General features: G+C 42.0%; 34 protein-coding genes (1 of these 34 running past the window's edge). 14 read left to right on the top strand and 20 right to left on the bottom strand.

What is annotated here, in order from left to right:
- Window positions 1-346: 346 nt before the first annotated feature.
- Window positions 347-1321: an integron integrase gene (locus tag ACGHEH_RS05100; protein ID WP_390444135.1), complete on the top strand. Its 975-nt coding sequence runs from the start codon at window positions 347-349 to the stop codon at window positions 1319-1321.
- 166 nt (window positions 1322-1487) lie between these two features.
- On the opposite strand, the gene ACGHEH_RS05105 is transcribed toward ACGHEH_RS05100, so the two are convergent.
- From ACGHEH_RS05105 to ACGHEH_RS05135, 7 genes are all read right to left on the bottom strand, one after another.
- Complete coding sequence (locus tag ACGHEH_RS05105) at window positions 1488-4262, bottom strand: Ig-like domain-containing protein (RefSeq protein WP_390442439.1); 2775 nt, start codon at window positions 4260-4262, stop codon at window positions 1488-1490.
- A gap of 103 nt (window positions 4263-4365) precedes the next feature.
- Complete coding sequence (locus tag ACGHEH_RS05110; RefSeq protein ID WP_390442441.1) at window positions 4366-7008, bottom strand: glycosyl hydrolase family 18 protein; 2643 nt, start codon at window positions 7006-7008, stop codon at window positions 4366-4368.
- A gap of 25 nt (window positions 7009-7033) precedes the next feature.
- Window positions 7034-8641, bottom strand: a complete 1608-nt coding sequence (locus ACGHEH_RS05115; RefSeq protein WP_390442443.1) for a lytic polysaccharide monooxygenase — start codon at window positions 8639-8641, stop codon at window positions 7034-7036.
- Window positions 8642-8795: 154 nt separating this feature from the next.
- Entirely contained in the window at window positions 8796-11972 is a 3177-nt protein-coding gene (locus ACGHEH_RS05120; protein WP_390442446.1) for a glycosyl hydrolase family 18 protein, read from the bottom strand.
- A 991-nt stretch (window positions 11973-12963) separates the two neighbouring features.
- Window positions 12964-15576: a glycosyl hydrolase family 18 protein gene (locus ACGHEH_RS05125; RefSeq protein ID WP_390442448.1), complete on the bottom strand. Its 2613-nt coding sequence runs from the start codon at window positions 15574-15576 to the stop codon at window positions 12964-12966.
- Between the two features lie 160 nt (window positions 15577-15736).
- A complete protein-coding gene (locus ACGHEH_RS05130) occupies window positions 15737-17302 on the bottom strand; it encodes a lytic polysaccharide monooxygenase (RefSeq protein ID WP_390442450.1) in 1566 nt (521 codons plus the stop codon).
- Between the two features lie 70 nt (window positions 17303-17372).
- Window positions 17373-20531 carry a glycosyl hydrolase family 18 protein gene (locus tag ACGHEH_RS05135; RefSeq protein ID WP_390442453.1) on the bottom strand — a complete coding sequence of 1053 codons (3159 nt, stop codon included), beginning with the start codon at window positions 20529-20531 and terminating at the stop codon, window positions 17373-17375.
- Window positions 20532-21238: 707 nt separating this feature from the next.
- Between ACGHEH_RS05135 and ACGHEH_RS05140 the strand changes: the two genes are divergently transcribed.
- Entirely contained in the window at window positions 21239-23224 is a 1986-nt protein-coding gene (locus ACGHEH_RS05140) for a putative Ig domain-containing protein (RefSeq protein WP_390442456.1), read from the top strand.
- A 40-nt stretch (window positions 23225-23264) separates the two neighbouring features.
- Here ACGHEH_RS05140 and ACGHEH_RS05145 read toward each other — a convergent pair whose 3' ends face one another.
- Window positions 23265-24155: a LysR family transcriptional regulator gene (locus ACGHEH_RS05145; RefSeq protein ID WP_390442458.1), complete on the bottom strand. Its 891-nt coding sequence runs from the start codon at window positions 24153-24155 to the stop codon at window positions 23265-23267.
- A 103-nt stretch (window positions 24156-24258) separates the two neighbouring features.
- Here ACGHEH_RS05145 and ACGHEH_RS05150 point away from each other — a divergent pair, with 103 nt between their 5' ends.
- Together ACGHEH_RS05150 and ACGHEH_RS05155 are read left to right on the top strand one after the other, a co-directional pair.
- Complete coding sequence (locus ACGHEH_RS05150) at window positions 24259-25425, top strand: MFS transporter (protein ID WP_390442461.1); 1167 nt, start codon at window positions 24259-24261, stop codon at window positions 25423-25425.
- Between the two features lie 6 nt (window positions 25426-25431).
- Entirely contained in the window at window positions 25432-25962 is a 531-nt protein-coding gene (locus ACGHEH_RS05155; RefSeq protein ID WP_390442464.1) for a GNAT family N-acetyltransferase, read from the top strand.
- A gap of 74 nt (window positions 25963-26036) precedes the next feature.
- On the opposite strand, the gene ACGHEH_RS05160 is transcribed toward ACGHEH_RS05155, so the two are convergent.
- Window positions 26037-26330 (bottom strand): hypothetical protein, encoded by a 294-nt coding sequence (locus ACGHEH_RS05160; RefSeq protein WP_390442466.1) that lies wholly within the window; start codon window positions 26328-26330, stop codon window positions 26037-26039.
- 259 nt (window positions 26331-26589) lie between these two features.
- Between ACGHEH_RS05160 and ACGHEH_RS05165 the strand changes: the two genes are divergently transcribed.
- From ACGHEH_RS05165 to ACGHEH_RS05200, 8 genes are all read left to right on the top strand, one after another.
- Window positions 26590-27858, top strand: a complete 1269-nt coding sequence (locus ACGHEH_RS05165; RefSeq protein ID WP_390442467.1) for an efflux RND transporter periplasmic adaptor subunit — start codon at window positions 26590-26592, stop codon at window positions 27856-27858.
- Between the two features lie 217 nt (window positions 27859-28075).
- Window positions 28076-28771: an ABC transporter ATP-binding protein gene (locus tag ACGHEH_RS05170; protein ID WP_130254242.1), complete on the top strand. Its 696-nt coding sequence runs from the start codon at window positions 28076-28078 to the stop codon at window positions 28769-28771.
- A gap of 14 nt (window positions 28772-28785) precedes the next feature.
- Complete coding sequence (locus ACGHEH_RS05175) at window positions 28786-30144, top strand: ABC transporter permease (protein ID WP_390442469.1); 1359 nt, start codon at window positions 28786-28788, stop codon at window positions 30142-30144.
- A 2-nt stretch (window positions 30145-30146) separates the two neighbouring features.
- Complete coding sequence (locus ACGHEH_RS05180) at window positions 30147-31370, top strand: ABC transporter permease (RefSeq protein WP_390442471.1); 1224 nt, start codon at window positions 30147-30149, stop codon at window positions 31368-31370.
- Window positions 31371-31436: 66 nt separating this feature from the next.
- Window positions 31437-32771: a sigma-54-dependent transcriptional regulator gene (locus tag ACGHEH_RS05185; RefSeq protein ID WP_390442474.1), complete on the top strand. Its 1335-nt coding sequence runs from the start codon at window positions 31437-31439 to the stop codon at window positions 32769-32771.
- Window positions 32771-34090: a sensor histidine kinase gene (locus ACGHEH_RS05190; protein WP_390442476.1), complete on the top strand. Its 1320-nt coding sequence runs from the start codon at window positions 32771-32773 to the stop codon at window positions 34088-34090. The genes ACGHEH_RS05185 and ACGHEH_RS05190 overlap by 1 nt, the downstream gene beginning before the upstream one ends.
- 348 nt (window positions 34091-34438) lie before the next feature.
- Complete coding sequence (locus tag ACGHEH_RS05195) at window positions 34439-35257, top strand: lamin tail domain-containing protein (protein ID WP_390442479.1); 819 nt, start codon at window positions 34439-34441, stop codon at window positions 35255-35257.
- Window positions 35258-35351: 94 nt separating this feature from the next.
- The gene (locus ACGHEH_RS05200; RefSeq protein WP_390442483.1) at window positions 35352-35972 is read left to right on the top strand and encodes a hypothetical protein; all 621 of its coding nucleotides are present in this window, start codon (window positions 35352-35354) and stop codon (window positions 35970-35972) included.
- A gap of 77 nt (window positions 35973-36049) precedes the next feature.
- Here the strand turns inward: ACGHEH_RS05200 and ACGHEH_RS05205 are convergent, their stop codons facing one another.
- The 6 genes from ACGHEH_RS05205 to ACGHEH_RS05230 all read right to left on the bottom strand — a co-directional run bounded on the left by ACGHEH_RS05205 (window position 36050) and on the right by ACGHEH_RS05230 (window position 45165).
- Complete coding sequence (locus ACGHEH_RS05205; protein ID WP_390442485.1) at window positions 36050-36514, bottom strand: hypothetical protein; 465 nt, start codon at window positions 36512-36514, stop codon at window positions 36050-36052.
- Between the two features lie 325 nt (window positions 36515-36839).
- Window positions 36840-38036 carry an AGE family epimerase/isomerase gene (locus tag ACGHEH_RS05210; RefSeq protein ID WP_390442487.1) on the bottom strand — a complete coding sequence of 399 codons (1197 nt, stop codon included), beginning with the start codon at window positions 38034-38036 and terminating at the stop codon, window positions 36840-36842.
- Window positions 38037-38043: 7 nt separating this feature from the next.
- A complete protein-coding gene (locus tag ACGHEH_RS05215; RefSeq protein WP_390442489.1) occupies window positions 38044-39042 on the bottom strand; it encodes a carbohydrate kinase in 999 nt (332 codons plus the stop codon).
- Window positions 39039-40247, bottom strand: coding sequence for a sugar MFS transporter (locus ACGHEH_RS05220; protein WP_390442492.1), 1209 nt, complete (start codon window positions 40245-40247; stop codon window positions 39039-39041). The genes ACGHEH_RS05215 and ACGHEH_RS05220 overlap by 4 nt, the downstream gene beginning before the upstream one ends.
- A 2-nt stretch (window positions 40248-40249) precedes the next feature.
- Entirely contained in the window at window positions 40250-42790 is a 2541-nt protein-coding gene (locus tag ACGHEH_RS05225) for a GH92 family glycosyl hydrolase (protein ID WP_390442494.1), read from the bottom strand.
- Window positions 42791-42801: 11 nt separating this feature from the next.
- Window positions 42802-45165, bottom strand: coding sequence for a GH92 family glycosyl hydrolase (locus ACGHEH_RS05230; protein WP_390444138.1), 2364 nt, complete (start codon window positions 45163-45165; stop codon window positions 42802-42804).
- A 402-nt stretch (window positions 45166-45567) separates the two neighbouring features.
- On the opposite strand from ACGHEH_RS05230, the gene ACGHEH_RS05235 reads away from it, so the two are divergent.
- Together ACGHEH_RS05235 and ACGHEH_RS05240 are read left to right on the top strand one after the other, a co-directional pair.
- Window positions 45568-46563, top strand: coding sequence for a LacI family DNA-binding transcriptional regulator (locus ACGHEH_RS05235; RefSeq protein ID WP_390442497.1), 996 nt, complete (start codon window positions 45568-45570; stop codon window positions 46561-46563).
- Window positions 46564-46867: 304 nt separating this feature from the next.
- Window positions 46868-48430 (top strand): basic secretory protein-like protein, encoded by a 1563-nt coding sequence (locus tag ACGHEH_RS05240; protein WP_390442499.1) that lies wholly within the window; start codon window positions 46868-46870, stop codon window positions 48428-48430.
- A gap of 343 nt (window positions 48431-48773) precedes the next feature.
- Here the strand turns inward: ACGHEH_RS05240 and ACGHEH_RS05245 are convergent, their stop codons facing one another.
- The 5 genes from ACGHEH_RS05245 to ACGHEH_RS05265 form a co-directional block, all read right to left on the bottom strand.
- The gene (locus tag ACGHEH_RS05245; RefSeq protein WP_390442502.1) at window positions 48774-50099 is read right to left on the bottom strand and encodes a hypothetical protein; all 1326 of its coding nucleotides are present in this window, start codon (window positions 50097-50099) and stop codon (window positions 48774-48776) included.
- Window positions 50100-50369: 270 nt separating this feature from the next.
- Window positions 50370-50801, bottom strand: coding sequence for a GNAT family N-acetyltransferase (locus tag ACGHEH_RS05250; RefSeq protein WP_390442504.1), 432 nt, complete (start codon window positions 50799-50801; stop codon window positions 50370-50372).
- A 196-nt stretch (window positions 50802-50997) separates the two neighbouring features.
- Window positions 50998-53085: a basic secretory protein-like protein gene (locus ACGHEH_RS05255; protein ID WP_390442507.1), complete on the bottom strand. Its 2088-nt coding sequence runs from the start codon at window positions 53083-53085 to the stop codon at window positions 50998-51000.
- Between the two features lie 21 nt (window positions 53086-53106).
- Entirely contained in the window at window positions 53107-55938 is a 2832-nt protein-coding gene (locus ACGHEH_RS05260; protein ID WP_390442510.1) for a TonB-dependent receptor plug domain-containing protein, read from the bottom strand.
- Between the two features lie 297 nt (window positions 55939-56235).
- A protein-coding gene (locus ACGHEH_RS05265) for a basic secretory protein-like protein (protein ID WP_390442512.1) crosses the window boundary here: on the bottom strand, window positions 56236-57671 show its 3' portion. 4 nt of this gene lie beyond the right edge of the window; 1436 of the gene's 1440 nt are visible here — the last part of the coding sequence; the start codon falls outside the window, past its right edge; its stop codon occupies window positions 56236-56238.

Here is a 57671-nt window from a genome sequence, read left to right on the forward strand (position 1 = left end):
GTTTTCTTCATCACTATATTCTTTACTCTGAATCTTCGGATCTTTCAGATCCACATTGGTACACCCTATGAAAAGTAAGATCAGTAATATCGATAAAAGTCGAATTATCATAGATTTGACACTTAACAGCTTATTCTCTCCCAAAATGCCTGAATAAAAACCGACAAAACGGGCTATATTACGTGTCCCAATATTCACACAAGAAAAGTTCATTGTAAACATGAGTTTAGAATGTCCAATTTTATTCAGTTGTGAAAATTGGACAAAACGCGGCGTAATAATGTTATTGGACAAATTGCAAACTACTGTCTATATAAACAGTACACCTTTAAAACTATTTTTACCTATGAAATCGCCTTTTCTAACCATGGTGCAAGAGCATATGTATCTTCGCCGCTATGCAAAAAGAACCATCGAGTCATATTTAAGATGGATTGCAGCATATATTCGTTTTCATGATATGCGTCACCCCAGTGTGATGGGAAATATGGAAGTTGAGCTATTTTTAAGTCACCTTGCAAATCAGCAAAATGTTGCGCAAGGTACGCAATCTCAGGCGTTAAATGCGCTGGCCTACTTATATAAAGATATTTTAAGTGCCCCACTTTCTTTAGATCTAAACTTTAATAAAAGCCAAAGAGCTCGAAAATTGCCTGTCGTGCTTACAAAAGAGGAAGTCGCGACGCTATTTAAAATGTGTAATACGCGTCATTATTTATCTTGTGCCTTGCTTTATGGCAGTGGATTAAGGCTTATGGAAACTATGCGTTTAAGAGTACAAGATATCGACTTCGACTATCACTGTATTCGTATCTGGGATGGCAAAGGAGGCAAAAATCGGGTTGTCACCTTAGCCAAGGAGTTAGTACCTCTCTTAACTGCACAAATTCAACAAGTGCAAAGCCATTTAATGCTCGATTTAAAGAACCCATTATTCGATGGGGTATGGATGCCGCATCGATTACGTGACAAATATAGAGGTCAAAATAAAAAACTTAACTGGCAATATTTATTTCCATCATCAAAACTCAGCCTTGATCCCGAGACAAAGCAATTTAGGCGTCATCATGTTGATGAAAAGCAAGTGCAAAGAGCAGTAAAAAAAGCCGCACAACTAGCAGGTATCACCAAAGCAGTAACGCCACATACTCTGCGTCACTCTTTTGCAACTCATCTATTACAAAGTGGTGCTGATATACGAACCGTTCAAGCGCAACTTGGTCATAGCGATGTTAGAACAACGCAAATTTATACCCATGTTATTCAACAAGGCGGTCAAGGTGTGGTAAGCCCGATGTCACATTTATCGTTCCCGAAATAATCTAACTGTGGCTAATTGGTTTAATCATTAATTGAAATATTTAAATAAAGTGTGGGCGAGTTAATTCAATACAAATTATATTGAAAAAAGCGCAGTCCGTTGCGCTTGCCCAACACGGGCCAAAATAAACTCAGTTGAAAAAGGTTATTTGTACTCGCTGTAAAGCTTAGTTACACGCGCCTAACTTTTTCCAAACCGCCCATTGGCTTGAGTATTGAGCTGGGTTTTGACCACGCGTCCACCACTTGGCTTCATATAGCTCACCGTTTAAGCTCGCTTTATTACCCGCGGTATACACCTTGTTATTGCTCCACTGTGCTACTGCACAATCACTACTGCTATCAACCACTTTTATGGTGTTTGCCTTTGACTGTGTGCTTAACCCCGTTGCATCAGTCGCCACAGCGTAAATGCTCACATTACCTAATTGGTTGGCTGTGAAGCTTACCGCGTAAGGCGCTTGTGTACTTACACTCACTTGTTTGCCATTCACAAAGTAAGCAACTTGTTTAAGGTCGCCATCTTTGTCATTTGTGCTAACAGTGAGTGATAAACGCTCACCAAGTTTTACCGTTTGGCCTTGGCTTGGTGACAATAATGTCACTTCTGGTGCCGTTGGTGTTGGCTCCTTGTTCTCATTTACGAGAACTGTGACTGCTTTGGCTGTTGTCGTTGCACCTTTGTCGTCTTTTGCCATGGCGCTAAAGCGGTAGCTACCGGCTTTGTTTGCTTTCCAATTAAATTGATAAGGTGCGCTATTTAGACGAGTTAGCAACTGGCCGTTAATGGTTACTTCAATCAACTTAACATCGCCGTCACTGTCTTTTGCATCGAGGTTAAAGTTAACGCTTTGCCCTTGTTCAACCTCAGTATTATTTAGCGGGCTGATGAATTGAACGCTCGGCGCTTGATTTGGCTTGTCAGAAACGCCGCCACACTCTAGGCCTTTTTTCCATACGCCCCATGACCCTGAGTTGCTACCCGGATTTCGGTCACGGTTCCACCACTTGGCTTCGTATTCAAAGCCATCAAATGAGACTTTTTGGCCCGACGTATATACGCGACCGCCCTGCCAAGGTGCAGTGTTACATTGACTCGGATCGATTAGAGTAAAGCTAACCGTTTGCGCATCTGCCTTAGCGCCATCGTTGTCTGTTGCACGAGCCGCAACCACGAATTGACCGGTATTGTTTGATGTAAACTTGGTTTCGAATGGTGCTTGTGTGTCAGTTGCATGTAGTTGACCGTTTACAAAAAACTCTACTTTTTCAACACGACCATAATCGTCTTGTGCATTTGCAGTAATGGTCACGCCGGTGCCCACAATAAAACGCTCGTTTACGTTAGGGCTAGTCAGGGATATCGTTGGCGCTTTGTTTTCAGTACAAGCAAAAACACCCACTTGCTTAAAGGCTTCACCAATGGCTTTTATGTCATACCCTAAGTCTTTTGCAGATGCGGTTACGCCACAGGCAAGTGATTCAAAGTTACCGTTATATACCCAGAAGTTTTTGTTCGCGTTGTACATCACTTCATAAGCTTTTTTTACACCCCAGTTAGGCGTATTTGCTAATAAATAGAAAGCTTTATTAAACACACCTGAACTACTATGAACACCCATGCCAGGTGTGAATTTATCTGCATGACCAATTGAATGACCATCTTTTTCAGGGTTCGCCATATAACGCAGTGCAGTACGATTTTTGAAAATACTTGCTCCAATTAACCAGTCAACTTCACAGCTGCCATCCGGTTTTTGGTTCATGTAACATTCCAGCGCTTCTGAGGTCATATCAGAAAAGGCTTCATTCACACCGCCCGACATATTGCTATAAACCAACTTTGAGTTTTGATGGGTAACGCCGTGGCCTATTTCGTGGGCAACAACGCCCAATGAAGTAAATGGGTAAACGCCATAATTAGCTAAGTCACCATCACCAAAGGTCACCTCTTTACCATTCCAAAAGGCATTCAAATAATCTTCACGATAATGAATACGCATCACCAAATCACCAGTTAGGGCGCGACTATCAAACCAATCTTTAAATAGTTCTATGGTGGCTTGGCCATAATACATAGCGTCATTGAGTGGTGAATACGCACCATTCACGCTTTTATGGGTGTTTTCATAGCAAGGGAACTGAAACGTTTCTGTATTTGTCGTGCCGTGCTCCATGTCAATAACACGAATATCTGTGTGCGACATCTCACATTGGCCATTGCCTAACTCTTTTGCATGAAAATGGGGTTTATCGGTACCATAGTGATGTAGGCCGCTCTTTTCATTACCGCCGGGTCCTGAGCCCACTCTGGTGTGGTGCAAGGTTTCAATGCGATTTAATACCGCACCCGAATGCGCATCAATAGTAAACTCTGGGCGCGTTGGTGCATCTTGTGTTTCAGCCAAAATAGAGACTAAGTAAGCCAGTTTCAGTTCACCGTTATGTGGGAAGATAATCAGCTCAGCGTGCTCATCAGATGATGAAATAAGTGCTTTAATTTGCTCTTTAGCAAACGCGATTGCCTTGTCGGCATCTATGCTCGGAATAACTGTATCTATGCTTGGCTTTGTGATCACCGAGCCACTAATAGACTTTATTTCGCCCTCAGTTTGAAACCAAGCACTGAACACATTTTTCTCTTCATGGTGAGTGACAATTTCACCACCATAAACACGCACACCTTTATAATATTGGCTGCGGCGCAAATGTTTACCATCAGCAGACTTTGTATGTGTTCTAAATTCAAAATCGCTCTGAGACGACGAGCTTGCTACTCTAAAAAAGCTATCATTTTGTGATAACTGAGACTTTAAGCTGTTTTTTAACTGTTTGTTGTTATGAAGACTTACCGGCTCACTGGCCATTGCAGTAACGCTGGTTAATGCACTTGCACCCATGCTCGCAGCCACAAAAAAGGCCACCTTACTCACTTTTAACATTTTTATTCTCTTTTATATCTTTATTACTTAACCTGAGATCAGGTTATTTAGGTGCGTCCATGCACCTAGAATGAACTTGGTTTTGATTATTGATTTATGAAGGTTAAAGCTTGCGCCATACGCCGCCGTTGCCTGGAGTTTGACCGCGCGTCCACCAGCGAGCTTGGTAAGTTTCGCCGTTATGCTCAACTTTATCGCCACCGGTATAAACTAGGTCGCTACGCCATGCGCGTACTTTGCCGTCATCTGGGATGATCTCGGCCCATACACCGCCATTGCTTGGTATTGCACCTTTGGTCCACCAACGAGCACGATACTCAACGCCTTTGTACTTAACCGTGTTACCGCCTGTGTAAACCTTGTTCGGATCCCATGTTGTGTCATCGTTACCCGGTGGTGTTGGCTCAGTTACTTCAACGTTATTAATTGTTACGTTGAATTCGCGTGTCACTGTGTGCTTGCCATCAGTCACTGCAACACTGCCTTTTACAGTGGTGGTTTTAGCCACTTCGCCCGCTTTAAGTGCCACATTTGCACCATTACCAACCACAGTGTGGCCCGGTACACGCCATGTATAAGACAGCGCTTTGCCCTCAGGATCATTGGCCGTTACGCTCAGTGTTTTTGACGTGTTTTCGTCTAAAGTTACCGCTGCAACTGAGCCCACAACAGGTGCTTTGTTTTCAACAACTGGGGCTTTTACAGTCACTTTTACTGAACGATTAACCGTGTTAACGCCATCGCTTACACTTAGGTTAACGGTGTAAACTGAGTCAGTGGTTACTTTAGGTGCCGCGATGATTACGCTGTCATTTTCTGTCTGAAGATTAAGCGCTGCGTCACCTTGCCAGTTAAAGGTCAAAGCTTTCCCTTCTGGATCTGTGGCAGTAGCAGCTAGAACATGAACATCACCCGCATTTAGAGTGATCTGCTCAACAAGCGTCACAATTGGGGCTTTGTTTTTCGGCTTAGGTGGCACAACCTCTCCCGCTAAGCCTTCGTGCATAGCGTTTAAGATATCGCCGTTATCTGCATCGATTTCCCATGCAAATAAACCAGCTAAATTATGCTCACGTACATAACGACCTTTAGCACGCACAGAGCGAGGGCTATCATAAGTAACCAATGTGCCCTTCTGACGGTTCCAAACGTATGCGGCTTCTGCTTGTTCATCGTAACCTACTTCAAAACCATTAATACCTTGCTCGTCTTTACCGATCATATGTGCTTTTAAGCCTTTATAATCGATAACACCTGCTTCCCACACACCTTGTGACGTTGAGCCACGAAGTTTACCGTTGGCTGGCGCCGTCATTGGGTTGCCGTCAATTTCAGCATTTTGAGGGTAAACCCCTTCCCAACCACGGCCATACATAGCAGTACCAACAACTAGCTTCTCACTTGGCACTCCTTGCTTAAGTAATAATTGGATTGCGTTATCTAGGGTATAAGCTGGGCCTTTTCTTGGCTCACCGTTTTCGTCTACACCCGTACCATTACACTCGTCTGCACTCATGTGAGAGCCACAGTAAATGGCAGTTTGGTGACCTGTTACGTTGTTCCAACCACCTGCAAAGTCGTAAGTCATGGCAAAAATATAGTCCATGTGCTCAGCAGCTTGTTTGTAGTCAACATCTTCAATTTTGTCGTAACCCGTACCAATTGCAGACGTTAATTCAAACTCACGATCCATCTCGATTTCTAATTCATCAAGCATCTCACGTAGCTCTTTCATTAGAATGATGTACACTTCACCGTCTTTATCAGAGCCAAGATCTGGGTTAGCACCATCACCACCTGGGAATTCCCAGTCGATATCGATACCGTCGTAGAACTTCCACGTTTTTAAGAACTCGCGCATTGAGTTAACAAAGGTGTCGCGGTTTTCTTTTTTGTCAAAGTCAAAGAACGGATCAGACAGTGTCCAACCCCCTACCGATGGTAAAATCTTCAGATCAGGGTTGCGCTTTTTAAGTGCCATAAGCTGCGCGTAAGTACCACGAATTGGATCTTTACTGCTTACACCCGGTAGTGCTTTTTGTACTGCCGCCCACGGGTCGTGAATAACCACTTCATAATCTTTAGAGCTACCACATGCCAGTTTTAACGCGCGTAAGCTGTTACCATTTTCGATTTCTGCTAGTGAGTCATTTGGACCACACACAGGAATAAAGCCATATAATAAGTGGGTAATGTTATCCGCTGGGATCTTAGTCACATCAAAGTTACGACCATAAATACCCCACTCTACAAAGTAAGCACCTACCACGGTATTTGGATCGGTATCGAACTTTTTGTTGTTAGAATCAACATTTAACTTAAGTGGCTCTAAGTGACCGCCGTCAGTGTCGGCAATAACAATTGGCTTAGACGCAGACATAGAGCAACCGCTTGAATCACATAATGCGATGCGCAGTTGATGGCGGCCAGACTTATGATAAGGGAAGCGGATCGTGCCACCTGTGGTGCCTGCCGATAAAGTGCCTTCGTTCACGACTTTGTCGTCAAAGTACACTTTGTAGCTATCACCGCCTTTTCCAGACCATGCGTTCCATTCAATTTGAATGTCAACAACGTCTTTGGCTTGGATTAACTGCTTGTAAGAGCCGCGACCATAGATGTTTACATCTACAAACGAGTATTTTTGTGGCTTCCAGTTAATGCTTGGCGTCGATGGCGCGGCAAATGATGCGGCACTTGCTAAAGCTGCACCTACGGCGGCAGCTGTGGTTAAATATTTAAACATGTTGTATTTACCTTAGTGAGTATAATTAGAGTTTTTTCCAAACAGAACTTTGGCCCGGTGTTTGACCGCGCGTCCACCAGCGAGCTTGATAACGCTGACCTTCAAAAGTCACAATCGCGCCACCTTGGTAGGCTTTGTTGGAGTTGTATGAATTGGTGTCGTCACCACCGCTTTGGACTAATTCCCAAGCTTGGCTAGAGTCTGGTGCTTGACCGCGTACCCACCATTTGGCGCGGTAAGTTTTGCCTTTATAAACGGCTGTGTTACCCGCGGTATACACCTTGTTTACATCCCATGTGTCTTTACCTGTTGGTGGTGTAGGTGTAGGTTCTGGCTTGTCTACTTTGTTAGTAACATTAATTACCAGCGGCACGGTTTTACTGATGAAGCCGTCTGACACCGTTACTGTGCCGTCAAAACGTGTGTCTGCATCTACTTGCGGCGCAGTCACTGTGATGGTTGAACCTTGACCTGTAAAACGCACAGCAGCAGGTAGCTGCCAGTCAAAGTTCAGTATTGCTTGCTCGTCATCAAAAGCATGCACATGCAAGTGCTTACTTTGCCCTTCTTCTAGCGTCAGTGGCGCTGGCGTGTGCACAGTTGGTGCAGTATTGGTTGGCTTTTTGTGTACTTTAAGATTAAAGCTATGTGCCTTATTACTTAAGAAAACTTGATTACTCTTGACGTTTTCAGCATCAAATACAATCTCACCACTGGCATTTTGCACACCAATGCGGATCAAGCTGTCAAAGCCAGATACCAGCTTGTTGGCAAATTCAGCCTGCCACTGGTTGGCATTCGCTGCAGTCACATCGAACTTTTCTTGAAGAAGCTCTCGGCCATTTTCGTCAAATAAACGTGCCCAAATGGTGTCACCGTTTTGTGCTTCTTGCCCTTGCTTTACAAAGTAGTCAAAGGCAAACCAAGTATCAGGGGCAGGCGTTGAGGCATCATCGCGCTTGATGGTGATGTCGCTACAGTTGTAGAAACCTTCACCAACCACATCGTCACGTTGCCAACGGCTATACAAAATAGCATCGCCATCAAAACGCTCAGGTATAGCAACGTCCATCTCGTAGTAACGATGACCATCTGGGGCCATGAAGAAGTCAACATTACCGTGCGCTTGCACCAGCTCTAAGTCGCCCCATGCCAGTGGCTTATTTTTAAAGTCCACACCCGGTTTAGTTAAATAGAACTGCCAAAAGCTAGGGTTATGTGGCGTGGTTGCGCGGTAGCGGATCTTAATTTTGCCTTCGCCATTGGGCACCACTTCGGTTTTTTGCCAATCTACAGAAGGAATATTCATACCCGCCTTGCTGGCATTACCTGCCGCACATAGCGTGCCGTCAGGCACATTGGCTTCAACCGCGCTTTGGTTGTTGTAATCAGCGGTATTGACTGCAAACTCATGGCGCTGAATAAGCGGTTCATGTTTTGACTGTAAATACGCTGCACGACATGCAGCATTGGGAATATTAGAGCCATCTTCTGGCCACCAATATCCACCTTGCTCGTGACAAATCGTTTGTCTGGCTTTAGGAAAATCCATATAACCGTGCGCATTGACTTTGCCAATGAGCCCCGCCCCTAAAGCGACGCCAACGGCGCATAAGGTGAGTTGTTTTTTCATGGTTTACTCGTTTTTATTGTCGATTCCAATTGTTTTAAACATGACTTTGCTAACGTCGCAGACTCTATTCAGTCGCAATCTGCCAATCATTCATGTTGAAAACGTTGATAAAGGAGCGGCCTAACGGCCACTCCCCGTTGGGAACCCTAACGGGTTAAAGGCTACATACTTTTTGCCATGCGCCGCCGTCACTTGGCGTGCTGTTTGTCCACCACTTGGCTTTGTAAACTGCACCGTTGTGGATCAGAAGATCGCCCCCGACTGCATGACTTGGCTGACCTGCCCAGTTTGTACGAGGCCAATTCGGGTAGGTGTTAATGTTGTTTATATTGACACCTTCACAAGTTTTGCCATCTGGCGGGGTGTTGTCATCACTGCCACCACCATTGCCTGTGTCAGGCTTAGTCGCAATAGGTAACTCAGGGTATTCAGAGGTGAAGGCATACTTGTTACCGTCTTTTTCAACCACAAAGTTCACTGGTCCTGTAATTGGCATGTAGTACATCACTTGCGCATTGACAGTTTCGCCGGGTTTAAATGACTCAAGCTGACCGCCCCACTGGTTTTTGAAGGTGATAGAGAAACGGTGGAATTCATTCTCAAAACCGCCAATGTTATTGCCTGCACTATTTGACGCATCATGCTCTACTGCCATGCCCAGCTTTTTGCGTGCATTCCAGTTCGATTTAAAAATCGGTGACGTCGAAGTCGGGACGTTAAAAGTAATCGTCGCACCAGTCAGATCCAGCTCTGAGTTGTTGGTAAACGCAAAGGTTGGACGAATTGGGTAGTTTTGATCACCAACCGGGAAGTCTTTGGCGACAAAACGAATATCGACAGCTTTTTCTGGCGCAACAAACTCGTTGTCACCTAGGTTAGTGTTGTATGCCACACCACTTTGGTTAAAGGTGTTGTACGCTAAAGACGTCATGGTTGACCCCATGAAGTATTCGCCTTTGTCTGCGTGGTAGTCAAAGTCACCTGCCAGCTCCCAGAACATCACCCCGCCGAGACCCTTTTCAACCACATAGTCGAGTTTGGTTTTCATCGACTCTGTGTCTTCCATTGAAAGGAATACTTTTTTCTCAGCGTTGTATAACCAAGGTGCCACAGCAACGTCGTCGTAATGACGCACATAGTCACCTTTAAACACATCATCTGGATCTGACTCAGGCGTTAGACCATAAACCCCTAGGTAGCTTGGGTTAATGCCATGCTCTAGGTTTTTAGCGTGCCAAAGTGGGTTAGAACCTGCTGCAACTTCTTGGCCGTTTTCGATGTCGTGCCATAAGTTATCGATACCAATGGCACCGTTACCACACTTGTTCTTTTCACCAATGCCTGTGCCTTTTGGACAGTCGTTTTGGTTAGCTAAAGGTGCACGACCCCACAGGCCATTTTCTCCACCGCGTACGTCTTTAAAGCCACGGGTATAGTAAGGAATACCAATGTTGATTCGCCCTGCTGGCATAGTGCCGCGGAAGTAATTAACTGCCCAATCAGTATTGAGATAACCGATGCCACCAAACTCTTTGGTGTTATAAACATTCCAAGTTTTCAGCTCTGTATCTTTACCTGTATCGTACAGTGGCGCATTGTGGCCAACATGATCATTCCATGCACCGTGCAGGTCGTAGGTCATGATGTTTACAAAGTCTAAATACTGAGCCGTCTGGAATGTTTCCATACCACGTAGTAGGTAACCTGATGACGGCGCGGCAATGGTTAACATGTAATGTTTACCGTCTTGCTCACCGGCTTTATCAAGAGCTTCACGTAGGTCTTTCATCAGTACTTGGTAAGAGTTGTTTAAACCTGCACGACGAGCGTTACTGATCGCAAAGTCTTCTGGGTGACCTGTATCTTTCATTGATGACGGGTATTCATAATCCACGTCTAGACCATCAAAGTCATAGGTTCTTAAGAACTCAACTGAGCTTTTAACAAACGCATCGATACCAGCTTGGTTAACACTGCCATCTTCATTGGTGGTCATGGTGTAAAAACCGCCGTTGTTAACGCGTTTACCAGTTTCGTCAAAGTAACCGCCGGTTTCAGCCCAACCACCTACTGAGATAAGCGTTTTCACGTGCTTGTGTTTTTTCTTGTATTTGCTCAGTAAGTTAAAGTGACCTTTGTATGGCAGAGATGGGTCCATTTCTGCACCTTCAACACCCGGCCAAGTCATGTTAGTGGCAGCATTACCTTCGGCATTTGGGTTACCAATGCTGATTTCGTTTTTGTCATTCACATGGGCAAACGCATAGTTAATGTGGGTGATCTTGTCCCAAGGAATATCATCAACTAGGTAACTTGGTTGGCCGTTTTTACCATGACGCCAGCTTGTGAAGTAACCAATCACACGTCTTGGGTGATCGGCACCCATTTTTTCACGGCCCTCGGTGTCGTAAATATCACAGTATGCAGACGTCACACCCGGTGTTTGGTATAAACCTGCTGGACGACAGTCTTCATGTGACACATCACCGTCATTGGTGTCTTTCACCACAAAGATGCGGCTGATGATGTCCGACGCTAAACCGTGTTCGTCTTCAGCAACTAGGCTAAATACTTGGCGTCCAGCCGAGGTGGCTTTCCACACAACTTGGTGTTCATTCTCAGTGCTAGTTGCAAGTACTTCGCCGTTAAGTTTGAGCGTTTGTGTAAGCTTGTCGCCATCTGAGTCACTGGCTACCAGCGTGAACACAATCTCACTGCCGACTTCTAATTCGCTTGGTAACTGAGCGGCAAGCTTTGCAACGGGTGCATTGTTTTTGTCTTTTGGTGGCTCAGCTGTTACTGTGATCTTACGACTAACTGAGCGCGCAGTTGCGCCGTCATCGTCCAGTGCTACGCCATGAAATTCATGAGTACCCGCTTTGGCTTTCCAAAAGAAAGTATATGGCGCATTACTTAATACCGTGACCAATGAGTCATTGTGGTAAATCGCAACATGCTTGATTACCCCATCTCTGTCTTGTGCACTAAAATCGAGTGTAATTTCTTCGTTTTCTTGCACTGAGAGGTCTGCCGCTGGCTTAAGTAATTTAACCGATGGCGCTTGGTTTTCTGGCTCAGCAGAGCTACAAGCACCGAGCTTAGTCCACTCTTGCCACTGACCTGAACGTGCTTTTGGTGAAGAGCGATTCCACCAATTTGCTTTGTAAGCAACATCGTCTTGCTGAACTTGCTGACCACCCGTGTAAACTTTCCCTGACTCCCAAAGAGGGATATTTGTACAATCTGTGGCGGCAAAAGCAGGTGCACTCAGCATGGCTAGCACCAAGGCTGAAGGCTTGAAACCTCTGCGCACTAAATTGAAATGTTTCATATTTTGTTCCTGACTCCAATTGTTGTTATTTTCACAATAATATGACTTGAAAATCACTTATTTACCCATTTTAGGGGCAAAAAAAGTCTAGAACACAATTTTGAAATCACAAAACTTTAACATTTGTGTTTTCTTGAAATTTAAAAAAGCAGAGATTAGCAATAAAGGATGAGTCAAGAAATGAACAAAGATGACACTTTTGTTAAAATATCTATATATAACAAATGGATATAATTTAACTTTAAGTTATACGCTTAAGAAATAACTGATTAAAAACTAAAAAATATCGTTACTATTACTTTACGATACTGACTGAGCATACCAGCCAAAAATAATATAAAAATACCATTAAAATAAATTATTTTAATACTTTAAGTTTAAATTCGACCATAAACTAGTAATTTTATAAAATGTATTGAAAATAGGTGCTTAGCCAAAACTGTTAATAAATTGATATTAATTATTATTTACCAACCCAGTTTTAATACATTATTCCTACACGGCAATTGTTAACATTTACACAAAAGTAGACTCAAGATAAGAACATCTATTCGATCTAGAGCGTTTTCTTAAATGGATATAAGGTTCCCAAACTATCTATTGCGCCACAAACCTGCCAGTTAAAACCCATAACCTAATTCTATGTATTATATATTTACGTCATATTGCGTAAGAGTTGGCCAAAGCTTTATGGTCCTTATTTGCAATTTAGCATGTAAAAGAAAACTGAATATAAATAGAAGTAAAAATTTAAATTGAATCAATTCTGAGGATTTAAAGGAGTATTTTAAGCAAATCACCCTTAAAAAAGCGTCCTTGCTAAAAGGTGAATTGCAGTGTTAGCAACCTAAGATTAACCATCTACAGAATGAATAGGCGCTTATCTTAGATATGTTTGTTTAATACTTAATCGTTTTCATTGATGCTGGCAGATACAGCGCGCTTTAACTCTATATCTACCAGCCTTCAACGCTTTAAAAGCTATTAACGATTAAAGCTTACGCCATACGCTACTGCTACCTGGTGCTTGACCTTGAGTCCACCATTGCGCTTCGTACTGCATACCTTCATGACTGACTACATCACCTGTGTTATACACAAGGTCAGCACGCCATGCGCGAACAGTTCCATCATCCGGAATTACTTCTTCCCAAACACTGCTCGTTGCAGGGTTATCACCTTTTGTCCACCAGCGAGCTTTATACTCTTTACCGTTGTATAAAACGACATCACCCGTGTTGTAAATAGTGTTAGCGTCCCATGTTGTACCACCGTTATCATCGACATTGTTTACTGTTACGCTAAATGTACGAGTTACCGTGTTCACACCGTCACTGACAGATACTGAACCTTGTACCGTTTCAGTTGCAGTAACTTCACCCGCATTTAGAGTGACTGAATTACCTGAGCCTGTAACTGTATGGCCTGGCACAACCCAAATGTAAGTTAATGCTTGGTTTTCAGGGTCTGTCGCTGTAACAGAAAGTGCTGTAGATGTATTTTCGTCTAGTGTTACATCTGTAACTGCACCCACTTCTGGTGCTTTGTTGTCAGTAACTGGCGCTTTCACCATAACTTTAACTTGGCGGTCAACGACGTTTTTACCATCTGAAACTGATAGATTTACTGTATAAACACTGTCAGCCGTTACACTCGGTGCAACCACATCTACACTTGCGCCATTTGCAGTCAATACAAGTGCACTATCACCTGTCCAAGTAAAGCTTACTGCTTTACCTTCAGGATCTGTTGCTGTTGCGCTGATTGATACTGATTTACCAGATTCAACACTCACTTCTGAAACAACATTAACAACAGGTGCGCGGTCTACTGGTGTATCACTTGCACCTAAACCTTCGTGCATTGCATTTAGAATATCGCCATTATCAGCGTCGATTTCCCATGCGAATAAACCACCTAGGTCATTAGCACGAACATATTGGCCTTTTGCTTTTACTGAACGCGGGCTATCGTAAGTAATTAATTTGCCTGTGCTACGGTTCCATACATATGCACCCTCAGCTTGGTCGTCATAGCCCACTTCAAAGCCATTCACACCTTGTTCGTTTGCACCAATCATATAAGACTTAATGCCTTTATAATCGATAACACCTGCTTCCCAAACACCTTGAGCTTTAGTGCCTGTTAACTTACCGTTGCCTGGTGCTGTCATAGGGTTGTCTGCAATTGAAGCGTTTTGCGGGTAAACACCTTCCCAACCACGACCATACATAGCTGTACCAACTACTAGCTTCTTGCTCGGTACACCTTGTTGAAGTAATAGTTTAATTGCATTGTCGATAGTATAAGCTGGGCCTTTACGAGGTTCGCCTTTGTCATCAACACCTGTGCCATTACACTCGCCTGCACTGATGTGAGAACCACAATAAAGTGCTGTTTGGTGACCAGTCACATTGTTCCAACCACCAAAGAAGTCATAAGTCATCGCAAAGATGTAGTCCATGTACTGAGCTGCTTGCTGGTAATCTACGTCTTCAATTTTGTCGTAGCCTGTACCAATCGCTGAAGAAAGCTCATATTTACGACCTGTTTGAGCTTCAAGGCCATCAAGCATTGCGCGTAACTCTTTCATTAACGCCACATATGCCGCGCCATCTTCTGGACTACCAAGATTCGCATTTGGACCACCGCCACCTGGGAATTCCCAGTCAATGTCGATACCGTCATAAAACTTCCACGTTGTTAGGAACTCTTTCATTGAGTTTACGAACACGTCACGATTTGCTTTAACAGTAAAACCATGGAATGGGTCAGATAGCGTCCAACCACCTACAGAAGGTAATATTTTTAGGTCAGGGTTACGCTGTTTTAACGCCATTAACTGTGCATAAGTACCACGAATTGGATCTTTGCTGTCTACACCAGGTAGTGCTTTTTGAATAGCAGCCCATGGATCGTGAATAACCACTTCGTAGTCTTGTGAATCAGCACACGCTGTTTTAAGAGCTCGTAGGCTGTTGCCATTTTCAATCTCACCCAAAGATGCATTTTCACCACAAATTGGAATGAAGCCGTATAGAATATGCGTTAGGTTATCAGCTGGAATTTTAGTGACATCAAACTTACGACCATAGATACCCCACTCTACAAAGTAAGCACCTACAACAGTGTCAGTTTGTTTTGGGTAAGTTTTATTATTTGGATCGAAATCTAATGGCAATGGCGCTAAATGACCACCGTCTGTATCAGCGATAACGATTGGTTTTGCCGCAGACTTAGAACAGCCTGTCTCATCACACAGTGCTACGCGTAGTTCATGACGGCCAGACTTAGTGTAAGGGAATGAGATGGTGCCGCCATTTGAACCTGCAGCAACAGGACCTTCGTTGACAACTTGCTCATCAAAATACACTTTATAGCTATTACCTGCAGAGCCAGACCATGCATTCCATTGAATATTGATCTGTACTTCTGACTTGGCTTTTACCAGCTTTTTATAAGAGCCAATTGCCTCTAAGTCGACTTCGACAAACGAGTAATTTTGCGGTTCCCAATTTAAGCTTGGTGTTGCCGGTGCAGCAATTGCACTGGTTGCGCTCATGGCTGCTGCTACAGCAACTGCCGAGGTTAGAAGTTTAAACATATTATAGTTCCTTCAGACTTGTTGTTAAAACCCGCCGTTTCTTAATCTAAACTCACAAATTTACCGCATTACCCCATGCACCTTAATGCATTGGCGCTTAGCCTTAAACTTGCTCGCTCAATTTAAAATCCTTTGGGTTGTTATATTAATAATTCGTTATTTAAAGCGCTTTCCACACGTTACTGCCAGTTGGTGTATCACCTCGTGTCCACCAGCGAGCTTGATATTGCTTTCCTTCAAAAGTCACAATATCGCCACTGTTATAAGCTTGGTTGGCTTGCCACTCATTACCGTTATTAGCGTCAATCAACTCCCAAGCTTGTGAACTGTCAGGCGCCTCACCTTTAACCCACCATTTCGCTCGATAGTTTTTGCCTAAGTACACAACGGTATCGCCTGTTGAATAGGCTTTGTCTTTTTGCCATGTATCATCAGGGTTTGTGACTGGCACATTTTTTACGACAACGGTGAGAGGCACAGTCTTAGTAAACTCGCCATCAGAAACGCTGACTTCTCCCGCATATTCTGTATCAGTAGCCACTTCTGACGCTTGTACTGTGATGGTTGGGCCTGAACCAGTAAATGTTAGAGGTGTTGGCAGTTGCCATGAGAAGTCAAGGGTCTGCTGCTCATCATCAAAGGCATGAACATGCAGAGGAGCACTGGTATTTTCATCAAGTATCAATGTGTCTGGCGTATGCACTGTTGGTGGTGTATTTTTTGGTGCTGCAACCACTGTAAGGTTAAAGGTGTGATTTTTATCAGTCACAAACACTTGGTTTGAAAGCAGGTTTTGACTATCAAACAACACATTACCTTGTGCGTCTTTGACACCTATTTGGATTAAACTGGCAAAGTCTAGGCTGACTTGCTCTGCCAATTGCTGCTGCCAATTTGGCATATCAGCGGCAACTTTTAATTGTTGCTGTATAAGCTCTTGACCGTTCACATCAAATAAACGCAACCAAACTGTGTCGCCTACATTGGCTTCTTGCCCTTGTTTAATGAAGTAACCTGCCACATGCCATTCAATTGGGTTAGGATCAGTTATTCGTTCAATGGTAATGTCAGAACAGTTATAAAACCCTTCTCCAACTACATCATTACGTTGCCAGCGACTGAATAAAATGGCTTCACCATTGAATTTCTCTGGAATGGCAACGTCCATTTCGTAATAACGCTTACCATCAGGCGCCATAAAAAACTCAACATTGCCATGCTCTTGTACAAGCTCTACATCAGCCCAATTTAGTGGCTGTGCGTGAATATCTACACTTGGTTTAGATATATAAAATTGCCAAAAACTTGGGTTGTGAGGTGTCGTTGCGCGGTAGCGAATTTTAATGGTGCCATTAGCATTAGGTTTAACAACGGTGCGCTGCCAATCAACAGAGGGTGTGTTGATGCCTATTTTATTTATATCACCACCTGAACATAACTCACCGTCGGGCACTGCCGCTTCAACTGCCGCTTGATTTAAATAATCAGGTACATTGGCTGCAAATTCATGTAACTGTATAAACTGCACTTGCCCGCTAACTTGATAAGCTGCACGGCACGCTGTATTAGGAATATTGCTGCCGTCTTTAGGCCACCAAAACCCGCCTTGCTCTTCACAGATTGCCTGTCTAGCTTTGGGGCTATCCATGTAACCATGGGCAGAAACAGAGTCAGCAAACCCCAGGCCCATTGCTACAGCAATAGCCGATAACATTATTTTTTTCATGATAGTTCCTTGGGGCTGGCAAGCAGCCCCTTAGATTTCTGGTTAAATAATTTCTAGTTAAAAGTTTGACTTACAAAGCACACACTTTTTTCCAATCGCCGCCTTCAACTGGCTCTTTCGATGTCCACCAGTTGGCTTGGAAAACGACTTGGTTGTGTATGATGTAATCACCTGCATTGGCGTGGCTTGGGTTACCCGCCCAGTCAGTGCGTGGCCAATCTGGGTAAGTGTTAATGGTGGTAACATCTACGCCATTACACGTACCCGTACCAGGGTCACCGTTACCTGGGTTACCTGTATCGGGTTTAGTCGCGATTGGTAGTTTTGGATACTCGCTAGCAAATGCATACGAGGCACCATCTTTTTCAATCGTGAAGTTAACCGGACCGGTAATAGGTATGTAGTAAAGTACTTGCGCATTCACGGTTTCACCCGGCTTAAATGATTCAGCTGCACCACCCCACTCATTAGTCAGAGTGATTGACGCTCGGTGGAATTCATTCTCAAACCCACCAATATTATTACCAGCGGCATTAGAGTTATTCGCATCAATCTTGATACCTAACTTCTTCTGCGCATTCCAATCTGACTTAAAGATTGCAGAGGTAGATACTGGAATATTGAATGAAATCGTTGCACCAGATAAATCAATTTCTGAGTTGTTAGTGAACGCGAAAGTTGGACGAATTGGGTAGTTATCATCGCCAACTGGGAAGTTCTTCGCCTCAAATTTAATATCAACCGCTTTGGCTGCTGGTACAAATGCACCGTCACCTAAATGCGCACCATAAGGCGTTGATGCTTGGTTGAAGGTGTCATAAGCAAGACGCGTCATCGTACTCCCCATGAAGTACTCGCCTTTTTGCGTGTCGTAGTCAAAGTCACCTGCAAGTTCCCAGAACATTACACCGCCAAGCTCTTTATTGACCACATAATCAAGCTTAGTCTTCATTGACTCTTCATCTTCAATCGATAAGAACACTTTCTTTTCTGCATTGAATAACCAAGGCGCAATGGCAACGCTGTCATAATGACGCGTATAAGTACCCACCATTTTGTCTTTAGGGTTATTTACCGGATCTAAACCATAAACACCTAAGTAGCTTGGCGTGATGCCATTTTGCAGATTTTTAACGTGCCATAGCGGGTTACTACCTGCTGGTACTTCAATACCATCAACAGTGTCATGCCATAAGTTATCGATACCAACTGCACCATTACCACACTTGTTCTTCTCACCAACACCTGTGCCTGGCGCACAATCAGCTTGGTTTGGTAACGCTGCACGACCCCAAAGGCCATTTTCACCGCCTTGAACGTCTCTAAAACCACGGGTGTAATAAGGTAGACCGATATTGATACGACCTGCTGGTAACGCACCTCTGAAGTAAGTCGCTGCCCAGTCAGTATTTAAGTAACCAATACCTTCAAATTCTTTAGTGCCATACACATTCCACTGCGCCAGCTCAGAATCTTTACCTGTATCGTAAAGCGCTGCGTTATGACCAACATGATCGTTCCATGCACCGTGTAAGTCATAAGACATGATGTTCACAAAATCTAGATATTTAGCTGTTTGGAATGTTTCCATACCACGCAGTAAGTAACCAGAAGATGGTGATGCAATTGTGAGCATATAGTGAGTGTCATCTTCAGCACTTGCCGCATCTAGTGCTTCACGAAGTTTACGCATTAACACATCGTAAGAAGCATTTAGGCCTGCACGACGGGCATTACTAATAGGGAAGTCATCAGGGTGACCTGAGTCTTTCATTGATGAAGGATATTCGTAATCAATATCTACACCATCAAAGCCATACTCACGGATGAATTTAACCGCACTTGCTACGAATGTGTCGATACCAGCATGGTTTACACTGCCATCAGCATTCGTAGTCATGGTATAGAAACCACCGCTGTTCACACGATTACCATTTGAATCGAAGAAACCACCTGTTTCAGCCCAACCACCAACAGAGATCATCGTCTTCACATCAGGGTGTAGCTTTTTGTATTTATTTAATAAGTTGAAATGACCTTTATACGGTAAGCTTGGATCCATCTCCGCACCTTCAACACCCGGCCAAGTCATGTTGGTAGCCGCGTTACCGGCTGCATTTGGATCGCCGATACTTAGTTCATTCGCCGCATTGACGTGGGCAAACGCATAGTTTATGTGGGTGATTTTATCCCAAGGAATGTCTTTTACTAGATAGCTTGGTTGACCGTTCGCGCCATTTCTCCAACTTGTGAAGTAACCAATAACACGACGTGGGTGATCCGCCCCCATTTTCTCGCGGCCTTCTGTATCGTAAATATCACAGTAAGCAGGTTGTACACCTTGCGCTTGGTATAGGCCTGCTGGACGACAGTTTTCATGGCCTGTAATTGGGTCACCTTTTTCTTTCACGATGTAAACACGCTCAACAGGTGTTGCAGCAAGGCCCAGCTCATCTTTAGCAGTCAATGTGAATGTGTAAGTGCCTGCAACTGTTGGTGTCCAAACATACTGCTCAGCTCCTTTTGTGCTATTTACAACCACTTCGCCATTCACGGTCAGTGTTTGCGTAACCGCATGACCGTCAGCATCTGACGCGCTCAGGTTAAATGTTACTTGCGAGCCGACCTCTAACTCTGATGGTAGAGTCGCCGCTAAGCTCACAACCGGTGCGCGATTTTCGTTTGATTTCTTCTGAACTGTCACAGAATGACGTGCCGATTCCGTTCGCGCACCGTCATCATCCTGTGCAATCGCATAAAATACATGCTCACCAACCACTGCCGTCCAATTAAACTCAAATGGTGCAGCGCTAAGCGTAGTAAGTAATTGACCGTCTAAATAGACTTCAACTTGCTTAACTTGACCATCGGTATCACTGGCTTCGGCTAAAATGGCAACGCTGTCATTTTCATTCAGCAAATTGCCATTCGCAGGGCTTAATAGAGTCACCTTAGGCGCTTCGTTAACTGGCACATCTGTTTGACAACTTCCTAACTTAGTCCACTCTTGCCACTGACCAGAGCGAAGCTTTGGTTCGGCTTTATTCCACCAGTTAGACTCATAAGCTACTTTGTCTTGCTGAGCTTTCATGCCTGTAGTGTAAGCTTTGCCAGCTTCCCACTGAGGGATATTTGTACAATCAACACTGGCAAAAGCTGGGGTGCTGAGTATCGCTAAAACCAATGCTGAAGGTTTAAAACCTATTCGCATTAAATTGAAATCCTTCATAACTTGTTCCTGATTAAATTTATTGTATTTTTTTAACTAAATTAACTTATAAGTTACAGATGTACCCGTTAACGGATCGAAATCAGTCTAGAACATAAATTTAAAATTACAAAGTTTTAACATTGAGCAACACAGCTACTCAATAAACATTCAACCCCCTGAGCTAAAGCCGAACAAAAAGTGCACAAATATGAAAGTTATATGAAATTTTCTATATTTAACATAGGCATATACTAAAGTCGCATGGAGATAGATGTGTATTTACCATATCGAGAAACGCTTTATTTTGAACAAAAAACTTTACATAAAACAGTCATCTGACCAGGTGGGGCAACATAAGAAAAAACAAAAAATAGAATAATTTCATATGGTTGTTATTTTTTTTGGAAAATTGATATAATTAATAATGGAAAGCTGGAAGATTTAATAAAAAACTCCAAATAGTTAAAAATAGAGCTTTAACACAAAACCAGAATTCTTCAACAAGAGTCAATTGCATAATTCACAACAGAAGCACCCTGAACGCTAGTGAAGCCAAAGTTGAGCTAAATTACCTAATTTGATAACATTGGACCAACATCAACTTATAGTTAAGTTGATGTTTTTAAGTCAAATTATCTATTTAGGGATTTATTCACATTGACGTGCATTTCTTCTTTGTTTACTCCATCGAATCAAATCCCTAAAAATATCAAGTAAGGATTAATGTGAAAAAAGCAAATCAGGCAGCATTGCTCTTAGTTGCCTTATTAGGGTTAACTGCATGTGGTGGCAGCTCTAGTAAGACTCAAAACGATGTAAAAGATGATACATCTCAGTTTATTACTGATTTTGTCATTGATAACCAGGACATTTCTCTTGCCGAAGACGAGACAGTGAATATTGAAATCACATCTAATAGTCCACTTGGAGACGACGAAACAATTCGTTTTGAGCTCATGTCTGATGTTAATTCTGGTTCATTAGAAATTGATTATCCAAACATCTTATATACGCCTAAAGAAAATTATAATGGCGAAGACGAGTTCTCGTTCAAACTTATCCAAGGTAATGTTGAAAGTAAACTTGTTACATTCAAAATTGATATTACAGCAGTGAATGATGCGCCTGTTATTGATGGTATGCCAACGCTAAATATTACTGCCAATGAAGAATACAGATTCTTACCTGACATTTCAGATATTGAAAATGATTCATTAACTGTGACTGTCGAAAACTTACCAGAATGGCTGACTTTAGATTCTGCAACCGGAGAGCTTATTGGTACGCCAACAAATGCCCAAGCTGCGGTTTATAATAACATTCAGATGTCGGTCAGTGATGGTTCTATCAAAAGTCAATTACCAACTTTTTCTATTGAAGTCACTTATTCAACGCTAGAGGCGCCTGTAAACCTGCAACAAGTGAGCTCTGCCAAAGAGAAACTTCAAGAAATACAACTTAGCTGGGACAAAGTGGAGTTTGCCAAAAGCTACACTGTAGAAGTTTCTCTATTCGAAGACTTTAGAACAATCTTACAAACTGAAACGACTGAGCTAAACAAAATCACCCTAGAAAAAGCGCCAAACCTTTATTACTGGAGAGTAAATACAGTTAATCCAAATGATGTTGCTGGATTATATAGCGAAGTAGTATCACTTGAGGCTGGAGTTTTCACACGTTCATTTGGTGGCGTATCATCCGAGTCTTTAAAGAAAACAGTATTAACAAATGATGGAAGTTACGTAACTTTAGCATCCACTAACTCTCTTGATTTAAATTCAAATTTAAATGACGAAGATGACTGGATTTTTAAAGTAGATTCTCAAGGTCAGATAGAATGGGAGTTTTTCTACATAGGAGCAGGAAGAGATAGACTGACAGACTTTACAATTCTTAAGGATGGTAGTGTTTTAGCTATTGGACAAGACTGGGAAACGCAAAAGGCCATCCTATTAAAGCTTAGCCCGGATGGTAATAAAGTCTGGGAAAAAATATACAGGCCAGAAGGGTATGATGCCAGATATGACTTCTCGAAAATCATAGAAGTTAACAATAAAGTTTATGTTGTTGCTTTTCTTTGGAAATGTTCAGAAAATGAATGTCACCAAAACGTAGCAAAGCTACACTCAATAGATGTGGTGAATAGCGAAATCTCAGATCCAATTCAATTACCAAATATCCAAGGCTCACAAATTGACCCGAAACTTTTTAAAGCCGGAAAAGATAATAAGATTCTATTATTTGGTAATAATTACATCGTGGTTTTAAACGATGACTTATCCCTTAATGCCTCGTGGCATATTCAAAGTCCGTATGAGGCAATGGTGGTAAGCGATATAATTGAGCTGAACAATGGTACTATTGCGCTAGTAGGTGCTGAAGTAATGCATGATTTTAGCGCTGTAGTCACGCTTGTTGACAATAAAGGTAAACTATTAAAGCAACAATTATTTCCTGATCTGGAAGTCTCTGGTACGTTCAAGTTGGTCGAAAGTGAACAAAATCACGTTTCTTTTGCTGTTAATCAAAATGGTCAAGTCTCAATCGTTACACTAGATCAGAGTCTTAATATTCTTGAAGAAAAACTACATTATAATTCGGGTGATACAAAGCCTTCAATATACTCAATATTACTAAATAGTGATGGTACTCAAACGATTTCTCTAACTGATAGTAGTATTGAAAATTCAATTGTTATAATTAAAAAATAAGTTTACTTAAAGAAGGTTGGTTACCAACCTTCTATCAATTTTATAACTTAAATCCTTTCATCTGCTGCTTCAAATTATCGATAAACAACCTTGTTTTCAAAGGTGTAAAATTCGTCTTAGGATAATACGCCCATAAACGATTCACTTTGCTTTTTACGTTAGGTAAAACAGGCACTAACACGCCCATATCAAGTTCTCTCTCAACATAATCTGGAGAAATAAAAATTAACCCCATGCCTTGTATTGCAGCTTTCAAAATTGCATCAAGATTTTCAGACACAAAGTTATAATTGTTAAAAGAAACGAACTCGCCGTTTTCTAGCAAGATCCCACCTTTTTGCTGGTAATAGTTATTGAGCAACATCTTGTGCTGTGCTAAATCTTCAACCGTTTTGATTGGTGGATGTGTTTCTAAATAGCTTGGTGCAGCAAACACACTCATTTGATAATCAATTAAGTGTGTGCCTTTATGTGACACTGAGTCAAATTCTTCATGATAGCGAGTGATTACTAAGTCATGACTTAAATCAGGATCATTACCTGGAATAAGCACGTTTAATTGCACCGACATTTTTGGATATTTCTGCAAGAACCGTTCTATGTTTGGCATTAACAATGAGCTACCAACAGCTTGCGTTGCCGCGACTTTAAGCACGCCTTGTGGCTCTTCATGGGCACTTTTTACTGACTCCAGCATGGCATCAAATTGTTCAAGCCAAGGTGCAGCATTTTGCAAAAAACCTTGTCCAGATTCGGTTAGGCTTACTTGTCGAGTGGTTCTCACAAATAAGCTGGTTGCTAATTGTTTTTCCAGCCAATCAATGCGTTTACTTACCGCTGAGGCCGAAATACCTTGCTGCTCGGCAGCCGATGTAAAGCTGTTAGTTTTGGCGACAAGTTCGAAACTTTTAACTGCAGATAGCCAATCCATTTATTATTTCCTATTAGGAATTAGTATTTTTATTATTACCCTATTTTTAAGAAAGTAAAAAGCCAGTATTTTTGTTCGCCTATTCATTATTTTAAGAAAAGTTATGTCTTCGATTGTATTTCTAGCGGTGCTATTGATGTCTTGCTCTCAGTTTGCAAGCCAGCTTTATATGCCTGTTTTGCCAGACATAGCAGCAGAACTGGCTTTAAGTTCAAGTGCCAGCCAAGCGGTGATAGTGAGTTTCTTCATCACGCTTGGGCTAACCCAGTTGATAGCTGGGCCTTTAAGAGATAAATACGGTGATCGAAAAATTCTCATCACTGGACAACTCATCTTAGTAGTAGGCACGTTAATATGCGGCTTTGCGGAGTCAAATTGGCAATTTCTGCTAGGTCGAGTTTTACAAGGGATAGGCTCAGCTTCGCCGGTTTTAATTAGTAGAACTTTATTAGCCCAGTATTTAACTGGCGCGAAATTAAAAAGTGCAATGGCAAGTCTTGCTATGGCGGCCTCAGTCACTGCAATACTTTCCCCTATGATTGCAGGCACACTCGCGCAACTTATTAATTGGCAGGGATTGTCTTTTATCATGGTGCTTCATTTTGCATTGGTGTTGTGGCTAGGATTTGTAGTTTTACCTAAATCTGAAAAGAACGCAGCGCAATCAATACGCCCTAGCGCACTTGCGAGTCTTTATAAATCCCTGTTACAAGATAAAAATTTAATTTTGCTGGCCAATTTTAAGTGGTTACCTACTTATCTATATTTGACTATTCAGCTGTATTTACCTTTTTATTTACAGGCACAGTTTCAGTTTAATACAGAGCAAATTGGTTACGCGATGATGTTACCCATGGCGGGCTTGTTAGTCGGTTCATCTTTAGCAAAAATAATGCAAAAGCGTATGAGCTATATGAAAATCGTCAAATTGCTCTGGCCTGCTCTGCCAATAGCTGCGTTTATTTTTGAATTCAGCCACATCAGTGCACTAGTCATGTTGTTCGCCTATACACTCATCATGATGGTGTTTGGCGCATATTTTCCAAGTTATATGCACATCATTGGCTTACTACAACCAGAGAAAGCCGGCTCAGCTAATGCGCTAGTAGGTGCAATAGAGTTATTATTTTTCACGGCCTTAGCTTGGCTGACTAATGTTATTTTATTTAGCAGCCAACATATATTGCCCCTTATCGTACTAACTTGCTCAATTATGCTATGGCTTTGCTGGAAAAAACTATCATTAAACCTAACCCTATGTGAGAGATAAAGATAAATGGAATTCACTACAAAAAGATTGATTATACGTCGACTTAAAGTCTCTGATTTAGAGGCAGTATTAGCACATAGAAGCGATCCATTTACTTCACGCTTTATTGGCAAGCCAGCAACCCTTGCGGATGCACAAGCGCGGATTGCGCAAGCTCAATTACCTTGGAAAGGCAAAGAAGGCGAAAGGTTAATACTTGCGATTGAGTGTAAAGAAAGCCGCCAGTTACTTGGTGAGCTGATGTTCAAGTTTGTTTCTGTCGAGCATCAATGTGGTGAAATTGGATATAGATTAGCTGGCAAGTATCAAGGTAAAGGCTATGCGTTTGAAGCCGCTAACGCTTTAATAAAAGAAGTCTTTACTCAGTTCGAACTTAACAAACTTAATGCGATTTGCGCTGTCGATAACATAGCCTCGTGGAAACTCATGGAAAAGCTGGGGATGAAAAGAGAAGGAAGGCTCAGAAATAATTTAATGCTTCCTTCTGGCACAACAGACTGCTTCACATATGGTGTGTTAAAACATGAAGTAATGTAGCCTCTAACTTATATCACCGCTAACTATGTATCCACCTAGCTCTTTATACTTTTAACTTTTATACCCTTAGCCCTTTAACTCTTTATACCCTTAAACAAGAGCGGATAGCGTCTGATCACTTCACCGATATAGTCATCGGCGAGTATCGATTTTTCAAATTGCTCGATATCTTTACTGGCATGGATCACCCATTCAAGGCGCTCAATCGCCCTTAAAAACCCCCGCTTCAAATGAAATTGTTGCTTATACTCATCACAATTTCGCGCTAATATCTCGATTTTTGCAGGGTCAGCTTTCAAGGCACTCAGTACTTCCTGAATATAAGCATTGTCTTGTGGTTTCGGGGCACGTCTCACTCTATTTCTCATCACTTAGCCACTGAATAATATTGTCTATAATCACTTTACCCTCCAAGTACGGCTTTGAGGGCTGTCTTGATCATAACGCATGTCCACAAATGTGTGCGGACAGTTTAACACCTGTCCGAAATCTGTCCGACTGACCGTCCGATATTTATTATTAATATTAACAAACTATAAAAAACAAACAATTTCATAAACTTATATGTTGGCACACTGTTTGTAATACCTAACTATCATTCAGGTATTATTTTTAAGGCGGACAGCTGTGATCAGAGACACCCAAGGACAAGACAAGCAAGTAACACCACGTCGAAATAGCAAAAAGTGGTTATTGTTTGCATCAGGCTTACTAGCTACAACAGCATTAACGGCTTATTCAGTGCCCAAATTTAGTCAGCTTTTAAGTACTGATTTGGTGGTTTCACAATCAGTGATCCAAACTGCCGTTGTTGAACGTGGCGATATGCTCGAAGACATTCGAGTAGAAGGTAAAACACTGGCAGCAATTAACCCTGCAGTGTATGCCATTGCAGCGGGTACGGTCACTTTACATGTGAAAGCGGGCGATAACATTACTCAAGGGCAAGACTTGTTGAGTATTAACAGCCCTGAATTAAGAAATCAATTACTTCAGGAACAAGCAACTTTAGCTCGCTTAGAGACTGAATTTAATCGTCAGAAAATCACCACAGAGCAACGCTTACTCGATACCCAGCAGCGTGCTGAACTAGCACGTGTTGACCTAGAAGCTGCATCGAGTGCCATGGAGCGTGCTAATGCCAGTATTAAAAAACAAATCATTTCAAAATTGGAGCTCGAAGAGAAAATCGTTGCGCTAAAACGTGCAGAGCTTAATAAAAAACACGCGATTGAAGCGCTAGATTTAGAGCAAAAAAGCCTTAACTTTGAGCTTAAAATTGCCGAACTAGCGTTAACCCGTCAGCAGCACTTAACGCAAGAGCTAGAGCGCCAAGTGGCGGCTTTAACCATTCAATCACCGCTAAGTGGCATAGTGGGCACTGTGAACGTGCAACAAAAACAGCATGTGCAACGAGATACCGAGTTGATGTCACTGGTTGATTTATCAGAGCTTGAAGTCGAAGCCTTTATTCCTGAGAACTTAGCCGATGAACTGGCGATTGGCTTAGCCGCAAATATTCAAATCAACCAACAAACTTACCCTGCAACTCTAGTGGCAATTTCTCCCGAAGTTGAACAGGGCCGTGTAGCAGGTCGCATTCGCTTTGACCAACAACCAGAGAAACTTAGACAAAATCAACGTGTCAGTGCGCAACTTATTTTGTCGCAAAAAAAAGATGTCCTAAAGATCAAGCGCGGCGCTTTTGTCGAAACTGGCGCTGGCAAAGTTGCCTACTTAGTAAACGAAGGACAAGCACAACGTCAATCAATCAGCATTGGCGCTAAAAGTATTCATGAAGTTGAGTTAACATCGGGCGTGAAAGCCGGAGATAAGCTCATCATCTCAAGTCTTGCTGCGTTTCAAAATCAACAAAACGTCATGCTTAGTAATTAACCTGAACTCTGGATAATAAATCTATCTCCAGCGGCTACTTTCAACGTTAACTGCGTTGAATTTACTTGCAATAGGCCAGCTATTGACGCGTAAATTCGCCTTGTTATCGCTAAAAGTCTCCGGCTGCAGACTTGAAAAAGCACTTATCATATGAATATCAATACTTTAGTAAATCTCTTAACCAATGCTCAGGTTAATTAATAAAAAGGAAAATATCATGTTATCAATGCAGAACATCAGCAAAATTTATCGTACCGAGCTTATCGAAACCCACGCCTTGGTTGATGTCAACTTTGAGGTAAATGAAGGGGACTTCATCGCTGTCACAGGCCCTTCAGGTTCAGGTAAAACAACTTTCTTAAACTTAACTGGTTTGCTCGAACCTTTTGATAAAGGCCAATACTTTTTAGACGGTCAGGATGTTAGTAAATTAAACGACAGCCAACTTTCTAAAATCAGAAACGAAAAAATTGGCTTTATCTTCCAAGGTTTTAACCTGATCAGCGAATTAAACCTTTACGACAACATTGAAGTGCCTTTAATTTTTAGAGGGCTACCAAGCCATGAGCGTAAGCAACGCATCGAAAATGCCCTTGAAATGGTCGGCCTTGCTAGTCGAGGTAAACACTTTCCTGCACAATTAAGTGGTGGTCAGCAACAGCGTGTTGCGATAGCGCGTGCACTTGCAGGACAACCGAGATTCTTACTAGCCGATGAGCCAACAGGTAACCTTGATACCCATATGGCGCGCCAAGTGATGGACTTACTGCAAGAGATTAACCAGCAAGGTACAACCTTACTGATGGTAACGCACGATAATGAACTGGCTCAACGTGCACATCGCAACATTCAAATTCTCGATGGTCAGTTAACCGATATCAACAAAAGCCAACTCACTGATTTAGCTGTTTAGAACATAGGTGCGACATGAAAGACTTATTTCAACTCGCCCTGCAAGGCGTTAAACAAAAAGGCAAGCTCACTATTTTAATGATAGTTAATTTGGTGATCGGTATTACATTACTTCTCACCATGAGTACCACAGTGAAGTTAAGCGGCAACAGTGTGCTAACCAACAAAGCGCCGCAAATGCATCACTTTAGCCTCAACTATATGGATAACGACTTTGAGATACGCAACCAATTTCGCTACCCGCCATTGACGTTTCAAGATGCTCAGGCACTCAAAATTGCCGAGTTAGACTACAAGCATCTGTCATTTAACTATGATACACGCTTTATTTTAGAGTCAGAGCAACTCGATAGCGCTCGACCTATGATAGCCACAGCATCAGCCTCTGATATCGATTATTTTAATGTGTTTAATGTGCCTTTTATTTACGGTGCACCTTGGTTAGAAGCGCAATCAGACAGTGACGTCATCGTGATCGATAAAAAAGTCAACGACCACTTTTTCTCAGGAGAAAATTCGGTAGGTCGCTTTATCAAAATCGATAAACAACCTTTAAAGATTGTCGGTGTGATGGACTTATCTCAGCACAATCGTCGCATTTCAAATATGCGCTTTAGCAACCGTTATAACGATTTAGCGATAGTGCCTATAGCAACAGCTGAGAGAATGAACCTGCCTCGTGCTGGTTATATGCCTTGTCAAACAAAAGAAGAAAACCAACGCAGTGAATATCGCCAACATAATATGTCAGCACTTAAATCAGCCGAGTGCGGTTACATTCACACTTGGATTGAGTTCGAGAAGCAAAACCACCAGAAACAACTCGCTGCTGCAACTTTGTGGGCACGGAATTATACGCAACAGCAAGCAAGCCTAGGTCGTTTTCCTCACGAAGAGAAGTACAAGTTGAACGATTTACAGCTACTACTGAATGAATTTACGCAATTCATGCGTTGGGAGAAAGTTTATCTTCAGTTTTCTTATCTGCTATTTGCAATTTGCCTAGTGAATACTGTGGGCATTTTGCTTGCGAAATACCAATCTAAAAACAAACTGGTTTCGCTCTATCGTGCGCTTGGTGCGAGTCGCTGGTATATCGTGAAAATACACCTTATTGAAATAAGCCTGATCGCCTTTGCAGCCATTATTGCAGGTGTACTATTTGCTCATTTAGGCCTCGAACTGATGTTTCAAGTCAACATGTACCAAATGGACTATTCGGCAGATCCAAGTTTGGTAAAACATTTATTCAGTATGGATTACAGCTTTGCATTGACGTCTGGTGCGTTCATTTATGCCGCTATTTTAATTGCAGGTTTATATCCGGTTTACCGTATCAGCGGTATTTCACCAGCATCGCAGCTTAGGGGGTAGTCATGTCTTTAAAACATATTCTAAAATTAATTCTGAAACAGAAAAGCATCTCGATACTGATTGTTTTCCAAGTTGCCATTACCCTAATGATCGTCAGCAATAGCGCTTACATTAGTTATGCAACACTGCAAAACTGGTTAATTCCATCAAAACTTGAAGAAAAACAAATCTTAAATGTGGTCACCAACGTTTATGATGACCAAATCGATAAAGGGCAATTAATTGAGCGCGACTTAACAGCAATTCGAGCCCTGTCTGAAGTTGTATCAGCAACATATAGCGGTGAGGAAAACGTTATTGATACGCGTCGCTCGAGCAATGTTGTGTATGGCGATAACCTTGATGAGAATGCCAAAGAACACTCCATTGCACTGTTTGGTGTCGACCAACAGGGCGTGAGTTCTCTAATGCTCAATATCAGCAGTGGTCGTGATTTCTACGCAAATGAGTTTGTCACAGGTGATGCCGCAACCATGCCAGCAAGCGTTGCGCTTATCAGCGATGATTTAGCAAACACGTTATTCGAAGAGGCTTCGCCTTTAGGTCAAACCGTCTATTTAAATGGTTCAAAAACACCTTATCAAGTAGTGGGGACTTTCGAAGATAAAATGCTTGGAGAAAGCGCGACTTACGAGCAAGTTTGGTATCACGGTATGGTTATTCCAGAAGCTATTTATGGCCGCAACAACGAAATAAACTACATTATTCGTGTTGCGCCTAATACCTCGGAGAAAGTCTTAGAAACAATTGAGACATTACTTTATCAAGAGCCGGGACGCATTGTTTCGCGTGTCGAGTTCTCAGCGCGAGCTAAAAAGCGTTTGTGGGATGGTAGAAGTAGCTTCGCTTTTGTAATGTTTGCTATCAGTGCGGTCGCCTTACTTATCACCTCATTAGGTGTTATTGCGCTCGTTACTTTCTCGGTCAAAATGCGTAATAAAAACTTAGGTATTTTAAGAGCACTGGGCGCGAGTAAAAGCATGGTGTTAAAAAGCCTAATCATCGAAAATTCGCTACTAGCACTGGTTGGCTTAGTAATAGGCTTCTTTTTATCTTTGTGGCTCAATATGGCACTATTACAAACACTTGGGGTACAAGGGACACCTAACGTAATGGTGGGTATAGCTGTTACCCTGTTTGTCTGGTTATTAACTTGCTTTGCGGCTTATTTGCCCGCCAGAAAAGCAACGTTAATTGCGCCTGCGCAAGTGACTAAAGCCAGTTAAACCTATAAATAATAAAACTAAGCTAGAGAGAAATAAAATCTCTCTAGCACAAAAAAGAAAAACAATATGCAGCAAAGTAAAGTTCTGATCATCGACGACAACCCTGACATAGTAAAAGCACTCAGGGTTTTATTTTTAATTAATGACATTGAGTGCGATGGCGCAACTTGCCCAGAAGAAGGTATCACGAAACTGCAACAAGGTGGTTTTGATCTCGTCATTCAAGACATGAATTTCACGAAAGACACGACCTCGGGCGAAGAAGGTGAAGCACTCTACCACCGAATTCGACATTTTGATCCCGACCTCCCTATCATTCTACTCACTGCATGGACTAACCTTGAAATGGCTGTGGCACTTATAAAGGACGGTGCTGCCGATTACATTGCCAAACCTTGGGAAGATCAAAAGCTCCTCACAACAGTGCAAAATTTACGAGAAAGCTATCAGCTACAACAACAGCAACTGAGCAATCACGTCAAGCAAAGATCACGGTTGCAAAACCTTAGTGATAACTTCGATCTGGCAGGTATGGTATTCGCCGACAACAGTATGATTAACCTCGTTGAAATGGCCACTCAAGTCGCCCATTCAAATGCACCCATTTTAATTACCGGACCAAATGGCGCAGGTAAAGAAAAGGTCGCTGAACTTATCGTTGCCAACAGCCAATACAAAGACGCTCCATTCATAAAAGTAAACGCGGGCGCATTACCTGCTGATTTAATCGAAGCAGAATTATTTGGTGCAGAAGCTGGCGCATATACTGGGGCAACCAAAGCCAGAGAAGGTCGTTTTGAAGCAGCAAATGGTGGGACTTTATTTTTAGACGAAATAGGCAACTTGCCATTATCTGGACAGCAAAAATTACTTAGAGTATTACAAAGTGGCGAATTTGAACGCGTAGGCAGTACCAAAACTCGTAAAGTCTCTGTAAGAATTGTCAGTGCAACCAATACCAATTTACCTCAAGCCATCACCAACGGTGAGTTTAGAGAGGACTTATACTATCGGCTCAATATGATTGAGTTAAAACTCCCGCCTCTTTCCCAACGAAAAGACGATATTCCCTTGTTAGTACAATCATTTCTTGACTCAGATAAAACGCTGAGTGCCAATGCAGAACACACATTAATAGCACACTCATGGCCGGGCAACGTGCGAGAATTACAAAATGTGCTTGGTAGAGCCGCACTACTTTGCCAAAACAACACCATTGAAAGTAAAGACTTAGGCATTACATTGTCAAAAGTACCGGTTGAAGAGAAAGTCGAATACAGTTTGCAAGACATCCAAAGTGCACTCGATAAACATCAAGGTATTGTTGCTAAAGCAGCCCGTAGTTTAGGATTGAGCCGTCAGGCATTTTATCGTCGTATGGAAAAGTTCGGATTAAAATAATGCAGCACAATGAGATAAGTTTATTGCACAAAACAGGCTATGCTTTATTAGCTTTTTTTGTACTGTTTTGGTTTATTTATGCTGCGGGTGAACAGTTTGGATATCAAGGCATTTGGCTAACTGGTTTAGCATTTACTTTATCATTTGTATGCTTATCAACTTTTCTCTTTTATTTTGTCAGCTTCCAACAAAAGCAGCTTGATGCTTTACATGATGGCATTAAAAGCTTCAAAGATGGCGACTTTTCTATTCGCATTCACCCAGATGGCGATAAACACCTAGCACCCATACTAGACTTATATAACGACCTTGCTCGCAACCTTACTGAGCAAAGACAGACTTTGAGCCAAAAAGAGCACTTGCTAGATAGCATTGTGCAAGCCTCACCAATGGCAATTGTGCTTTTTAACCCCTTTAAGCAGGTGGTCTATCACAATCAGCAAGCGAACGAGCTATTACAAGTTGCAGGCTCGCTAAAAGGCAAAGAGCTATATGGCTTACTTGATAACGTTAGTGCACCAATTCGCTCCTTTTTGCTTGAGCAAGGCTCTGGCATTGTCAGCTTTGAACACAATGACTTAAAACATAGTTATTATATTGCCAACCAAACCGTCACTTATAACCACCAACCCCACCAGCTGGTTTTATGCAAAGACCTATCTTTAGAAATTGGTAAAGAAGAGCTACAACTTTGGAAAAACGCCATTCGTTTAATCAGCCATGAACTCAATAACTCATTGGCCCCAATTTCTTCGCTCACATCGTCTGCAGAAGCCATTTTAGAAAAAAACTCGCACCTTGATTTACTCCCTGACATTTTGCAAACCATTAACCAAAGAGCCTCTAATTTGAACGCTTTTATCGCAAAGTATGCCGAGTTTGCCCGTTTGCCAAAACCAAATATCAGCAAACAAAACCTCGCTTCAACACTGCAGAATGTGCAAAAACTCTATACCTTTGAACTATTAGCAGACTTACCATGCGAACATGCCTACTTCGATGTTTTACAGCTAGAGCAAGTTTTAATAAACCTCCTTAAAAATGCCCATGAATCTGGTTCAAATGTGTCCGATATTGGCATTAAAGTCGTTAAAGATTATGACCGGGTTCGCTTTGCTGTTGTCGATAGAGGTCAAGGGATCTCTCAAGGCAAAATCAGCCAAGTAACCTTGCCGTTTTTTTCAACAAAACAAGGCGGTAGTGGACTTGGCTTGAGTATTTGTTCAGAAGTGATAAACGCGCATCAAGGTCAATTAAAGATTAAAAATCGTACAAATGGTGGTGTTATGGTGGAATTTGACATTCCATTAAGATTTTAAAAATAAAATATTAAAAAACTCATAACTCATTGATAAACATCAAAATATGAATATATTCATAAAGCTATTTCTGCAAATTTGTAATGTGATGTAATAAAATTAAGCATAAAAATCGCATTAAGTAGTATAAATCTGTTTCAATCTAGGATAAATTAGACCCCATAATGCGTTTGAAGAAAGCCAAAGCAGTAACTAAATTGTTCTGAAAAATTAACAAACTTCACGTATTAATTATCGAAAAGGAAGCAACCAGAACCAAAGCAAAACTACCGCCGGATAAGTGTAGTGCTTAAGTTTTAATGTATTACGACTTATGAATATATTCATAAGTGTTTAAAGGAGCTAACTGTGAATTTTGAAACCAGACAAAATATGGCCAATGAAATTTGGCAAATAGATGCTCGCTCGGCGCTCGACAAAGTGCATCAACAAATTAAAAACAATACATTAAATTCTCTGCCTAATATTCAGAACCAGCGACATGCGCATGGTGCGATCCAATCATATTGGCACAGTTGTTTTAAGCTGATGGCGCCACTTCAAGTTCAAATTGAGTACGTGAACTCTACTAGCTCAAATGAAAGTGTTGAATTAAAAAATACTGGCCCAGCTATTATTGACCTTGAGAGCTGGCGCTTGGAGCTTGCAGAAACAGGCGAGACTTTGTTCACCTTCCCACGTAACAGCTATATTAAACCAAACCAAATCCTTAAAGTTGAACAGCAGCAAAGCACTTTTATGTTTAACAAACTAAGCCCTGTGTTCAAACAATGTGGTTGCCATATTAGATTATTAGATGCTGAAGGCAGTGTGGTTAGTGCTTGGATTAATGGCCGCAAGGCGCATGAGTCAATCATTATTTCGCACATCAGTCATGATACAAACACAAACCGCAATAAAGACAAAGATCACATTGAGTTAATCAACTTAAGTACTTCTTGGGTAGATTTATCTGGCTGGATGATATGTATCAAGGATGGGCCAGAGTTTACTTTTGATCTAATGGCAAAAATGGAGCCTTGTTCTGAGTTAAAAATTTACGCTAACCATAATGAGCCAGGTTGTTACTCCTTTGACAGCTCGACTCCTATTTTTCAACAAACAACAAGCACCGTTGCATTATTAGATAAAAATAAGCAGCGAGTTAACGAATATCACTTTGCATAACTCCCTAAGCTTCATAGTGATTTTGGGGGGCATTAGCCCCCTTTTTTTTACCATGCTATGATGCAGGCTCATAATAAAAATCGAGCTCAGGGATATGATTTTATATACACTTTTGACCATTCTACTGATTGTACTGGGTATGCTCACTTTTGTGCCTAAGTACCAAGATGCCATAAACCGATTTTCTACAGGTATTAATTTTTTCCTTACCTTAATTGCCACCTTATTTGGTGTTTTATTAGCTATGGCATTTGCCAACATAGAAGAGCAGCAAAAAGAAAAAGAGCACGTCATTAAGCTCATGCAAGCAACCATCGCCGCCATTGAGAGTTCTCATGATTACTCTGAAGATCTGTATGAGTTTTACTTAGATCTGCCAATGGAAGATGAAACACGAGCACACTTTTTTGATAAAAACCCTTTACCATTTCCTGATTATCTCAACACCTTTATGAGGCAAAGCCTGGTAAACAGAACACTTTCAGAAGAAACCTTGATAGATTTAAACGAGTATAAGTTTAATTTACAGAAAACCAGCAATGGCAATCAACCGCAAATTTACCTTGTGTTATTAACGTATACGATTGAGACACTACGTCTAGAAATTACCTATCAAAAAGGTGAAAAGTCACTGCCCGAATTAGAACAAGCAATTGACGATAAAGATAAAAGATTCGATTTAGCTTTGGACAAATTAAAGGGCTCTAGTCTTTAAGCCATTCTTAACCTTATAGCAAGAACAAAGCGAGGGGTAAACCCTCGCCTACATTGAAGCTTCGTTTCTCGAGAATCTTAACTAATCACTTCAAACTCGATCTTCTCTTGCTCTTGTGGCGATAGCAAGGTTTTAAGATGCTCATCAATGTTTTTGGCATTGTCATTCAAGAAAAAATCAAAGCCTGCCCCATTGCCATTAATAATAATGGAAAGCCCTTCATCAATTACGGTGACTTTTGAAATGCGTTCAATCTCGATACATTGGCTTTTTTGAGTGCCAATAACTGTGTGTAACGATTTATTCTTTATTTTAAGCACATCGCCGTCACGACGGATCTGATTGGTTAAGGCGTTATCTTGTTTATACTTAGGATGAAAACGATAACATTGACCTGCGAGCAAAATCGCCATACAAAGCACGAGATAATCGGGCAACACGGGCTCTTCGATACTAAAATGTCCTATCAAGAGTAAGCCTGTCAAACTGAGTACTATCCCCATAAGTGCTTTATCTGACACTCTTAATTCTGAAAATTTCAAAATAGTTCCCCCGCTTACTTTTATATACACGTTATCTGATGGTGTTTTAGTGTGCAAGTCACGAATGTAAAACATAGTAAAAAAGCACAAAACTCTATTTCAAGGAGAATTTAGATAAAAAGTTTTACTTTATTAATTAATACCAATCGGCAATAACACTTAATCATTTTGAGGGATTAAACCTGATGATAGCGGCGTTAAAGATTTGTCATTTAGAAAAACTAAATAACGAAATATTTGCCTTGACTACACGGATGTAGGTACCTCAGCGATAGCAGGACGCGTGAGCGGTGCTATCAACGAGGTTTTCTTGCCTCAAAATAGATCACTTACTTAAGCGGATTGGTATAAAAGAAAACTCCAGCACATCAAAACAAGCACCCAGCGTGTGGTAATCACATTTAGCACCCGCTTCACTCTTCTGGTTGCTATATTTTTGATTTGCACCAGTCAGTACTCTAAACCAAGCACCGAACTCATGATCTACAAAGTGCTGCCAACAATAGTCCCAAAGCTCGGTGTACTGCTCTAGATACTGTGGTTGTTTAGTCTCATCAAACAACATAGCCGCAGCTGCAAAGCTTTCGGCTTGTACCCAAAAGTATTTGTCGCTGTCACAAGTTTGATATTCAGTATCAAAGCCATATACCAAACCACCATGAAACTTATCCCATGCCTTGCTATAGGCCACATCAAATAGGTACTGTGCTTTTTCAACAAACTCAGGGCGCGCTTCAAAGGCATTAAGTTGCATCAGTAACTTAGCCCACTCCGTTTGGTGACCAGGCTGGAAACCCCAAGGACGATAAAGGTTTTTCGGGTCGCCTTTGTTGTATTCAAGATCTGGCAATAACTCTGGCGTAAAGTGCTCGTAGACTAAACCTAAGCTTTGCGCAGATAGCTCAAAACAAAAACGATTGGCTAAATTCAGGGCTTTTTCAAGGTATACAGGTGATTGAGTCGCGCCATATGCTGCGATTAGCGCTTCGCAAATATGCATATTTGCGTTTTGACCACGGTAGTCACACAATCTGCCATCATCATAAATGGTATCGGCGTAAATCCCCTCTTCAGCTTGCCAAAAGCGCGATTCGAGTAACTCGAATGTTTCACTTATTTTGGCATCGGAGTCAATCACACCGGCTTTATAACAGTGGGCGTAACACAGCAATACAAACGCATAGCCGTAGGCTTGTTGTGTCATGTCTTGCGGTTGGTTGTCTTGCAAAGTCCACGCATAAGCTTTTGACGCTTCACGCCAATGTTGTTGCTCCACATAGTCCAAACCATGCTTTGCAATGGCTAAGTAATCGTCGTTGTTTAACAGCTTTGCCGCACGACAAAAGTTCACAACCATACGTGTGCTACTGACAAGCTGGCGAAAGCCATTATTAAATGTTGTACCATCGTCTAAGTAGTTTTGGAAATAGCCACCAAGGTCGTTGTCGACACAACGGTCTTTATAAAAGTCGACGATCGATTGACTGTGTGTTGTTAAAAATTCTGAGTTATAAAAATTCACGTGTGTTTTACTCTAAAAAGGCAGCATCGTATGTGCCACTAAATTGTTCGTTAAATAAGTCGCTGACTTGTGTGAAGCTTGGCAATGCAGGGAAAGCGCCTTGTGTTGACACAGCAATGGCGCCTGCGCAACTAGCAAAAGCCACAGCACTTTGAATGTGTGTTTCGCTATGTAATAAGATTTCAAGTTGGATGGTTTCGCTAAGCAAGTATAGAATCGCGCCAATAAAGCCATCGCCACCTGCAGTGGTATCAACCACCTGCGTTTTCGCTGGGCTCACGTGACCACGGAATTGTTTGCTCACATACTCAATCTCATCACCGCCATTAGTGATCAAAATAAGCTGACAATTTGCTGCTAAACAATCAGATAAATACTGCTCAGGGTTACCTTGAGATAACAGCTCAAACTCTTCTTTGGCAAACTTGACGATATCGGCTTGTTTCACCACTTGGTTCACCAACGAAATATCGATGTGTTGATCTTTCCAAAGGTTGGCGCGTAAATTCACATCAAAACATACCTGTAAGTTCAACGCTTTTGCTTGTTCAAGCACAGTTTTCGTGGTTTTAGCAGCGCCAGATTCAGTCAGCGTATTACTGCAAAAATGCACAAGGCTGTTGTTTGCAAACCATGCCTCGTTTACTTGCTCAGGTGTGAGCAAAAGGTCAGCGCTGTCTTTTCGCATAAAAGTAAAGCTTCTGTCACCACTTGCATCTAAATGTACAAAGGCCAGAGGTGTGGGGGCAGTCTCATGCTTTAATGTAAACTGAGTATCAACACCGTAATGCGCAAGGCTGTGAATTAAAAACTCACCAAACTGATCGCTCCCCACTTGCCCGGCAAATTGCGCCCGCCCACCTAGTTTGGCCAGGGCCACCGCAGCATTGGCAGGCGCACCACCGGGAAATTGTCGATAATCATTAATGGTTAAGCCATCTTGTTCTTGACTTTGAAACTGCAAAAAATCGATCAGCGCTTCTCCATAACATAACACCCCACTCATGCTGCACTTACCTCTTGCGCTCGACCCTTATATTGGCTCATAGCAAAAAATAGGATGTAGACATAAGCGAACACCGGCACTAAAAAGCTCACTTGTACAGAGAACTTATCAGCGACAACCGCTTGAAGCAGTGGGAAAACCGCACCGCCAACGATGGCTTGGCATAATAAGCCCGAGCCCTTTGCTGTTAGTTGACCTAGACCACGAATCGCTAAACTGAAAATCGTTGGGAACATGATTGAGTTAAAGAAACCAACCGCTAATACGCTCCACATTGCGATCTTACCGGTACTAAACACAGTGACCATCAATAGCACCACCGCCATCACTGCATTCAATGCCAATACCAAGCTAGGCGCATATTTACGCATTAAGATTGAACCGATAAAACGACCTATCATCGCGCCGCCCCAATAGTAAGCCACCATGTTGCCCGCTTGTTTTGCAGTCAGACCACCAATTTCTGGACGCTCGAAGTAGTTCACTAAGAAGCCACCGATAGACACTTCAGCACCCACGTATAAGAAGATACCCAGTGCGCCCATGACAAGGTGCTTTTGCTGCCAAATTGAGCCGTTCACTTCAACGTCTTTTTGCTGTTCAAAATCCAGCTTAGGCAGTTCGATAAACTTGAACGAGCAAGCCACCGTAATGGCTGCCAGTGCAATTAATAAGTAAGGCAGTTGCACTTGCTCTGCACCGGCACTGCTGCTGGTTGCCGAAAGAATAAAGAAGGTACCAAACAGTGGCCCTGCGGTATGACCTAATGAGTTAATCGCCTGTGCCAAATTCAAGCGACTGGCTGCATGCTGTGGCTCGCCTAAGCAATTAACATAAGGGTTTGCAGAGACTTGCAGCACGGTGATACCGCCTGCAAGTACAAATAGTGCACCTAAAAATAACGCGTACTCTTTCACGCTTGCTGCAGGTATAAAAAGCAAGCAGCCCAAAGCTAATGTCGATAAGCCAATAAACACACCATTGCGATAACCAAATTTAGCTACCACACGACCGGCCAATGGCGACACTAGAAAATAAGCGCCAAAGAAACAGAACTGCACCAACATAGCTTGAGTATAGCTCAGTGAAAATTCTGCTTTCAAGAATGGGATCAGAATGTCGTTTAACGCGGTAATAAAACCCCAAATAAAGAACAAGCTGGTCATGGCATAAAACGCCATTTTTTGATTAATTTGCTTCGCCATGATTACTTCGCCTCAGAAGTTGCAACTAGAGGAGCTGCGACTGAATAAGATGGTGGACGATGCTCAAGTGCACCACCGAACGCAGGGTTTGGCTTAGTATCTAAGGTAAATTCTAGACGCTGCGGGGTACGAATGTATGATTCGTCAATCCAGCTATTCAGCGTATTTTTACCATTGATTTTTAAGCCTTTAATGTAAATGTGTTCGGCGCTTGCAGCAGGTGCTTGAATGGTTAAATTACCAATTTGTGCCTGTTCAAATGCCGGGCTTGATAACACCATGTCTGCACGACCAGGGTAGAACGGATACATGCCTAATGCCGAGAACACATACCAAGATGACATCTGGCCTAAATCGTCTTGGCCTGGAATACCAGACACTGAGTTATGCCATAGTTGCTTCATTGTCTCACGCACCGTTTGCTGTGTTTTATACGCATCGCCTGTGTATAAATACATCCAAGGCGTGGCAATTGACGGCTGATTTGATACGTCTGCATATTGTGCTGAGTCACGGTATAACACCCAAGTACCATCAGGTTTGCGTAAATGTGAATCTAAACGATCAGACATCACCTCATCACCACCAAGAAGCTGGCTTAGCCCTTGGCCATCAAACGGTAACATCCATAAATACTGCCCTGGGCTACCTTCGACAAATAAGTGACCACTGAATGGGTCAAACTCTTCTTTCCAGCTACCATCTTTATTACGGCCCTGAATATAGCCAAGCTCTGCGGTCGCTTTAGGGTTATAAAGGTTTTTCCAATAACCTGAACGCTTGAGCATTTCAGTGCTGTGCGCGTCTTTACCTAAGCGCGCTGCAAATTGTGACATGGCAAAATCGGCAGAGACCTGCTCTAAAGTTTCGCTCGCCCCTTCCCACGAATTAGATTGATCAGATAAGTAATTCAGCGTTAGCCACTCATCTAAAGACGGTTTTTGGCCACGACAGAACACCGGACAGCCTACGTCTGATAAATCGTACTCTGTTGGCACTGTTGAGGCTTTGTATAAAGACTCGTACGCGCCTTCGATATCAAACTTATCCGCGCCAAATGCCACAAAGTTAGCAATGGCAATCGCAGATGGGTCGCCACTCATTACCCCTGTTGGGCCATTGTTGTGCGTCCACCTATCCCAAATACCATTAAATTGATTGGCTTGATTGAATAGCGACTGAGCGATATCACTGGCAACTTGCGGGTGCGTTAAGCTCACTAACTGCAGTTGTGAACGATACACATCCCAGCCTGAGAAGTTCGCATACTGCGCCGTTTGCTTGTCAGTGATCGTCTGAACTTGTTGATCAAATCCTCGGTACTCGCCGTTCACATCACTGAAAATATTTGGATGGAATTGACTGTGGAATAAGGCCGTATAGAAAGTCGTCAGTAAGTCTTTATCGTCAGACTTCACTTTCACGCGACTTAGCGCATCATTCCAACCCGCATAGGCTTTGTCTTTTATTTGCGCAAAGCTTTGCTTAGCTTGTTCTTTGGCAAGGTTCTCACGGGCATTGTCTAGGCTTACGTAAGAAATACCCACACGCATTGTGACAGGTTGTTTTGCTTTCACGTCTAAATCAACCCATAAACCTGAGCCTTTACCCCACTCTGGCACACCGGTTTCACCATAGCCCATACCGCCTTGGCTAGAAGTCGCATTGGCTGCTACCTTGTTATCAACATACGCACCGCTGCCTGTGATCGGCGCATCAATTTTCGCCACAAAGTGTAGCGTGTAATAATCGCGACGGTTATATTCACCTAAGTAACCGCAAAAGTTACCGCTGGTGACATAACCGCTCACCTCACCTTTTTCTAAATCCACTTGGGTAAACGCATCACCACTGCCCAGCTGAGAATAAGCCGTTCTAAAAATCAGCTTGGCTTGCTCTGGCGAGTCAAAGGTAAATTCGGCAATACCAGTACGATCGGTTGCTGATAAACGTACATCAATGCCAGAATCTAGACCAACTTGGTAATAACCAGGAATGGCAGTCTCATCATCGTGGCTAAAGTTCGCGCCATAATAGGCGTTAATTTTATCGGTCGCAGGAGAATGTTTAATGGCTTGGTTAAATGGTAAAACTGGCACATCGCCTGACGCACCTAAACACCCAGTGCCTGACAAACGGGTAAAAGAAAAGCCCTTTAAACGTGTCGCTTGCCAGTTGTAGCCGCCCGGTGAGACTGGAATACGCACATTGTCTTCATTAATGCGCTTGCTGATCCCTTCACTTTCTTTCATTAATGCTTCGGTGTAAGCATGCTCAGGACCAAAGTTGAACATACCAAATGGCTGGACCGCACCTGGCACAACGTTAGCCGCTTGACGATGGTTAAATGGCCCTTTGGTACCAATAAATGGATTTACAAAACTGGCTGGATCTTGCACATATGCAACGGTTTTGCTGTTTGCTTGCTCAGCAGGCTTTGCTTGTGCATCTTCATTGCGGTTATCGCCGCAGCCGCTGAGCGCAAGGCTCAGTGAAACCGCAGGCGTAACAAGAAGCAATGAACGAGAAAATGTCTTTTTCATGCTTCTGTCTCTTATTTTAAGAAGTTGTTGTTCACTGGGTTACTCATCGACGGCGGACGTGCCGACAGTGATTGACCAAATGACTTGTTAGGCTTAGCCGACATAGTGAATTCAAGCTTGCCACCGCCCATGATGTCATCATGAGTGATATAGCTGCGCTCAAGTTTTTTGCCGTTTAAGCGTACTTCTTTTACAAATTTATTCTTCTTAGAAAGACCTTTTGCAACCACAGTGAATCGCTTATTGTTTGCCAATGCTAAAGAAATTTTCGGTAATTGTGGTGCACCTAGTGCATAAGTTAAATCACCCGGTGATACTGGGTAGAAGCCCATTGCCGAGAAGATATACCACGCCGACATTTGGCCTACATCGTCGTTACCAGCAAGACCATCAGGATTATCTGAAGACAGTGTATCCATGATTTGACGAATACGTGCCTGAGTACGCCAAGGCTCGCCCGCATAGTTATAAAGGTAGGCAATATGATGGCTTGGCTCATTACCGTGAGCGTATTGGCCAATTAGACCTGCAATGTCTTCATGCTCTTTGATTTTTTCGTACGAAAGCTCAGTTTCGAATAGCTCATCTAGTCGCTCAACAAACTTCTTGTCGCCACCTTTTAGCTTAATTAAACCGTGCACATCTTGTGGTACATAGAAGCTGTACTGGTAGCTGTTACCTTCGGTGAATGCACCCATGTATTTTGCTTCTTGCGGATCAAAGTCTGGATTCCATGAACCATCTTTCATGCGACCACGCATAAAGCGTACTTCTGGGTCGAACACGTTTTTGTAGTATGTCGCACGCTCGTAGTATTCAGCCGCTGTTTTCTTATCACCAAGCGCCGTGAAGAATTGACCAATCGTATAGTCATCATATGCATATTCTAAAGTGATAGAGGTTGACTCAGGTAGCACGTCTAACGGTACATAACCATATTGTTTGTATTCAGGAATGGCATCGTAATGCGGGTGGTTTGCAGTATCGATCATGGCTTTTTTTGCCAGCTCAACGTCGAAATCACGAATGCCTTTTAGATACGCATCAGCAATGACGGATACCGCGTGATAACCGATCATCGTCCACGTTTCATGGGCTTGGAACGACCAGATAGGTAACATTTTGTCATGGCTCTGCTGATAATGATCAAGCATTGAAGAAATCATATCTGATACTTTATCAGGCTCAATGTAAGTCAATAATGGATGCAGTGCACGATACGTATCCCATAGCGAGAATAGCGTGTAGTGCGTGTGATCTTTCGCTTGGTGAATTTCACCGTCAACACCACGATATTGACCGTTTACGTCTTGATAGACACTCGGTGCTTGCAGTGCATGATAAACCGAGGTGAAGAACTGACGCTTTTCAGATAGCGAGCCTTCTACTTCAAACTTATCAAGTGATTTGTGCCATGTTTCATCTGCTTGCTTAACCACTTTATCGAAGTTCCAATGCGGAATTTCTGTTTTTAAGTTTTCAAGTGCATTTGATTTGCTAACCGCTGAAATACCTACTTTCACCATCAGTGGCTCGCCTTTCAGGCCTTCAAAGTCAGCCACTACTTTAATGGCTTTACCTGCCGCTTCTGGGATTTTATAGTTAACAATCGTCGATGGCTTTTTGCCATTACCTTCGGTTAAGCAGCCATTACAACGGTAGCGTGTGTTGTCTAGGTTAATCAGCTCGATATCGCTAAACGGTTTTGAAAACTCAATGGCAAAGTACATTTGACGATTATTCGCCCAGCCATTAGTCGCACGATAAGCTAAAATAGTACGGTCGTCGATGACACGCACATCACTCCAAATTACTTTGTTCTTGAAGTTATAAATGCTGTGCGTTAAATCCATTAACACGCTGCCTTTATCATGCTCTTTAAAAGTATATTTGTGCATGCCCACACGGGTAGTCGCAGTGAGTTCGGCATTCACCTTATAGTCTTGTAACCAAACTTGGTAATAACCCGGCTTTGCCGTTTCATTGTCATGACTAAAGCGAGAACGATAACCCGCATCTGGGTTGTTAGCTTTACCCGGCTCTAACTTCACTTCGCCCGTGATTGGCATCATTAGTAAATCGCCAAGATCTGAGTGACCCGTGCCGCTAAAGTGCGTATGCGAGAAACCAACAATGGTGGTGTCGTCATAATGATAGCCCGCACAACGCTTGTAAATTTCAGGCTGTGGGTCTATGCCTCTAAATACTGAATCGGTATCTGGGCTCAACTGCACCATACCAAAAGGTACAACTGCACCAGGAAAAGTATGGCCGTCACCGCCAGTACCAATAAATGGGTCTACATATTGCGTGTTTGCTACAACTTGTGTCGCACCTAGCATCATCACACCGCCTGTGACGAGTGAATAAGTCATGCGTTTAGCACTTTGCCACCCGTGGCTTATCGTTTTCATTGTTTGCCTCTTTGCCAAATAACCTAAAAATATATTGGAATGTACCGATTATCCTTTACTTTCCTATTAAAGGTAAAATGGAACGTTCCAAGAACAATTTGAATATACTGATCGATTTGCTAGAATACAACCCATTGCGACAAAATTAATATCAATACTCTTAATTAGATGTTCAATTTTTAGGCAAATAAAGCTTTCGATAACAAGGCGAAAATTTTGCTATTTAGTTGTTCTAAATGAGAAATTTTTAACGCAGTTAGCGGCAGCTTTATTCCTTCAAAAGGATTACGTATTATTGAGCATTGGTATAACCACTGGTTGGCGCTGTTATCGAGACAACCACATTTTATAGATAGCCAAAATTTGAAAACAAATAATACTAACAAGCAGTCTGTCACTGTACATGACGTAGCCCGTGTAGCGGGTGTTTCAAAGTCTACGGTGTCACTCGTTTTACGCGGCAGCGATAAAGCCAGCGACCGCGCAAAAGAAAAAGTACTCAAAGCCATCGAAGAAACAGGATACGTTTATAATCGTGAAGCCGCGGCGATGCGCAGTAAGTCTTCAGATTTAGTCGCTATTGTGATCAACGACTTAACCAACCCTTATTCTGCAAATTTAGCGGTTGCGCTTGAAAAACACATTCGTGAATTGGGCCTAATGGCAACGCTCGTCAACACCAGCGAAAATGCCCTAACACAAACGCAAATTGTGGCCAAACTACAAGAATACCGTGTGAAAGCTTTTATTATCTGTCCAACGCCAAACACCCAAGCAAGCTGGCTTAATCAACTACAAAGGCCGCATACGCAAGTGGTCAGCATCATGCGTCAAGTAGATGGCAGCCAAGTGCCTTGTGTATTACCAAACAACGAAATGGGTGCTTATAACGCGACGAAAGCATTAATAGCACGCGGTCATAAGAGCATTGCATTTATTGGTGGTGATGCAGCAATATCGGATTACCATCAACGTTTAGCTGGTTTCAACAAAGCCGCCAAAGAGCAAAATGACATACAAACTTGGGTGTTTAATAGCACCACAAACCGTCACGGTGGTCGACTTGCAATGTCAGAATGCTTGGCGCAAGTGCCGCAAGTTGAATCTGTGGTCTGCTTTAACGACATTGTGGCTTATGGCGTGATTGAATATTTAGCCGAGCAAAACTTAAAGCCAGGTGCTGATATCGGCGTGATCGGATTCGATGATTTGGACGACTCAAAATTAATGAGTGTACCTCTGAGCACAGTAAAAATTGATGCCAACGATATCGCTAAAGCCGTGTGTCATATATTGAAAAACGACACGCAAGAAGGATTGACTCAAGTCCCTGTTGAGCTAATCGAACGTAGTTCCTAGTTTAATTGCAGTGCTAACCGGCACTGCTTTCCCCCTCTTATTTATTACTTTTCGATATAACCCAATCAAGTTTCATTTATTGCAACAACATAACTTATAATCACAAATTATTAACATAGGTAAACCACTAAAAAATATATAACTATTCATAAAAAAGCCATCAAAATGTAAATGTTGTGTAAAATAAAATTTGACAATTTTCATACCTGAGCAAAATATTAGAACGTTCCAAAATTATATTAACCAAATCTGCCTAACTTAGATCAGATTAAAACTTGGAACGTTACAATTAAAGGAAGCTATTATGAACAACATCAAATTGATAAGAAAAACACCACTTGCCCTATCGCTATTGTTGGCAGGTTTAACAAGCCAAGTGTATGCAAGTTCAACCACGAGTAATGACCTTACTCAATTAGATCCAAATGCCATCAGTGCATCAGCAGAAAACAGCCAATATGGCGAAACTGCGGATAAGGCGTTTGATGATAATCGATATTCCAAATGGCTCACTTTTGAGCCTACTGGGTGGATAAGTTATCAGCTCTCAACGCAGCAAGTTGTCACCGGCTATAGCATTACCTCGGCAAACGATGCACAACAGCGCGATCCGCAAGATTGGCAACTTCAAGGCTCTAACGATGGTTTAAATTGGACAGATTTAGACACCCAAACTAATCAGCGCTTTGCATCGCGTTACGAGAAAAAACAATATTCGTTTAATAACCAAGACGCTTACACTTTTATTCGTTTAAATGTAACAGCAAACAATGGTGCGAATATTCTACAATTGGCCGAAATAGAGCTATTTGGTGGTTCAGTAACCCCTCCGCCAGTTGATAACTTGCCACTGCAAGACAGCCACAGCTTAAACCAAGGAAGCTGGCAACATTACGGTCCATTTAACGTAACAGGTAAAGTAAAAGCGACGACTTCAGGCTCTGGTGATGCAGACCTATATATTGGTCTCGGTAGTCAACCAGACAAGGTAAACTACACCTGTGCCAGTACTTCACCCACTGCAACTGAAAGTTGTGAAGCACAAGGCAATAGTCTTTACGTCTCTGTATATGGCTGGTCACAGACAAACTATCAAATCAATATCATTGAAGAAAAAGATTCTGGTGGCGGTGATGATGGACTATGGCAAAAACCTGTTGTTGACTTTGTTGATATGAACCCAGAGACAGAGGGCTCAAGGCTAGCAAATCGTATACTTGGCAATCCAGCAAACCACATGGCACAACGCTGTATTGATGTTGCCCAAGTACTTTACACAGATCCTAGAGAGTCTTCTCGTTTTAGAAATTTGCGCTTCGAGCTTCGAGCATTGGATCCATGGGGTAATGACTTTGTTGCCTATAAAACTGGTAGAGATGGCTCTGGTGAAATGACTATTGCTGTGAGTACTCGTCACCTAGAAAGGCTTTATAGAGAAAGCGGCAATAACGATAATTCAATAAGAGATGAAATTGATGGCATTCTGTATCATGAAATAACACATGGTTATAATAACTCACCAATAACTCGGGATGGCTATGGTGATGCTGGTCCTTTTTGGGCATATACCGAAGGACTTGCTGATGCAGTACGTATTGGTGCTGGCTACCACAAAACGCGTCAGCCAGACATTGGCAATTCGAGAAGATGGTTGGGCGGATACACAACAACGGGCTTTTTCTTACACTATATAAAACAAGAAAAAGATCCACTATTCATACGTAAGTTCAATCAATCAGCAGCTGATTATCCAAATTACACTTGGTCGTTTGATCGTGTATTTACCGACTTACTTGGGGTTGGCGTAGACCAAGCTTGGAATGACTACGTACAGTTTATTCAATCTGGCGGCCAGCTTCAGTACTAGTCTTCATTATTTTCATACGCCCAAGGATTAATCTTGGGCGTTTTTAAAAGTATTAAAGTTTCGCTTTGCTTTTAGGAACAATAATGAATCTGTTGACTTCCTAGAAAATCTCATTCACTTTTTATTTATGCTATTTATATTAGAATTATGTATAAATCATAAAACTAACGCCATGTATTACGGGTGATAGAAGATTTTTTAAAATAATTACTGGGAAATGTCTGAAAACATTGTCTGAACAAAATTGAAAAGAATGACCCAATAATAACTAAAGGTTGTTTACTGGTAAAAAATCATATGCCGATACTTCAACATATGATTTTCTATGTTCTGATTATTACTCTTATCTATCTAAGATTCCGTCCACTCGAAAATATGTGCTGTTTGACAGAAAATCAGTATTAAAATCAGTATATATATTTCGATTTGCTTGATGTAAATATCTTACATACGCTTCATACTCACCAGAAAAGTTGGTCGCATTCAATTGTAAATAGTTAGAAACAGGAGTCGCCCCTGAAACTCCTTGCTGAACTTGACTACCTAGCCAGAAATCAGGGAAACTTCCTGACGGCTTGCCATTGAATCGCCATTGTACTTTACCATTTGAAGGGTCTCGCCACGACACATAAAATTGAATTTGATCAATCCGAGGGTCTACACTGGCAAATTCAAAAGAAGGGGACACTGTTGCTGTCGCCTCCTCGGAAAATTGCGTGACCGCAGCCTCTAATGCAGTGGTTAAATCTATAGGTTGATAAGGTTCAATGTCGCCACTCATTTCAATAATTTGTGTTGTGTTCGAGTGTGTTGCCCAATTGAATTCGCTTGAAGCCACAGTATTAGATTCGCTATTTAAGTAGTATTTTAACGTATCATGACTGAAGATATACATTGGTTTAGAAGATTGAGACATCACCTGACCATTTTGATTGATGTGAAAAATAGTCAAAGATTGCTCGTAAAGTGAATTTGGAAGATTAATCCGATCCCCAGCCAACTTAAAATCACTGTCATTAGGTATGACTATCGAACCATCATCAGTGGTAAATAAACCCGCCCTAACATCTTGTTCAGACCCATTGTCGATGAAAAGCAATGTTGAGTCTGAGGAATTACATAAACTACTGATTGTTGTTCTAGTAACTATTTCACGTTGATTAGTCAATCCACTGATGTAATAGCCTGGATTACTTGACGCTAATGAAGTTAAGTCAAAGTCAATTTGCTGACAGCCACATTCTGATGATATAAATGAGACTTTTTCGAACAGGTCGTGCTCTGATATATCTGCCCAAGTAATTATTTCCCTGAGCATTTCTCCTTCATTTTCGCTAATTTTTATAAAGCTCAAATGTTTTGTGTCTTTTGGCCATTTTGTCGACAATACACCTTCAGAGTCAGTTTCCAATTCAAGTAAAACGCGACCATCTTGACGGTGAAATATCACTACTCCTTCACTCATACTTTCTCCACATAAGCTTTGTGTGACCATTTGAACGGTGAATTCATCATCCGTTCTCTCTGGTTCGCCCTCATTTGGTGGTGGAGTTGATATATCTTGGGGTAAATCTGAACTTTGTGTTTGTGGTTGTGATTTTTCACCAGACCCCCCACAGCCAAAAAGCATTGCTGTTGCCAATATGACAAGTAATTGATTTAACTTCATTCCATGTTCCTATTTTTTAAAAAATTAACCTAACATCAAATAAAGTCATTGAAAAGAAATAAAATTTTGAAAAGGGATTTGAGAAATTTATATTAAAAACATCTGAAAAGGAGGAGGTATTTTGAAATACAAGTCACACAGCTTTATGCAATCATTATTTATACTGAAAACGCCCAAAGTTATTGGCTTTGGGCGTTAATTCTGTCTTGATTTGCTAACTTTCATCGAGCTCACTTTACTTTAAATTGTTTTAATAAACTTTATTTCCCATCAGAAAGACATATGGAGGATAGGAAATGGTTTCCCCATATCATCTAAAGGCGAACGAGAAACAACTTTAAACCCCATCGCTTCGTAAAAACCTAATGCTTGAGGGTTCTGTTCGTTCACATCGACCTTATTGATGGAATGAAAATTCAATGCGTTCTTTAATAATGATTTGCCAATACCTTGCCCTCTATATTCATTCAAAATAAATAACATTTCTATTTTCTCTGAATGAACACCAATAAAACCGACAATTGCGCCCGCTGTATTTTTCATACAATGTAAAATAACATTCGGAAACGCTTGCTCAATGATGATTGGCTTAAAAAACGCGATATCTTCTTCACTTATAAAGTTGTGAGTTGCTCGGACTGAGTTTTCCCAAACGCTCAGCAGTTCACCATAATCGCTGGGAAGCACATCATCTATATACATAGTTATCTCTATAATTTAGTTAGTAATTATTTGATTAAAATCGCTAAATAAATAACTCAGTGCAGCCGCAAGTTCATCATATATAAAACCACGATATAAGTGTTGTCTAACTTTGCTTTTAATATTTGATATGAAAAATGAAAAAAGCCGGTATAAAACCGGCTTTGACTCTCACATTAATAATCTAGGGAAAATATTAATCTTGTGTCCAAATCGCGATTTCACCGATTTGTACTAATCTGCCATTGTCACCGCCTACCCCCTCACCTTGTCGCTCATTCTTAAATGAGAAACGAACGTGTTGAACATCAACTGGCTTTTCAATCTCGTAGGTGTAAGTAGTTAATAACTCAGGTATACCTGTAAACGTTTTCTCATCAATTAGTGTCCATGTATCGCCATCGTTTGAACCAAATACTTGCCAGCTCGTTGGGAAGCGAATTTCGTTGTCACCAGCAGTGGCAATCGAGTATTTCGCTACATTAACCGATTGTGGTAACACAAAATCAGCATTCACTGCTTCAACTTCATTTATCGGTAAAATATCAGGAAGATACTCTGGTACCCACCAAGGTGCTTCGACAACCGCATTAAACTTCTTACGAATATCGTTATCAGCTAGGGCTTCTGGACCCTCACCCCAAATACCAATATGGCTTGCATTGGTCGTCACCGTTACACCATCAAACTGTAATGCATTATTAAAGCCTACAACTGGTGTCGGATAAGGTGGGACTTTACCAAGTGATTTGAGGTAAGTTTGGTATTCGCCAACAATCACTTCGAGGCCTCTATTATCGCCAAAAATATGCTTAAATGCGGCATCAAACGACCATTCAGGTAATGCCTTTGCAGCTGCATTTAGCTCATTCATAAAGTCGATATTTCGGTTCGTGTTTACTACCCACTCCAAGAAGAATGAGGTCTGGTTATACGCATCTTTATTGATGTCATCTAACCAATCAATATTTGCTCGCGCATGCTCATAGAAACCCGCTTCGATTCGAATAAAATTCGCCATCGCTTCAAGATAAGTATGATGGTCAGTGCCTTCAATGTAATCACCTGTATTTGGCACATTTTGGTAACCATGGGTCAGCTCATGCCAAAGTACACCGATTATCTCGTCACGAATAGCTTGGTCGCCTTTGCCTTCTTGATTAGCAATATGGTTAAGATCAAACATCAATTGCATGTTTTTATCTGTACCACCTTTCGCCGCTGGGAAGTCATACTCATCAGTTATAAATTCAACAGATTCAAATACGTTAATTTCGGTGACATTGTTGAATAAACGCTTAGCGATCAACTCAGAAATTCGGTGAATTTCTGCTTCTAAGTCAGGCATAACTCGCTCAAGTACCGCTTGACCTGGATGCGCAGGTTTATTCTTAGTGAATGTCACTGTAGGCTGAGGGAAACCTGCCCAAGGGCTGGCTGGATCCCAAACGCGAATGAAGTCAGTTTTAACTAGCTCAGATTCACCCTTGTCGTTCTTAGCAACTAAAGTCACAGTTTTCGCGCCCAGTTCGTTAAAACGAACAAGCGGTTTACGCTCAGTGCTGGTTGCAGGCGTGCCGCCTTCAAACGTCCATTGCCAACTTGTTGGGTTAACTAGTGAGGTATCTTCAAATACCACAAGCTCGCCCACTTCAGGCGTTAAGTTAGACGCGCCAAACGACACGATAGGCGCTTCTGCAATCACGATTAATTCAAGCTCTGCAAGCTGAGTAATATCAGCACCATAGCTGTCTGTGCCACCGTGCTCCAAGTCGAATTTAAAGTACTGATAAGCTGCTTGCTCACCTTCAAGTTCGTACGCTTTTAACTCAGCACGACCAGTAAACGCTTCATTAGCACGAGAATCGATTTCAACCCATTCCTGCTTGTCGTTTGAGCCATATACAACCCAGTTCTTAGGGTCACGTTTAGGCTCATCGTTTGCCGAAACAAAGTGGTATTTTTGCAAAGCAGTCGCTTTCGCCGCTTTAAAGATCACAGTGGCTTTTTTATCAAAGGCCAAGAATTTGCTGCTGTGATTACCGTCAATTAAATTGCCGACCTGCTCACCATCAGGAGACGTTACCCCTTCGGCCAATACAGCTTCGATTTCTGCACCTTTATCTTGTGACATATTGCGAAGTGCACTTGACCCCGCAGCTTCCGTCACTTGCGTGCTCTGCTCTGCTTCGGTTTGTGTCGAGGTAAAACCTGAGCCATCATTACAACCAACCAGAATCGCCGAAACCGACAATGCCAGTGCTGATAAAGTAAATTTATTCATGTTCGTTCCTTATTATTCTTGTTAGAACTCGTAAGTCATGCGCAATACAAACTCACGACCAATGCTGTCGTAGTTACCGCCCAAATAGAACGGATAGCTACCCATGGTTTCGTCTTGCGGTGGCATTGCATTGAGTAGATTCTTCACAGAGAAAATCAAGCGGGTGTTGTCACCAATGAATTGGCCAAAAGTTAGGTTGTGACGGTACCAAGCCGGTAGCTTTTGACGCTCGCCATATGGCGCTAAGTTCCACATTTCGCCTTTATAAAGGCTCAATAGTGAGATCGAAGTATCTTCTTTTTGCCAAGTTAAACTAAAGCTTGCGGTATCGTTGAAGTCGTAATTGTTCTGATCGTCTAATATATCTTTAAGTGGATCACCCGCTTCAATACGTTCTTTCTTCTTTAATACTTTGTTGTATTCAAATTTATAACGGAACGTTCCAAAGCCAGTATCAAATAAACCACGCACGCCTATATCAATACCGCCGTCTTGAGTTTCTGAGGCATTGATATAACCTTGACGCACTGAGTGTGGCGTATAGGCATCACCCGAGATTGGGTTGCCTAAGCGATCTGTACCTTTACCATTTTCATCATAGCGTTGAATACGGGCCGCAGTGTTTTTACAAAGTTGAGAGTTTGGATCTTGAATGCCTTCGTTACACTCCCACATAGTATGAAGAATGCTGCCTGCGCTCAGTACTTTGATTTTGTCTTTAATAACGATGTCATAAAAATCAACGTTAAACGAAAGATTCTCTGAATATTCATACACAAAACCTGCTGTAAACGAGTGGCCAGTTTCTTCTTTCAAAGTCGGATCACCCGCAGATACCGTTTCGAAGCTCGCTTGTAATGAAGCCAATTGTGGGTTCGATAAATCGACGTTTTCACAGGTCGCTGTTAGCGCATCAGTTACATAGCCTGACACCTCGCCTTGGGCAGCAAGTACTGCACACGCATCGGCGGTAATACGGTCGTTGCCAGAGCCAAAGTTTCCTGAGAAGCCTTGATAAACCGAAGACATACTCGGGCCGCGGAATGTCGTGCTATAAGCAGAACGAAGTACTAAAGATTCAACTGGGGTGTAGGTAAAACCAAGCTGATAAGTTGGCGCACCGCCTACATCAGTAATGTCGTCATAATGGTCGTAACGAACAGCCGTTTCTACATCAAATTGCTCTGTAATTGGAATTAAAAACTCCATTGCAGCAGCATAACGGTCACGTTCACCTTCGGTAATAACACCAGTTAAACCCACAAACTCTTTATTTAGAATACGCGCATCTGGCGTTGCACGTGTGCCTTCATTCATCGCTTCAACATAAGCGGCAAAAGAAACGGCCCCAGCAGGTAATTCAAATAAGTCGCCTGTGATATCGGCTGTAAAAGTGTTATTGAACGAATTACCGTCATACGTTGCCCAATCGGCAATTTGCATTGCTGTGTCTGGTGTTAACGGCGCAAACCACATTTCATAGTTAGGACGATAAACAGGCATGCCATTTACTTCACCGTATTGTTGACCCTTCAATAAACGGTTGCCCTCGTTGGTATGATGTAAATAGCGGTCATTGAAGTCATAGTTTGCACGGCTATAACCTACTGAATAGTAATAATCGCCAATCTCACCTTTAATACCCACATTGAAAGACAGTGACGTATCGTTATACGTACGACCTAAGCCATCTTCGGTATATTCTTCATCAGCAACCACTCGCCACATGTATTTAACCGGTGCACCCAGTGTACCTTCTTGGTTTTCGATATCTGGATCCCAGAATGTACCGCCATGAATTGACTCATGATGACCCCAGAAGAAAGTGTTACGACGGCCTTTTTTCTCTTGATCGATATAGAAGCCATTCGCAAATAAGCTGTGCTGATCGTTTAAGTGATATTCTGAGTTGATGTAAACACTGAATGCTTCTGATTGATTTCGAAGTAACTTATCGCTGGTTTCATCCCAACCACAGCTTGCACCATAACTATTTCGCTCAATAAAATGCTGTACAGCGCGTGGATGCGGGTTTTGCTCAGAGTTACAGTACTGTGCTGAATACTGGTTTTTAAACTCCGTATTGTCAGCCCAAACAGTGATTGAACGGTTTGTTTCGTGGTGTGCTTTTGGATCTGGGTTGTCCCACACACTATCATGATAAGGTCTGTCACCTGATAGCAAAGGATCAGTATGTTTATACTCTAGTGCATAGTCGAATGTGAACTCGTCTTGTTGGAAACCACCAACAAAAGTTAAGCCTTTTTTAGCGCCCGTTCCATAAGTATCTTGACCATAATAGGCATCAACATAATGAGAATCTATGCCTTTTTTCGTGATGATATTAACAACACCCGCCATCGCATCTGAACCATAAATCGCTGATGCACCACCCGTTTGAATATCAATGCGTTCAACCATGGCTGTTGGGATCATATCAAGGTTAACAAAGTTAGTTTGACCACCGTAAGGCATTGGGTAGTAGGCTAAACGCTTTCCGTTTACTAGGATCAGCGTGTACTCAGGGCCTAAGCCTCGCAACTTTAGCTCTTTGGCACCCGGCGTGTAAGAACCCGTTTCAACTTCACCTAAGATCTGGCCGTTGGCCGCAGTCACACTACTTAACGCTTCATAAACATTAGTGAAACCACTTCTAACCATATCTGCAGATGTAATCGTTTGAATATTTGTAACACCCTCAAGTTCAGTACGCTTAATACGTGAAGACGTTACTTCAATACGTTCAACTTTTTCTTCGACCTGATTTTGCTCTGCTGCAGTTGCAGAAGCAGATATCGACAAAGACACGGCCAGTGCCAACGGCGATAGCATTAAAATTTTGTTGTTATTCATCTTAGCCTCTAAGATTTATTTTTATGGAACGTTCCACTTTTGAGTTAAAAAAATACTGAAGTGAATATCAATAAACTCACAACAGCATGGAACGTTCCAATAATTGCGTACCATTTAATCATTGTCAACAATTTAGGAAATAAAAGTTCATCTAATTGTAACTATCTATTACAAGTTATTTAACGAGCATTAAAGTGTTAATGATGAAAAGGAGATTTGAATATATTCAAATGCAAGAAGTGGTCATTTTCACTTAATGGGAAGCAATTATGACCATTTTAAAAAAGGAGAAATTTATTATTTAATGAGTTCAGCTTGATATTCTTGCCAAAGCTTTTCGACCTTTTCGCCTGTCACATATTCAATAGCGGCGGCAAATGTCCAATCTGGTAACTCAGTTGCTGTAGCATTAAATTGATGCTCAAACGCTTCATAACGTTTACTTAACCAAGATAAGAAGAACCCGGTATTTGTGTAGCCACCCAACCAAGTCTCAGAAGGCTCAGGGCTACGAGTCTTGTGGAAGCCTGCATTAATACGAATTAAATCTGCAACCCCTTCAATAAAGGCATGGGTCTCTTCTGGTGAGCCCGTTGCTGATTGCGGGAATAACTGATAGCCATGGGTCAGCTCATGCCAAAGCACACCAAGCAACTCGTAAGTGACCTGTTCATCTGGTTTATTGGCTAGTCGTTCGGTGATGTATTTACTGCTGAATGCGATTTCCATATTTGAATAATCACCCGCACGATAAGCGAGTGTATCCATCCATTTTAGTCTAAATGTAACCTGCTCAAACTCTGGTACTTCGGTGAAATTTTTATACAGCATAGGCACTAAGTCACGGGTGACTTCATTAATCGCTTGTTCGATATTTGGCAGCAATTTAATCAGCCTTTTCGCGCCAGCAGATTCAGTGTCTTCAAGCTTGACCACTACTTTAGGTAACTGTAGACCAGCCCATGGACGATGAATATCCATGGCTTTAATGACATTTTTTTGTGTGGTACTGTCTGTGCCAGTGCTGTTTTTAGTCTTTAACGTAACCGAATAGCTACCCGGCTTAGTAAAGCGTACTTTTACGTCATTGCCCACATGCTTAATTTTTGCGCCAGGTATTATCCATTCGACATCATCAGGATCGTTATCACTGGTATTTGTAATGGTGATTTCTTCATTTAGCCTTACAATGCGCTTATCAAGTTCAAATGATGCTAAGGGAAGGTCAGTGGCAGCAAACAAGCCTATATCGGCCACTTGCAAATAACTATCACCCCATTTCGTTGTTCCCTGTTGTTTTAACTCAAAGCGTACGTGTTTCGCTTGCTGGCTATTTGCAACGGTGTAAGTTTTGGTTTGTGCTCTTGAATCAAAACTTTGCTCTGTTTGGGTGTCTAAGAGAAACCAATTTTTACCATCAACAGAGCCTTTTACCTGCCAATGTTTAGGATCTCGAGCTGGAGCATCCCCTGCTGATGTTAAAGAATATTGATGAATTTGAAACGCACCCTTAAAGTCAATTTGCACCCAAGTTTGCGATTTATCAGACAAAAATTTACTGTGAATTGAACTATCAAATAATTGTTCAACGGATTCGTTTTCTACAAACGCAGGATGTTGTGCCTGTACAGTAAATGACTCCTTATCTGTAATATCGTAAAGGACAATATCTTTTGCGAGTACTGCCTGCGAACACACTGCAGCTAAAAGCATTATCAAGTTATTTTTTTTAA

Source organism: Pseudoalteromonas sp. MTN2-4, assembly GCF_042848605.1.
In the GTDB taxonomy this organism is placed as follows: Bacteria; Pseudomonadota; Gammaproteobacteria; order Enterobacterales; family Alteromonadaceae; genus Pseudoalteromonas.

Coding starts and splice junctions, on each gene's coding strand:
- ACGHEH_RS05130 (WP_390442450.1), bottom strand. CDS start 17,302: ATGAAAAAAATAATGTTATCGGCTATTGCTGTAGCAATGGGCCTGGGG.
- ACGHEH_RS05110 (WP_390442441.1), bottom strand. CDS start 7,008: ATGTTTAAATATTTAACCACAGCTGCCGCCGTAGGTGCAGCTTTAGCA.
- ACGHEH_RS05240 (WP_390442499.1), top strand. CDS start 46,868: ATGAACAACATCAAATTGATAAGAAAAACACCACTTGCCCTATCGCTA.
- ACGHEH_RS05260 (WP_390442510.1), bottom strand. CDS start 55,938: ATGAATAACAACAAAATTTTAATGCTATCGCCGTTGGCACTGGCCGTG.
- ACGHEH_RS05245 (WP_390442502.1), bottom strand. CDS start 50,099: ATGAAGTTAAATCAATTACTTGTCATATTGGCAACAGCAATGCTTTTT.
- ACGHEH_RS05225 (WP_390442494.1), bottom strand. CDS start 42,790: ATGAAAAAGACATTTTCTCGTTCATTGCTTCTTGTTACGCCTGCGGTT.
- ACGHEH_RS05160 (WP_390442466.1), bottom strand. CDS start 26,330: ATGAGAAATAGAGTGAGACGTGCCCCGAAACCACAAGACAATGCTTAT.
- ACGHEH_RS05120 (WP_390442446.1), bottom strand. CDS start 11,972: ATGAAACATTTCAATTTAGTGCGCAGAGGTTTCAAGCCTTCAGCCTTG.
- ACGHEH_RS05125 (WP_390442448.1), bottom strand. CDS start 15,576: ATGTTTAAACTTCTAACCTCGGCAGTTGCTGTAGCAGCAGCCATGAGC.
- ACGHEH_RS05180 (WP_390442471.1), top strand. CDS start 30,147: ATGTCTTTAAAACATATTCTAAAATTAATTCTGAAACAGAAAAGCATC.
- ACGHEH_RS05155 (WP_390442464.1), top strand. CDS start 25,432: ATGGAATTCACTACAAAAAGATTGATTATACGTCGACTTAAAGTCTCT.
- ACGHEH_RS05220 (WP_390442492.1), bottom strand. CDS start 40,247: ATGGCGAAGCAAATTAATCAAAAAATGGCGTTTTATGCCATGACCAGC.
- ACGHEH_RS05190 (WP_390442476.1), top strand. CDS start 32,771: ATGCAGCACAATGAGATAAGTTTATTGCACAAAACAGGCTATGCTTTA.
- ACGHEH_RS05105 (WP_390442439.1), bottom strand. CDS start 4,262: ATGTTAAAAGTGAGTAAGGTGGCCTTTTTTGTGGCTGCGAGCATGGGT.
- ACGHEH_RS05115 (WP_390442443.1), bottom strand. CDS start 8,641: ATGAAAAAACAACTCACCTTATGCGCCGTTGGCGTCGCTTTAGGGGCG.
- ACGHEH_RS05230 (WP_390444138.1), bottom strand. CDS start 45,165: ATGACTTATTCACTCGTCACAGGCGGTGTGATGATGCTAGGTGCGACA.
- ACGHEH_RS05150 (WP_390442461.1), top strand. CDS start 24,259: ATGTCTTCGATTGTATTTCTAGCGGTGCTATTGATGTCTTGCTCTCAG.
- ACGHEH_RS05145 (WP_390442458.1), bottom strand. CDS start 24,155: ATGGATTGGCTATCTGCAGTTAAAAGTTTCGAACTTGTCGCCAAAACT.
- ACGHEH_RS05100 (WP_390444135.1), top strand. CDS start 347: ATGAAATCGCCTTTTCTAACCATGGTGCAAGAGCATATGTATCTTCGC.
- ACGHEH_RS05175 (WP_390442469.1), top strand. CDS start 28,786: ATGAAAGACTTATTTCAACTCGCCCTGCAAGGCGTTAAACAAAAAGGC.
- ACGHEH_RS05185 (WP_390442474.1), top strand. CDS start 31,437: ATGCAGCAAAGTAAAGTTCTGATCATCGACGACAACCCTGACATAGTA.
- ACGHEH_RS05250 (WP_390442504.1), bottom strand. CDS start 50,801: ATGTATATAGATGATGTGCTTCCCAGCGATTATGGTGAACTGCTGAGC.
- ACGHEH_RS05200 (WP_390442483.1), top strand. CDS start 35,352: ATGATTTTATATACACTTTTGACCATTCTACTGATTGTACTGGGTATG.
- ACGHEH_RS05215 (WP_390442489.1), bottom strand. CDS start 39,042: ATGAGTGGGGTGTTATGTTATGGAGAAGCGCTGATCGATTTTTTGCAG.
- ACGHEH_RS05135 (WP_390442453.1), bottom strand. CDS start 20,531: ATGAAGGATTTCAATTTAATGCGAATAGGTTTTAAACCTTCAGCATTG.
- ACGHEH_RS05255 (WP_390442507.1), bottom strand. CDS start 53,085: ATGAATAAATTTACTTTATCAGCACTGGCATTGTCGGTTTCGGCGATT.
- ACGHEH_RS05170 (WP_130254242.1), top strand. CDS start 28,076: ATGTTATCAATGCAGAACATCAGCAAAATTTATCGTACCGAGCTTATC.